Here is a 55979-nt window from a genome sequence, read left to right as displayed (position 1 = left end):
GATAAATGCACGTATTCTATTTTTACATCAAGCGAAAATGCAAAAAAATATGTCAGCGATGGCAAAACAGACACAGCCTGCTACGCACAGCTTGAACCTGTTAGTAAAGACGCAAAAAGATTATCATTGGATAAATCTTCTTGTATAAAAGAAAATACACCTGTAATTTGGTTTGGTTTTGAAAGTAAAAATTGGTTTCTGAACCAAAAAGTTGTTTTGGAAGTAGTGCCATGGGTTGATGTTAAACTTAATCGAGGCTGGAATCAAGATAATAAAAACGAAATTATAAGTTTATGCAAAACATCGACGATGGCGCAAAAAATGGCCAATTCTGATGATTTCTGCGTTTGTATTCTCGAGAAAATAATGAAACAATATCGTTATACAGAATTTCAAAAATTGCTTCCGATAGAAAAAAACAAAGTTTATAAAGATTTTGGAAACGCCTGTTATAAAGATGTTGATATTTCTAAAAATGTCTTTAATGATTTAAGGACCCAAGCTGCTGTTTTAATAAATACGCAAAAGTATAACGAAGCAATTCAAAGATTAACTACAATAATTAATGAGGGTAAAGCAACAGCATTAGATTATAGTTCAATTGGTTATTGTTACATTTTGACAAAACAGTACGCAAAGGCAATAAAATTTCTGAAAGAAGGAGAGAAGATTGATGATACCGAATTGTTGGTAAAATTAAATCTTGCGCACGTATATCTTTTAGACGATAATTTTAGTGAAGCAAAAACAATCTACAAAAAATACCAAAATCAAAACGTAAGCGAAAACTTAAGCTGGACAGATAAAACCAAGTTAGATTTTGCTGCTTTTCAAAAAGCAGGCATTCAATCTAAAGATTACGAAAGAGTACTAAAATTATTTTAGCATCAGGAACTTAAACTAATAATTTCAGTATTATTAAAATGAAAGCCACTTACCATAAATACATGCTTGATTTTAAGCGACCTTCAGGAACTTCCAGAGGAGTGATGACCGAGAAAGAAACCTGGTTTATTATTCTTGATAAAGATGGTAAAAAAGGTATAGGAGAATGTGGTATACTGCGTGGCTTAAGTGCAGACGATCGGGCTGATTATGAAGAAAAACTAAACTGGGCTTGCCAGAATATTCATTTAGGTGAAACTGCACTTTGGGAGTCGCTTTTAGAATTTCCATCTATTCAATTTGGAATAGAAATGGCTTTTTTATCTCTTAAGAGTACCAATCCTTATATTTTATTTCCTTCTGAATTTACTGGGAATCTAAAATCTATTGTTATAAATGGTTTAGTCTGGATGGGCGAAGCTTCTTTTATGAAAGAGCAGATTGAAGAGAAATTAGAACAAGGTTTTAACTGTATAAAACTCAAGATTGGAGCTATCGACTTTAAAAAAGAATTAGAATTACTACATTTTATTCGTACCCATTTTTCATCATCTCAAGTAGAAATTCGTGTTGATGCCAATGGTGCTTTTGCTTTAAATGAAGCTTTAGATAAACTAAATCAATTAGATAAATTTGAGTTACATAGCATAGAACAGCCAATTGCAAAAGGAAATATAAGTGCTATGTCAGATTTATGTTTTCAGACACCTTTTCCCATTGCTTTGGATGAGGAATTAATTGGCGTATTTTCATTGAAAGAAAAAGAAGATATTTTACAAAAAATAAAACCGCAATACATTATTCTAAAGCCTAGTTTTGTTGGAGGTTTTAGAGGAACGCAAGAATGGATTTCGCTGGCAGAAAAGTACAATATAGGATGGTGGATCACATCAGCACTAGAAAGTAATATTGGATTGAATGCAATTGCACAATGGACCTTTATGCAAAACTCAAGAATGCCGCAAGGATTAGGAACAGGGGCTCTTTACAACAACAATTTTGACTGCCCTTTGGAAGTTTCAAAAGGACAATTATGGTATAATACGGCAAAAGAATGGGATTCTGGATTTCTTATCTGATTAATCACTAATTCTTTTAAGATCCTCAAATTTTCCTGTTGATATTTGTATTTCAGCCATTTTCTTCGAAAGCTAAAATAGATTGTAATTTATCCACAGTTTTTCAGAAACTTCTTTCCAACCCATTATTCCTGTCTCTCACCATCAGCAACAGAACTTTTAGTTTTTATATTAATAATATCAGCTTCTAAAGAATGGATTCTGGTTGTTAAATTTTTTGTATGGGCTTTGCAGACATCTAAATCTGCTTGCAGTGCCGACGCTAGAGTTACATCTTTTTTGGAATTCATTTTCCCCAGAAAGTAACCTAAAATACCACAAGTTAAGCCCACTAATACAGTAATTATAATATAAGGAATATTCATAATACTAAATTTTAATTAATACTAACTTTCTATTTACAGCTAAATTTTAAATGAAAAAAGTGATCTAGAGGCGATTACATTAGTTGATATTTTTTTTGAAGTAAGTCGAGAAGTAAATGTTATATCAAAATTATAAAAAAATTGAATACAGAATACATTAATAGAAAACTCATTTTCTGTATTTTGTTCATAAACAATACTTTAAGATACATGTTTGTTAAAATTAGTGCGGCAATAACAATTCAAAATAATAAGACTAAATTAATTTGAGTAACTTGCATTGAAAATTAATTTAGAAGTAGAAATGATTGAAATTGAAAGAAAGTTTCTTGTAAAATCAGAAGATTTTAAAGAACAGGCTTTTACTCAAAATAAAATTGCACAAGGTTATTTGAGTTCAATTCCGGAGCGAACAGTCAGAGTTAGAATTAAGGGACAGAAAGGATTTATCACCATAAAAGGTATCGGCCATCAGGGCGGAATGTCTCGTTTTGAATGGGAAAATGAAATTCCGGTTGATGAAGCTCAGGAATTGCTGAAGTTATGTGAAAAAGGAAAAATTGAAAAAACACGTTTTGAGATTAAATCAGGAAATCACATTTTTGAAGTAGATGAATTTTATGGAGAAAATGAAGGCTTAATTATGGCTGAAATTGAACTTAAATCTGAAGATGATAAATTTGAAAAACCAGACTGGCTGGGAGAAGAAGTTACAAATGACCCGCGTTACTATAACGCTTATTTGAGCAAAAATCCTTTTAAAGACTGGAAATAACTATTATGACAGAACAATATGACTTAATAATTGTTGGAGGCGGACCAATTGGACTGGCTTGCGCAATCGAGGCACAAAAGAAAAACTTACGTTATCTCATTATAGAAAAAGGCGCAATTGTAAACAGTATTTTCAATTATCCATTGTACATGACTTTTTTCTCTACAGCAGAAAGGCTGGAAATTGGTGATATTCCGTTTAACTGTCTGGCACCAAAGCCAGGACGCCAGGAAGCTTTAGAATATTATCGAAATATTCATCGGTATTTTAATTTTTCCATTCATCTATTCGAAAAAGTTTCTGAAGTGATAAAACAGGAAAATGGCTCTTTTAAGGTTCAGACCGATAAGAATTTTTACGAAGCTGCAAACGTCATTATTGCAACTGGCTTTTATGATATTCCGATCAAGATGAATATAAAAGGCGAGGAGCTGCCAAAAGTTCGTCATTATTATAAAGAAGCACACGAGTATGCTTTTAGGAATATTCTGGTTGTTGGCGCTAATAATTCTTCTGTGGATGCAGCTTTAGAATGCTGGCGAAAAGGAGCAAATGTGACAATGGTAATTCGTAAAAACGAAATCAATAACAGAGTAAAGTATTGGGTAAAACCAGATATAGAAAACAGAATTGCTGAAGGAAGTATTAAAGCTTATTTTGAATCTAATATTACTGATATTAAAGAAAATGAAGTCGAAATTGAAACTCCAAATGGAAAAGTAAGCATAGAAAATGATTTTGTTTTAGCCTTAACCGGCTATAAGCCAGATTTAGCATTTCTGGAAAATATGGGAATTCAATTGTCGGAAGACGAATTGAAGATTCCGGTTTATGATCCGGAAACTATGGAAACTAATGTAAAAGGTTTATTTCTGGCAGGAGTAGTTTGCGGTGGTATGCAGACACACAAATGGTTTATTGAAAATTCAAGAATTCATGCCAATATGATTGTAGATTTTATAACCAGATAAAAATTAGCCGAGAACTCACTAAAATGCATTAAGTCAATTCGTGAATTCTCGGCAAAAAAATTTTAAGAGCTGCAAGAAAGCATAGAACAGCCAACTTTTGAACGGGCCCAATCTGGTCTTTTGGCAAACCATTTTTCCATTTCGGGTTGTTCCTCATATGGTTTCTGCAACAATATATATAATTCATTAACTAATGAATAATCTCCCTGATCTGCAGCATCAATACTCAATTGTGCCATGTAATTTCGTAAAACATACTTAGGATTTACAGCATTCATTTTTACCGCACGATCTTCATTTGACAAGTTTTCAATATCCAATCTTTTTAGATAAGAAGAAAACCAATTTGTCCAGTTTTCTAAAACATTATTCGAAATTTCGTCTAAAATATAAAAGGCATCTTTTATTTTATTAAATGCTTTTTCGACAGTATCTTCCTTTTTAACAGCGCTTAAATTTCTAAAAAAGATTGTCATATCTGTTTCAGACATTTGCAGATTTGATTCTAAATCAGCAATTAATTCATTGTCAGTTTCTGTTGAAGTTAGTAATCCTAACTTGCTTAAAAACATTGTTTTATAATCATTATCAAAATTGATCATAAAAGATTCTAAAATATCTTCTAAAGGCTTTGCTTCATTTATTAAAGGGTATAAAGCATTGGCCAGCTGAAATAAATTCCATTGTGCAACCTGAGGCTGATTCCCGAAACGATATCTTCGGTTTTGACTGTCTGTTGTGTTCGGTGTCCAGTTCGGATCATAATTTTCAAGCCATCCGTAAGGACCATAATCAATTGTAATTCCGTGAATAGACATATTGTCGGTATTCATCACACCGTGGACAAAGCCAACTCGCTGCCAATGCAGAATCATTTCGCGGGTTGTGTCGGCAACAGTTTTAAAAAATTGAATGTACTGATCTTTTGGTTCTCCCTTGATTTCTGGAAAATAATGTTTGATCGTATATTCTGCAAATTGTTTTAGATTTTTCAATTCATTTCGAGAAGTGATCATTTCGAAACTTCCAAAACGAATAAATGATGGTGCAACACGGCAAACTATCGCGCCTTTTTCGTACGCAGGATTTCCGTTATACAAAATGTCACGCAAAACTTCGTCACCAGAAAGCATTAGAGAAAGCGATCGAGTAGTGGGAACACCCAAATAATGCATCGCTTCGGCACATAAATATTCTCTAATTGAAGATCGCAAAACCGCTAAGCCATCTGCAGTTCTGGAGTATGGCGTTTTTCCGGCTCCTTTGAGCTGTAAGGTAAAAAACTGATTGTTGTGCTCTATTTCTGTTAAGTTAATAGCACGCCCGTCGCCCAACTGTCCAGCCCAATTTCCAAACTGATGACCCGCATAACACATCGCATACGGCCGCGTTTCCGGGAGTATGTCTTTTCCCGAAAAAACATTCAGAAAGGCTTCTGACTGAATTTCATCCTTAGAAATCCCAACCAATTCAGCGACATCCTCTGAAGCATGAATTAGTTTAGGATTTGATGGTTTTTCTGGATTTACATATGAAAACAACGCATTTGAAACTTGACGTATTTCGTTAGTTTCATTTGGGTCTGCCGGCAATTCAGCTGTAAATCTGTTCTTTATTTTTAAATTTTTCATTTTATAATTATGCTAATTTATCAGCATACATTTTTTTCAATTTCTGAACTTTAGGATCAATCACCATTTGGCAGTAACCCGCTTCCTGATTTTCGTTATAATAATTCTGATGATAATCTTCGGCCTCATAAAACACTTCAAAAGGTTTTAATTGGGTTACGATCGGATCATCAAAAATGGGTTTAACTTCTTCGAAAACCTGTTCAGCAATTTCTTTCTGCGTTTCGTCGTGATACAATATTATAGAACGGTATTGAGTACCGCTGTCGCCTCCCTGACGATTTAAAGTTGTTGGATCATGACTTGTCATAAAAATTGAAATTAAGTCATGATATGAAATTATGTCAGTGTCAAACGTTACTTGAATTACTTCTGCATGTCCAGTTCTCCCTGTACAAACTTCACGATAAGGCGGATTTTTAATAAAGCCATCCGAATAGCCTGATTTTAAAGATTCTATTCCTTTTAAACGCTGAATAACAGCTTCAATACACCAAAAACATCCTCCACCAAAAGTGGCTGTTGATAAATTTCCCATAAAAATTATAGTTTAAAATTTAATGCCCTATTAATCCGATAGAATATTGTGATAATTTATTATAAAAAAGAGTGATTAATTAAAGATAACAAAAGGTTATCTAATATTTGAAGTTTATAATTGGTAAATTCTCAATTTTATAAAAAAACGATATATTTGCAGTCAAACACAGGCACAACTAATGAACAGCAAAAATAATACCATCAGTTTAGAAACTTATTTTCAAGAATATAGACAGCATATTGTAGGTGTAAATCAGGAATTTATTTCTCCTTATGGCAAAAAAAAGATTATTTACACAGATTGGACTGCCAGCGGCAGATTATATCGTCCTATAGAAGAGAAACTTCTGAATGAATTTGGGCCTTTTGTAGCCAATACACATACTGAAACTACTGTGTCAGGTACTGCCATGACAAAAGCATATCATCATGCCAGAAACATCATTAAGCGTCACACAAATGCAAACCAAGATGATGTTTTGATTACAGATGGAACTGGAATGACGGGTGTTATTAATAAATTTCAGCGTATTTTGGGATTAAAAATTCCGGAAAACCTGAAAAACTTTACAACTGTTCCGGCAGAAAAAAAACCTATTGTTTTCATATCACATATGGAGCATCATTCTAATCAGACATCCTGGCTGGAAACGATTGCAGATGTAGAGATTATTCCGTCTTGCGAAAAGGGACTTTTTTGTCTGGATAATTTAGAGCAGTTGTTACAGAAATATAATGACAGAACGATAAAAATTGCTTCAATAACTTCTTGTTCAAATGTTACGGGGCTAAAAACTCCTTTTCATGAAGCAGCAAAATTAATGCACCAATACAATGGTGTTTGTTTTGTAGATTTTGCCTGTTCCGGACCTTATGTAGAAATTGATATGCATCCTGCAGATCCAGAAGCCTACTTAGATGCGATTTTCTTTTCTCCTCATAAATTCCTTGGCGGACCTGGAACTTCTGGTGTTTTAATTTTTAATAAAAAATTATATAATAATATGATTCCGGATTGTCCTGGAGGAGGAACAGTGAGCTGGACAAATCCGTGGGGAGAACATAAATATATTGATAATATTGAGGATCGTGAAGATGGAGGAACTCCAGGTTTTCTTCAGGTTATAAAAACAGCGCTTGCCATTGAACTTAAGGAAGAAATGGGAATCGAAAATATTTTGCAGCGCGAGCACGAAATTGTTGATTTTGTTTTTAATGAATTAGATTCTGTTGCAAATATTAAAATTTTGGCGGGACAGCATAAAAATCGTTTGGGAGTTGTTTCTTTTTTTATTGAAAACCTACATTTTAATTTAGGTGTAAAGATTCTAAACGATCGTTTTGGAATTCAAACTAGAGGAGGGTGCAGCTGCGCAGGAACTTACGGACATTTTTTACTGCATGTAGATCAGGAAACTTCTAATAAACTGGTTAATGAAATTACGATTGGCGATTTAATTAAAAAGCCGGGATGGATTAGAATGTCTATTCACCCAACTACAACCGATGAAGAAATTGCTTTTGTTTGTGAAAGTATAAAAGACTTGGCAAAAAATCATGAATCTTGGGCTTTAGAATATTCATATAATAAAGATACAAACGAATTTATTCATAAAGATGCTGTTGCTTTTGAAGACGAATTAGTTTCAAGCTGGTTTAAATCTTAAACTGTTTAAAAATCAAAAAGTTCACAAATATAGCCTTAAAAAGAGCGTTATATTTGTGATTTTTTATTTCTAATAAAATCTATTGGTGTAATTTAGCCCCGATAGAAGCGGCATCCTTTTACTTTTTTCTTTAAAAAGTAAAAGATACAGCGGATAGCGGGAAAGATGGTCTTAAGAATTTAATTGTACTGCTCCTAAAAACTATTTTAAATATAAAGTGTTTTTGTAGATGCAGACTTTAATTTATGACTGAGTTTCCTGAAACTTTTTGAGCGATAATAAAGCTTGCTTTTGAATTTTTTTCTGAAAAAAACCTGTCCAGCCTAACAAATATCCTGTAGTTCCGAAAGCTTGTTTTGACCATTTCCAGACATCAAAACTATCGGTGTGCTTTATAATTAATCCGTCTTGAAATACAAATTCTGCTACAACTTTATTTATTACTTTTCTATTTGTTTTGCTAAAATTATATGCAGCTGTCCAATTTGCTGATCCTGTAAATTCATCGGCATTTACATTGCTGAATTCAATTTTTAGATTCCCTTTACTTCTTAAAAGCAGCATTTTCCACATATTACAAACCTGCTTTTGTTTAAGTAGTCCGAATGCAGGATCTATAAAATGTACTTGTGGATGATAACATTCTGACATTGTTTGGTAATCGGCGTTGGCAAAGGCGGTATAGAATTTTGTAATTAAAGCTTCGTTTGGAGTCATAAAGTGGTATTTAATAATATAAATATAAGAATTATTATACTAAATTGAAATTATAGAATACTAATTTCTTTAGCGGTGTCATAAGATTTTTTTGATTTATCATATGCCGTAGAAAAATAATTCATTTTATTGTATGTTGTAAAGTATCCTGTTTGACTGCCAAAGGTATTAGGACCGCCAGCAATAATAAATCTTATGGCGTATACATCTGTTTTCTTGAGTTTTAAGAATTCTGCTGGTGTAAAATAATAATAAGATGTTGTGGTTCCTGCTGCGCTTTCTTTTACATTTTTGTCCAGACACGCAATGACATCACCATTTGCAAGATCAACATAAAGTCCTCCGGCAATTCTGGCTTTATCATTTGCTGTAGCTATTGTTAGTTTTAAAACGCCGCCTTTGTCTGTTTTTGCTATCTGCACATTTGTTTCGCCTGTAAAAGCATATTTTTCGCAAATGAAAGTATATTTCTGAGTAGCAGGAAAAGGTTTAGAACCATTAATGGTAATCGTTTCCTGTGCGTTTGCAAATGTTGAAAGAAGCAAAAAGAGAAAAAGGGGCAGTTTTGAATTCATATGTATTACTTTATTGTTCGGTTATTTTAGCATCAAATTTTTCGTCCCAGTCCATTGACTTAATGGCAGAAATTAAATTTTCTTCATTTACGAAAACACGAAGTTCTTTATTGGCTACTTTTTTGCTGTATAGAGCGTGGTAGCGATAAATTACTTCTTGTTTAGTTTTGTAAACACCGTCTAATTTCAAATCAATAAAGTTCCCGTAGTATTGTCTAAACTTTGTACATGTTTTAGTCAAGCGTTCTTCGGTAGTATTTTCCATAACCGTACTTGTAACTTCGGTTTCGTTGAAAGGTTTGAATTTTGATGTATTACAAGTTTCTAAAACTCGTTTTCCTAAATCGTAAGCTTTTTTCTGCTGATTTGCGTTTACTTCTGCAGTAGAAACTTTTTTAATTTTTAAATCTTCTGTGTCTCTGCTAATGGTTTTAGACTTACATCCAATTAATAATAACAAACATATAATCAATCCTGCTTTCTTCATAACTATTTAAGTAATTTTTAATAATAAGTTAGGATCGGGACAGTTTTCTATATAAAAATTGAGGTCATTTGTGTTGCAGACTCCTGGGTAATCTCCCCAATATTCTTCGAGGTTTTGTATGATTTGAAAGTGCAAATGCGGAGGATATTCTCCATTAACTTCTTGATTACCAATTGCAGCAATTTTTTCTCCTTTTTTAAATTTTTGTCCGATCGCTAGGTTTTCTATACTTTCTAACGACAAATGTCCGTATAAAGTATAAAATTTTTCATTTTCAATTTTATGCTCTAAAATAATCGTGGGACCATAATCTCCCAAACCAATATTATTTTTAAAGCTGTGTACATTTCCATCCAGCGGTGCCAAAACTGCAGTTTCTGCTTTTGTCCATAAATCTAAACCAATATGTATGTTACGTTCTGGCAATGAATCATTTTTAAAAATAGTGCTTCTCTTATATAATGAACGACCTTCTATATAACCGCCAAAAGCAACTTCAGCATTATTTTTTTCTATATAATTTGAAATATATTGATCAAACTCTGCAGTGCTTTCCGGTTTAATCTCAACCAATTCCTGATTGGTAACAGACAAATCGAGTACTACATATTTAGAAATATCTATTTTAGAATCAATGACTCTGGCAGGCGGCAAGGTTTTTAAGATAGAGGTTAACGGCTTCATAATTTATAAATTTATGCAACTTTTTCAATAATAATTAATTCATTATGGACTTCAATACGAGGCAGCATTTTTGAACTAAACAATTTAGGATTAATTTCTGAAATATATTTTCTATTTCTAACATTATGTGCTTCGTCCAGAATCATAGTATTAAATAATACAAAACCTTGATCCTTCAATAGAAAACAAATACGGTCGCTAAAAAAACGTTCAAATAAAAAATTAGGCATGTTGATATCTTCAAAAATATCAATAATAATGAGATCGTATTTTTCTTTTGTTTTCAGGACAAATTCAAATGCATCATCGATAATAATTTCGAGTTGTTTTATTTTGTTGAGATTAAAGTACTCATTTGCAATCTGAATTATATCCGAATCAATTTCGACACCTGTAATTTTTCCCTTGTACTTAATTTCATCTACCAGCGTCTTAATAACGCTTCCTCCGGCAACGCCTAAAAGTAAAATATGGTCCATTTTGAGAATGTTGCTGTAACCAATATTTCTAAGTCCGTACCTTAATATACGCTGCAAACTGCCGTAAGAATAATTTGTATTCTCAGAATCTAAAACCAATTCGCCATTTGCCCAGGTAACTTCGATTACTTTGCTTCGTGCTGATTTTTTTTTGAATATTTTTACTGGAATAAGATAGCTGAATAATTTTTGAATCATTTTTATAATGCTTTTACTCAAATTTAGCATTAAATCTTTTATTTTGCATCAAATAAATGGACATTAATGAAAAAACAATTGTACAAATTCATCTTTTTTAAGCTAATGGGCTGGAAAATAGTGGGAATGGAAAATGCTGAAGTGAAAAAATGTGTACTCATGGTGATGCCTCATACAAGCAATCATGATTTTTATTTAGGAATTCTGACTCGCGGCATCTCTGGATTAGAGATGAATTGGGTAGGAAAGAAAGAATTATTCAATTTTCCGTTTGGTTATTATTTTAGAAACGTAGGAGGAGAGCCCTTGGATAGACGAGGCGGATTAAATAAAGTAGATTCTATTGCTGCAATTTTTGACCGCAAAGAAGTCTTCCGTTTGGCAGTTGCTCCAGAAGGAACCCGTAAAGGCGTAACAGAAATCAAAACCGGTTTTTATTATATAGCGCTAAAAGCAAATGTGCCTATTGTAACCGTTGCATTTGACTGGGGAAGAAAAGAAGTAAGTTTTGGTAAGCCATTTTATCCAACAGGAGATTATGATTCTGATTTAGAAATTTTGAAACAACATTATAAAGGTGTTTTGGGGAAAATTCCTGAAAATGGTGTTTCGTTTTAACAAATAATATCATATTATTATTTACTTAAAACCAAATGAATGAATTTTCCGTAGATATAATTAACCTTCAAAATTATATATATGAAAAATTTATTTATTACATCGACTCTTTTATTATTGGTTTTTACTTCTTGCGATAGTAACGATTCTGACCAAACAAATACTACAACTGCAGAGGCAGCATTATTTACTTCCAGCAATACTTCTGGAAAAATCACCTATCAAGATTTATTAGGTTCTTCGGCAACTGTAAAATCTTTTACTATAGCATCATTAGATGCTGAAGGAATCTCTTATAACAGCGATACCGATGCTGTTATTGTGGCTTCTAGAACCGGCAATAAATTAGAAACTTACACTGGATTAAAAAGCGCCGTTAAAGCAGGAACAGATAATTTGGTATTGGCATTAAGCAGTTTAAGTACTGAATTTACAAATGCAAGAGAAACTGCAGTTTCTGGAGATATAGTAGTAGTAGCACAAGATCAGCTTGCTTCTAATGGTATGGTGAATAAACTTTTAGTGTATAAAAAAACGACTACTAGTTTTACTTTAGTAAAAAGTTTTACGACAAATTTTAAACTATGGGGAATTCATATTAATGGAAATGATTTATACGCAGTAGCAGATTTAACCAGCGATATTGTTCTTTTTAAAGATTATATGAATACTGCATCAGGAGCAATTACTGCAACTAAAAGAGTAACCATTGCAGGCTTAGTTCGTACTCACGGAATAACTTATTCAGCTGCAGATGACACTATGATTCTAACAGATGTTGGAAGTGCCACTTCTGGAACAGATGGAGGGTTGGTATTTATTAAAAATTTTTCAACTGTTTTTGCTTCTACCGCAGCGGCAGGTACAATTGCGATGACAAATCAGGTTAGAATTTATGGACCAAATTCACTTTTAGGAAATCCTGTAGATGTAGCTTATGATCAAACTGCAAAAAAGATTTATGTAGCAGAAAGATTAAATGCAGGAGGAGAAGTGTTAGTATATAATTACCCAGCTATGTCTGGTGATTTTGCTCCTACAACTATAAGATTAGAAGCAGGTGTAACTTCTGTTTTTGTTTTAAGAAAATAATTTATTAAAAAATAAGCTTAAGCCTGATTCGGATTTCTGAATCAGGTTTTTTTTTGTCTTTTTTCAATTGCGTGAGAATCTCTTAAATGAAAAATAATTTTAAAAATTTTCAAATACGCGAAAAATTTAAATCACGGAGTATATACCTTAAATGTTCCGTTTTTATAAAAAAAGACAATCTTCTCAATTTCATTTTCATTAGCTCTCAAATTTGAGTTTTTAGTCTCTTGAAAATTTCTTGTTTGTACATCTTCTTCTTTTTGATTTTGAACTGAAGAAAATAAATCTTCGACTTCAAAGTTTTCATTTAAATAAATAGGAGAGGACTGCTTTTGAATTTCCGGTATAGGATTAATTTTAGAAACAGATTCTTCTTCGTCATTTTTGGGAAAGCTGCCCTTGCCATTTAAAATCCAATAGAGATCTACATCTGGAAATACTTCCATAATTTTCATTACAAAATCTAAGCTTGGTTTGTTTCTTCCTGAAAGCAGGTGCGACATACTCGAACGCTGCACACCAATTCTATCAGCAAAAGTAGAGGCATTTAAGCTGTAATAATCGAGTATAATTTCCAGTCTTTTTACAAAATCATCGATGTTTACCATTGTAAATTATATTTTAGAAATGCATTGTTTACAAATGTAATTAAAAGGAATCTATAATGCAATTTTACAGTTGTAAATTATACAAATACTTATATTAGCGCATTAATGATACTTTAAATAATGGTATTTAATCAATTGAAATACAGTATTTTAATATTCTTAATTAACATTAATAACAATTGTTAATACAATTACCTGTTATGGACGCAAAATCGCCAGAAATCTTGTTTACAATTATAAATAATTGCATTTTTTTATTGTTTACAATTGTAAAAATAAAGATGTTTACTTTTGTAAACTAATAAGAACATAATGAATTTAGAAGAATTATTTATCCAGAATAAAGAAGAATCAATAAGCGGTCGTTATTTGACTTTAGATGATATTAAACCTCTATTAGAAAAACTTAATACCAATAATCAGGTGAAGATAATTGGACATTCAGTTTTAAAACAACCTATATATAGTTATCAGATTGGCACAGGAGCTACACGTATTTATCTCTGGTCTCAAATGCATGGAAACGAAAGCACGACTACAAAAGCATTGTTTGATTTTATTAATGTATTAAATAGTAAATCAGAATTTGCGTCTAAAATGCTCAGTACTTTTACATTTTATGCGATTCCGATATTAAATCCTGATGGTGCAAAACTTTATACAAGAGCAAATGCCAACGAAATTGACTTAAATAGAGATTCGCAAGATTTGACGCAGCCAGAGAGTCAGGTCTTAAGATCTGTTTTTGAAGATTTTAAACCTCACTTTTGTTTTAATCTGCACGATCAGCGCACAATCTTTGGTGCTGGAGACACAGGAAAACCAGCAACAGTATCTTTTTTAGCACCTTCTTATAATGAAGAAAGAGAAGTAAATGAAAACAGGTTAAAAGCTATCAATCTTATTGCCGGCCTTAATGATGTATTGCAGCAATACATTCCAGGTCAAGTAGGACGTTTTGATGATTCGTTTAATATTAACTGTATAGGAGACACATTTCAATTTCTGGGAGTTCCAACCATCTTATTTGAGGCAGGGCACTTTCAGGGGGACTATAATAGAGAAATAACAAGAAAATACATATTCTTCTCACTAATTTCGGCATTTAAACTCATTAGCGAAAACGATTTAGTTGATAATAGAATTAATGAATATTTGAATATTTCACAAAATAAAGTGGTTTTTTATGATTTTATGTATAAAAACATCAAAATAAATTATGATGGTATCGAAATTATTACGAATTTTGTCGCACAATACAAAGAAGAATTGATAGAAAATAAGATTCATTTTAATGCTTACATTGTTGAAGCAGGAGAATTAGAAAATTATTTTGGGCATTTTGAATATGATGCAGCAGGAGCTGTGTATTCTGATGACTTAGGTAATTTTCCGAAAACGAATCAAAAAGCAGATTTTTATTTAAATAAAAATGTTAAATTTGTTAACGGATTAATAAAAAGGTAATTTTTTTGTAAATTTGTTGTTTTTTATATATAATTTTATACTTTGTAATAGCAATTAGTAATATTAATTAAAGAATTATGAGTAAATTTCGTTTAGATGAAGTAGATCACCAGATTTTAGATATGTTAATAGACAATACGAGAGTTCCGTTTACTGACATTGCAAAAAAACTATTGATATCTGCTGGAACAGTACATGTTAGAGTAAAAAAGATGGAAGACGCAGGGATAATAATGGGATCTTCTTTAGCCTTGGATTATGATAAACTAGGGTATTCATTTATTGCTTATGTAGGTGTGTTTCTTAATAATACGTCTCAGACAAAATTTGTATTAGAGCGAATTAACCAAATTCCTTTTGTAACAGTAGCTTCTGTAACTACAGGAAAATTCAATATTTTTTGCAAAATTAGAGCAAAAGATACTAAGCACGCAAAAGAAGTTATCTTTATGATTGATGATATCGAAGGTGTTTACAGAACAGAAACTATGATCTCTTTAGAAGAAAGTATAAACGATAAGAAGCGTTTGATGCATACTATTTTTAAAAATATGTAACAATTTTTCTTGAATGCTATATTAAAATATAACCTCAAGTTTATTCTTGGGGTTTTTTTATGACTAAATAACCAACCAACTATAACACGATTATGTATACGCTGCCAAAAATTGAGCGCTTTAATCAAGATGTTCTCTCAAAATACCATATTTATAATAGTGTTTTTATAACATTACCTTTTGATTCTATAGATAATACAGGGGTTTTACTTCCTTTATTTACAGAAACTTGCGAAACGGGTTTTAAAAAACAAGAAACACCAAAAGAAATTTTTAATTTCTTTTCTAATAAATACCTTACCAATGCCTCTGAAACTGAGAAAATCGATCTTATGTTTCGTTTTATACAGTATATAGAGCGCCAAATTGTACTTTTTGATGCTATAGAAGATGCTGCATTTCCTGTGGTTAATAATATGGAAGGACGTGGTTCTCTTCGTGATATTAAAGAGAAATCTGATGCTAAACAAAAAGATGATGAATTAATCGACTTTTTAGAAAATTTCAATGTACGTACTGTTTTAACTGCGCATCCAACTCAGTTTTATCCTGGACCTGTACTTGGGATTATTAATGATTTGACAGAAGCAATTCGATCTAATGATTTATTAAAAATAAAACAATTATTAGCACAGCTTGGAAAAACGCCTTTTATCCAGAATGAAAAACCAAATCCCTATGATGAAGCTGTAAGTTTGATTTGGTATTTAGAGAATGTCTTTTATTCGACTTCTGGAGAAATTGTGCATTATCTGCAAAAAAATATTCTTCAGGGAAATTCAATTCAGAACCAATTAATCAAATTAGGATTCTGGCCGGGCGGAGATCGTGATGGAAATCCGTTTGTTACAACAGAGATTACCTTAAAAGTAGCAGAACGTTTAAGAACTTCTATTTTAAAGTGTTATTATGTAGAAATGCGTAATCTTAAAAGAAAGCTAACTTTCTCTGATGTAGATACTTTGGTGTCTGAACTTGAACATAAACTTTACCGTTCTGTGTTTTATTCTAAAGGAGAGATTTACATCACTCTTGATGAATTATTAACACAGTTAAATAAAATCAGAAACATTATTATCGAAAAACATCAGTCGTTATATCTTGACGAACTGGAAGCTTTTCTGGTAAAAATTAATCTTTTCGGATTTCACTTTGCTACTTTAGACATCCGTCAAAACAGCAAAATTCATAACGTAGTTTTTAAAGATGTTGTCAATCACTATTTAAATTCTGGTTCAAATATTTTTCCAAAAAATTATTTCGAATTAAGTGAAGATGATAAGCTGATCGTTTTATCAAAGGTAAAAGGAAATTTAAATCCGGCTGATTTTGATGATGAAATTACCAGATCAACTTTAGAGTCTGTTCAGGCTATAAAGACAATTCAGGGAAATAATGGTGAAGAAGGTGCTAATCGTTATATTATTAGTAATAACGAAAGTGCATTAAACGTAATGGAAACTTTTGCCATGATTCGATTGAATAATTGGGAGGATCCAAGTGTTGATATCATTCCGCTTTTTGAATCTGTTGATGATTTACAAAATGCGCACCAAATTATGGAGCAATTATACACAAATCCTGAATATTCTAAACATCTGCAGGCAAGAGGAAATAAACAAACTATTATGCTTGGTTTTTCTGACGGTACAAAAGATGGCGGTTATTTAATGGCGAATTGGAGTATTTACCAGGCAAAAATTTCTTTGACAGAGATTTCTAGAAAATATGGCATAAAAGCGATTTTCTTTGACGGCCGCGGTGGACCTCCAGCTCGTGGAGGCGGAAAAACTCATAAATTTTATGCTTCTTTAGGACCTAAAATTGAAAATAACGAAATTCAGATTACAGTACAAGGCCAGACTATTAGTTCAAATTTTGGAACTTTAGATTCTTGTCGTTACAATATTGAAAATCTATTAAGTGCCGGGGTAACCAATCAGGTTTTCAGCAAAGAGAAAAATGAACTTACTGCCGAAGAAACTCAAATTTTAACGCAGCTGGCTGACTTAGGCTATGAAAAATATTTAAGTTTTAAAAATCATCCAAAATTTATTCCGTACTTAGAAAAAATGAGTACACTGAAATATTATTCTAAAACAAACATAGGAAGCCGTCCATCAAAAAGAAGCAAATCAGAATCATTAGATTTTGCTGACTTGCGTGCAATTCCATTTGTCGGTTCTTGGAGTCAATTGAAACAAAACGTTCCTGGATTTTTTGGAGTAGGATCTGCCTTAAAATATTTTGAAGAAAGCGGACAATGGAATAAGGTAAGTGATCTATATCATAATTCATTATTCTTTAAAACATTATTAGAAAATAGTATGATGTCTTTGGCTAAATCATTTTTGCCACTAACTGCATACATGAAAAATGATCCTGAATTTGGTGAGTTTTGGCAGATTATTAATGAAGAATTTCAAGAAACAAAACGTCTTCTTCTTAAAATTGCAGATCATAAAACCTTAATGGAAAATTATCCTGATGGTATAGCATCAATTCAAGTAAGAGAGCGTATCGTATTGCCATTGTTAACGATACAACAATATGCTTTGTTAAGAATTAATGAACTCAATAAGGAAAATAATACAGATAATGAGGAGCTTGTGAAAGTTTATGAAAAAATTGTTACAAGGTCTCTTTTTGGAAACACTAACGCAAGTAGAAACTCTGCTTAAAAATCAGATCCTTAAAATATTGTAAAAATGAATTCAAATCAATTATTAGAAAATGAATATTCCGGCGGATTTACAAATTATATTAAAGAAGCTGGCGAGGTAAATTTGATTGAGGAATTAGAAATTTCGCTTCATGGTTTTATAAAATTTGTACAGAACATTCCGATGGATAAATTTGATTATCGTTATGCAGAAGGAAAGTGGACAATTAAAGACATCATACAGCATTTGTTAGATTGCGAGCGTATTTTTGTTTATCGTGCTTTGCGTTTTTCAAGAAATGACAAAACTCCTTTGCCAAGTTTTGAAGAAGATGATTATGCCAATAGTACTGATTCTAACAAAAGGAGCATTCAGGATTTATTAACTGAGTTTTCTGCGCTAAGACATTCAACTTTATTATTTTACAAGAGTTTATCTGAAGAGCAACTTAAACGAATTGGTACTGCTTCAAATAACGCAATTTCTGTTCGTGCTCTGGGTTTTGTTGTGATTGGACATCAAAAACATCATCAAAAAGTTTTTGAAGAAAGATACTTATAGATCTTTATATTATATCAGAAAAAATCCTGTGAAATAAAACTTCACAGGATTTTTTTGTTTTAGATTATGTAGTTCAAAAAAAAAATAAGATTATTTATTTTCTTTTGGCGACAAACCCGACAGTTTTTTAAAAAAATGTCGGGTTACTCACACGTAATTATTTATTTCTCTCAACAATAGCAAGACCAAATCTAATTTTATCATAAGACATTTTTTCTTCAAAATGATCAAAATAAGGCTTTAAAGCTGTAGGATATTCTAATTCTACTTGTGCTTTATGAAGTAATTTTACTTCTTCATCAGAAACAAATTGACTTAAATCTAAATCATGACCGTCAATATATAATTTTGCTAAATGCGAAATGATAGTAGTTTGTCCTAAATTTCGTTTTAGTGCAATATCTTCGATAGTGTTACCATTTAGAAACATTTCTAATGTTGTTTTATAAGTATTACCTTCTTTTTTAGCCTTCGCTTTTTTCTTTTTGGCGTTTTCAAAATAAACAATGGCATCTATAAATTCCTGACCGTATTTTTCTAGTTTGGCTTTACCAACACCATCTATAGCAAGGAATTCTTCATCGCTCATTGGGCGTAAAGTTTCCATTTGTCTCAATGCAGCATCACTAAAAATTACATAGGCAGGAACTTCTTCGTCTTTAGAAATTTCGTAGCGTAATTTTCGAAGTATTTCAAAAAGAGTAATTTTAGTTGTTTTCGCTTTGGTTTCTTTAATCTCGTTTTTATCAATTACTTTTTTAACAACAGTATTTAATTTTACTTTTTCACCTTCAAATAAAACTTTCTTTGCAAAAGGAGTCAGCAAGATTTTATTATGCTGATGGAAGGCAATTTCGCAATACCCTAAATTTATTAACTGAATTAAGTATTGATTCCAATCGTACCAAGAAATATCGGCGCCAATTCCGTACGTTTTTAAGCTTTGATAATTTTTTTCGTAGATATACGCGTTTCTCGAGCCTCGCAAAAAGTCTACAATTACAGCCAAAGGTTCAGATTGCTGTAAACGACTAATGGCCGATAATGCTTTTTGCGCCAAAATAGTTCCATCAAAAAATGTTGGCGGATTATTACAAATATCACAATTACCACAATTTTCTGTAACCAGTTCTCCAAAATAAGAAAGCAAAATTTTTCTTCTGCAGCTTAAAGCATCTGCATATTGCTTCATACGGTCTAATTTTGCGAGCTGTATATCAGAGTTTAAACCATCCGAAGCAAATTTTTGAAGCTGAATGACATCAGCATAACTTTCGAATAAAAGTGTTTCTGCCGGTAGTCCATCTCGACCTGCACGGCCAATTTCCTGATAATAACCTTCAATGTTTTTTGGAAGATTATAATGAATTACCCAACGCACATTTGATTTATCAATTCCCATTCCGAATGCGATCGTAGCACACACTACCTGACAATCATCATTTATAAACTCATCTTGTGTTTTAGCACGAACAGTATTATCTAATCCTGCATGATACGCTTTGGCAGTTATACCGCTTTTTTGTATTTTTTGAGCAAGTTCTTCTGTCGTTTTTCTGCTTAGACAATAAATAATTCCAGATTCATTGGGCCTTTCTTCTATAAAATCAATAATTTGTTTTACACGATCTAGAGCTGGTCTAACTTCTAAACTTAAATTCTTTCTATCAAAAGAGGCAATAAAAGTTTTAGGATTGCGCAAATTCAATTGCTTGGTAATGTCGGTACGTGTTGCTTTATCGGCTGTGGCAGTTAGGGCCAGAACCGGAGTAGAAGGGAAGCGGCTTTTTAAATAACCCAAATTTGTATAAGCAGGTCTAAAATCGTGACCCCAAGATGATATACAATGTGCTTCATCTATCGCTATTAAACTTATAGTCAATTCATTAAATACTGAATCAAGATAAGAAAGACTTTCAGGAGCAATATAAACCAATTTAAAATTATTTGATTTTAAATTATCTATATAATATTGCTGTTCTTCACTAGACTGACTGCTATTTATATAACATGCGGTAATTCCGTTTGTTTTTAAACTGTCGACCTGATCTTTCATCAAGGCAATTAAGGGAGAAATAACAATTGTGATTCCAGGTAAAACTAAAGCAGGAAGCTGAAAACATATAGATTTTCCTCCTCCAGTTGGCATGATAGCCAAAGTATCCTGACCAGAAAGTATGGTATTTATTATAGTTTCCTGATTGGGTCTAAATTTTTCAAACCCGAAATTTTCTTTAAGTTTGGCGTGTAATATTTCTGAATTCATTTAATGTACTATTTTCAATTATAAAAATAGTATTTTTCTTATAATTAATTAAAAATTATTTTGTTTTTATAAAAAAAAGGAACTCGATCTGAGTTCCTTTAATTTATTTAGAAAGAAATGAATTAATCTTCATCGTCTTCATCATCATCGTCAGCTATATCATCTGGATCTTTATCCTCATCGTCATCATCATCTCCGCCATCAGTATCTGGTTTATCTATCGCATCATCGTCGTCATCGTCATCACTATCATCATCAAGATCTAGTCCTTTTACTGGTTCGATTGTATCAACATCAAGATCTATATCATCATCTTCATCGTAATTTTCGATTCTGTCAGCCAATTTAGTACTAATTTTAACTAAATAAATAGTGTCTTCAGTACGAACTTCAACAGCTTCGATCAATTCGTTTTTAGCATTTCTAAAACGGATAACATCCGAATCATCATAACCATCAGGAAATTTTTCTACCAAAAGGTTCAAAATTTCGTTGGTAAGTTTAGCGTAGTCTACTATAACTCTTTTCATAAATATCCTATAAATCTAATAAGTAAGCAAAAATTAACGGAGCCACAATTGTAGCATCCGACTCAATAATAAATTTTGGGGTTTTGATATCTAATTTACCCCAAGTGATTTTCTCATTTGGAACTGCACCAGAATACGAACCATAACTAGTTGTAGAATCTGAAATTTGGCAGAAATAACTCCAAAAAGGAATATCATGCATTTCCATATCCTGATAAAGCATAGGAACCACACAAATAGGAAAATCTCCTGCAATACCACCACCAATTTGGAAAAATCCAATTCCGTTAGTACTGTTTTTAGGATACCAATCTGCAAGGAATGTCATATATTCTATACCTGATTTCATCGTAGATGCTTTTAATTCACCTTTGATTACATATGAAGCGAAGATATTTCCCATTGTACTGTCTTCCCAACCTGGAACAATAATAGGTAAATTTTTCTCTGCAGCAGCATACATCCAGCTGTCTTTTAAGTCAATTTCATAATATTCTTCCAAAACGCCGGATAACAACATTTTGTACATAAATTCATGTGGAAAGTAACGTTCACCTTTATCGTCAGCATCTTTCCAGATTTTGTAAATATGTTTTTGTAAACGACGGAATGCTTCATGTTCAGGAATACACGTATCAGTTACACGGTTTAATCCTCTTTCTAATAAAGCCCATTCGTCTTCTGGTGTCAAATCACGGTAGTTTGGCACTCTTTCGTAGTGAGAGTGTGCAACTAGATTCATGATGTCTTCTTCTAGATTGGCTCCAGTACAAGAAATAATTTGCACTTTATCTTGTCTAATAATTTCGGCAAAAATTTTACCAATTTCTGCTGTACTCATAGCGCCAGCCATACTTACCATCATTTTTGCACCATTAGCTAATTGCTGCTCGTATGCTTTTGCAGCATCAACTAAAGAGGCAGAATTAAAATGTAAATAATGTTTTTCAATAAACTGACTGATTGGTCCTTTCATTTGTTTGTTTTTTTATTTTTTTTTTGAATTAAAGGCTTAACCTTTAGATGATACTGCAAATTAATAATTTTATAGCTATTAACTTTTCAATTTGCATCTTTTTTTTATATTTTTTTCTTGTAACCTAAAATTTTCAATACATCGTCTGAAGTCTGTTGTTCAGAGAAAACTTCTGTTGCCAGAATTCCGTTTTCATCACGATCTATTAAGATGTGTTTAGGCTGCGGAATCAAACAGTGGTGAAGCCCGCCGTATCCTCCAATAGTTTCCTGATATGCACCCGTATTAAAGAAACCAATATATAATGGCTTTTCTTTGCTGTATTTAGGCAGATAAATCGCGTTCATATTTTGTTCAGAGTTGTAATAATCGTCACTATCACATGTTAATCCTCCCAATAAAACCCGCTCATAAGTATCATTCCAGCGGTTTACTGCCAGCATAATAAAACGTTTATTTATAGCCCAGGTATCCGGCAAAGTGGTAATGAAAGAAGAATCAATCATATTCCATTTTTCTCTGTCATTTTGTTGTTTTTGATACAAAATCTGATAGATTGCACCGCCACTTTCTCCTACAGTAAATGATCCAAATTCAGTAAAAATATTCGGAACGTCAACTTCAGCTTCGTCGCACGCAATTTTAATCTGATTGATAATTTCATCAATCATATATTGATAATCATATTCAAATGCCAATGAGTTTTTGATTGGAAAACCGCCTCCTATGTTCAAACCGTCCAAAGTAGGGCATTCTTTTTTTAGTGCAATGTATACTTTAATACATTTTACCAGCTCATTCCAATAATATGATGTGTCATTTATTCCAGTATTGATAAAAAAGTGAAGCATTTTCAGCTCTAATTTATCATTCTCCTGAATTTGTTTTTTATAAAAAGAAACAATGTTTTTGTAACCAATTCCTAATCTTGATGTATAAAATTCAAATTTAGGCTCTTCCTCAGCTGCAATACGAATTCCAATTTTGAATTTTCCCTTAATTTCTGCCTGCAGTAAATCAAGTTCTTCATAATTGTCAATAATAGGAATAGTATTTTTATGCCCATTATTAATTAATCGTGCAATATTGTTAATGTATTCATCTCTTTTAAAACCATTACAAATTACATAAGTACTTTTATTGATTTTACCGTTTTCAAGCAAATTCTCAACAATATTAACATCAAATGCAGAAGACGTTTCGATATGAATGTTGTTTTTAAAAGCTTCATTCATTATATATTCAAAATGAGAGCTTTTTGTACAGTAACAGTAATAATACTTTGCTTCGTATTTATTTTTTTCCATTGATTTTCTGAACCAGGACTTTGCCTTATTGATGTTTTCAGAAATCTGAGGTAAATAAGTAAACTTTAATGGCGTACCATATTGTTCAACCAATTTCATCAAATCTATATTGTGAAACTGAAGGTTATCTTTGTTTAATTTGAATTCCTCTTGTGGAAAGTAATAGGTTTGATTTATTAGATCAGAATATTTTGTATTCATTTAATTTTCAATATTTTAATTCGTTATTTAAATTTAGTAAAAAAAGTGCTAAATCTAAAATTCAAACCCTAATATTGGCAAATACAATCTGCAATTTTTCATGTTCTGCTTTTGAGCATTGAAAAACATCAAAACAAAGCGGGCTTTTACTATTATAAAAACGATTCAGCATCCTTAATAGGGAACTATTGAGCCGATTTCTATAAGAACTAAAGTTTCTTTGTTTATTGTTTGTTTTCATCGTGGCAAATGTAAAAAATAAAATATACCAAAAGCAATGGTTTTGATTAAAAAAAGTTTAAGATTTATAATCTTGAAACGCGCCTAGAATCAATTTATTTTCAACGGATTGGTTAATTTTTATCTTTCCGATTCCTTCAATCAAAGCAAATTGAATTAAACCATATTCATTTTTTTTGTCGTGAACGAGCAATTCTAAGATTGGATTAATGTCATTTTCTTCAAATTTTATTTGATCATAAATAGACTGAATCGCTGTTTTTATTTCAGAATATTCGGCTGCAGTAATTAGATTTTTTTGAAGTGAAATATAACTTTCTAAAATCATTCCAACGGCAATAGCTTCACCATGCAATAATGTTTGTTTTACTTCGCTTTCCAGAAAATAACTTTCGATAGCGTGACCCAAAGTGTGGCCAAAATTAAGTGCTTTACGAATATTTTTTTCGGTTGGATCCTGAATTACGATTTCATTTTTTATTTCAACAGAACGATAAATCAGTTCATCAAAATCAGCATAATCAATAGCTTTTAAATCCAAAAACTGTTTCCAGTAAGCTGCATCGTAAATCAAACCGTGTTTTAGCATCTCTGCCAGTCCAGAACGCATTTCACTTTGTGGCAGTGTCTCAAGATACTGTGTGTCAATTAAAACCATTTCAGGAACATTAATAACTCCAATTTGGTTTTTTAGATTACCTAAGTCAACTCCTGTTTTGCCTCCCACAGAAGCGTCAACCATAGACAATAGTGTAGTAGGTATATTAATGAAGTCAACGCCTCTTTTAAAGGTTGAAGCAACAAATCCTCCTAAATCTGTCACAACGCCGCCGCCAAGATTGATTACAAGTGATTTTCTATCCGCTCCCAGTTCTGTTAGAACATTCCAGATTTCAATACAAGTTTCAATATTTTTGTTTACTTCTCCAGATTCAAACTCGATAATTTCGATATTCAAATCTGTTTCAAGTATGGGAAGTAATTTCGGAAGACAACATTCATTTGTCTGATTATCAACAATAATAAATAGATTAGAGTATTTATTATCTTTTAGATGTTTATTTAAAGCCTCGTAAGCATTCTGGTTAAAATGTACAAGATAATTGTTCGCTTGAATAGACTGCATAATTATTCTGTTTATTAAAACCACAAAATAAGGGATTTTAAAACAAATAATATTCAAACTTTTACTCTAATTTGTTTAAAACTAATCATTCTAATTAATACCATAATTTTGAACAATCAGGTTTTAATTTATTTAAATAAACTATTTACAAAACTTTTCAATTAACGGACGAGCATCAGAATAATTCTTGCCTTTTGAAATATTCAGATATTTACATGCACTGTTTATATTATTTTCTTTTAGATAACAAATTCCTAAAAAATATTCTGTTTTCCCATCATTTAAACCCGGATACTTTAAAGCATTTACTAAATAATTTATCGCTTTTTTAGATTCTCCGACTTTTAAATAATAGAATCCAATATTTTGTGATGCATAAATACTCTTTGGATCAACTTTTAAAGCTTTTTCATAGGATTGGAGCGCTTCTTTTAATTTTTTCTGTACTTCAAAATTTTGACCTTCTGTAATATAATCTGCAATTAAAAGATCATTCTTTCTTTTTGTTACTGCAGCTTGTTCATTAAAATTATTATTAAACTGCAACATAAGTTGTTTTGCAGGCAAATAGTTTTTGTCTTTTGAAATTGCAAAATATTTTAAAGCGCTGGTTTTATCATTTTCTTTTAAATAGCAGATACCTAAGAAAAATTCTGTCTTTCCATCATTTAGACCTGGATATTTTAATGCATCCAGCAAAGAGCTTAATGCTTTTTTATTTTGGCCTTGCTTGAAATAATTAAATCCAATGTTTTGCGATATATAAATATTTTTCGGGTCAATTTTTATAGCTTTTTCATAAGACTTTAATGCATTATCAAATTCAGATATTGTTTCAAAATTTTGCCCGCCTTGAAGATAACTAGAAATTAAAAGTTCATTTTTTTTCTTGGTTAAAGTGCTGTCGTTAGGCATTTTTTTTAATCCTTCATTTACAAAGCTTATTAATCTCTTCGGGCTCGCGCCTGCATTTTGCAATGCAGCACCTACTACAGACCAAGATTCAGGAATATTTCGATACTGAGAAAATAATTTATGAGCTTTAAGCAGTTCCAGAGTATCTTCTTTTATCACTGCGTAACGTGCAATCGATTTAAATAAATCATAATTTCTTGGACGGAGATAGTACGCTTGTTTACTATAAATATAAGCGCTGTCGATATTTCCTCTTTTTGATGCCATCGATTGTTTATAAAATTCTATACGGCCCGAATATGGATTTATTTTTGAAGCTTTGGAGAAGCATTGAAAGGCTTTTTTATAATTTCCTTCACGGATATAATAAATTGCCGCATACTCATAAAATGATTCTGAAGTGCTTAAAGTATTAGGATATTTAGGAATTCTGGCTGTAACTTCATCGCCGCTCATAGATCCTTTTAGATTCATATTAATATTATCGCCGCTTATCAAATATTCTAGATTAGAAGCTTTGTAAATTATGAACGCAGAATAACTCATTATTGATGAGACAACAATTAAGAATAGACACACTATCTTGATTTTGAATGTATTTCTTGATGTGTGATTATTTGCTTTTGTATTATTTACAACAGTGAGTGCCAGCAGCAGTGCAAAAAATATAGACATTGTAGGCCTATACATTGGAAAATTTAGCAAGGAGTCAATTCCATAAATTATAACTATCATTAAGGTTAAAACTGCGATAGTTTTATGATTGTTATCAGTCTTTTTAAATACCGTTTTGAGATTTATAAAGACCACAAATACAAAAAGCATAAGATATAGTAATCCGTTTATTATACCCGTTTCAGAAGTAATTTCCAGAAAATCATTGTGAGTATGTAAAGAAATGATAAATTCATCTGTTATTGCTTTTTCGTAAGGAATCGATTCGACTTGGTAATTACCTAATCCGATTCCTAAAACAGGATTTGATTTACTTAATTTTATGGCATTGCCCCAATAAGCAAATCTCATCTTTGATGAAGTATCTTTTCCATCAAATTTTTCAATTCTGTTTCCTAAAGAAACATATCTCTCCTTATCTTTTGATTTTTCAAAAATTGAATTTGAAAATAAAACTGCAATTATGACTGGAAGAATTAAAAACAAAATTCTTGAAACATTAGTTTTATTAAATGAATTTTCTTTTAATAAGTAAATGGTATAGACAAAATATATTAAAAACAAACTGATTAACGGCGTTCTGGCTCCTGTGAGAAAGATTACCGAAATAACTGAAAACAATACAGCTATCAAGAACCATTTTTTGTAATTTTTAAAATGAGTAATTCCAATTAATAAAAAAGGAACCTTAATGGTGAGACTGGCTGCAAGTATATTTATGTTTCCTGTATTTCCTTTCATATTATTCAGCAGATCAATGATTGATGCATGTCTGGGAATAATTACAAAATGACAAAGTTGCTGCCATGATTGCAAAAAAGCACTTATAGAGATTATAAATACAATTTGATAAAGCAGTAAAAGTTTATTTTTAAGGAGTATTGAAAGATTTACAAATAAACAAAAGACAATAATAATCTCGGTCAATTTTGTCAATACTAAAGATATATTTTTTGCAGAAAAAAAACTCAATGTACAGAAAATCAGAAATAAAAGATATATTAAGGATACATAACTTTTTTTAAATACCGGAAAAATTTCACCGACGAAATTCGAATTAAAATAAAAATAAATTCCAGCAGCAAGGTTAATTAATGCTAAATATAGAAACTGTGGATTAATGATTTCCAAACTTTTAAAATATGGAAAAAAGTCTATTATTAAAAGAGAAGTAATAAAGGAAAGAACAATAAAATTTGGTACTGTATTTTTGCCTTTTAACTCGTTAATGATACTATCTATTTTATTAGTATTCATGAGATATTATTTTTTAGCAAAAATAAAAAAAATAAAGTATAATCCTACTTTTTAGATTAAAAGCGGTTTTTATGAGATTAAAGATATAAAAAAATATGATACCATTTGGTAAATAATATTCAAAACTCTCTATATCTTTGCATAAAAATTTACTCTTAATGGAAAAATTATTCGATAATACTCAAGTGGCATTCTCGCTTAAAAGCGATACAGAACTTGATAGAGCTTATTTTCTTTTTAAAATGATAGACAGTGAGCCTTTAGTAAGGATAGGAACTGCTGTAACCAATTTTGCTATTAAGGCACATTTGCCGGTAGAAGGATTAATTCGTGCCACTGTTTTTGACCACTTTTGCGGTGGTGTAAACGAAAACGACTGCATTACTGTGGTAGACAAAATGTTTACAAAAGGAGTTTCTTCTGTACTAGATTATTCTGTTGAAGGAAAAGAAGAAGAGGAGCAGTTTGATGCTGCTTTAGAAATGACATTAAAAACGATTGAGTTTGCTAAAGAACGTTTAGCAATTCCATTTGCAGTTTTTAAACCAACAGGCTTAGGTCGTTTTGAATTGTATGAAAAATTAGGAGAAAAACAAACCTTATCTCCTTCAGAGCAAGCTGAGTGGGATAGAGTAGTAGCGCGTTTTGACAAAGTTTGCAGCGAAGCACACAAGAAAGATGTTGCATTATTAATTGATGGTGAAGAGAGCTGGATGCAGGATGCCGCAGACGAATTGGTTACCGAAATGATGCGCAAATACAATAAAGATAAAGCAATTGTTTTTAATACTTTACAAATGTACCGTTGGGATCGTTTGGATTATTTGAAAAAACTGCATGAAATCGCCAAAGCTGAAGGATTTTTTATCGGAATGAAATTGGTTCGAGGCGCTTATATGGAAAAAGAACACAAGAGAGCAGAAGAAAAAGGATACGTTTCTCCAATCTGTGTTTCAAAAGAAGCTACAGATGTAAATTATGATGCTGCTGTTCTTTATATGCTGGAACATTTAGATTCAATGTCCATCTTTGCTGGAACTCACAATGAATTGAGTTCTTACAAGTTAATGGAAATGATGGAGCAAAAAGGTATTGCTAAAAATGATAACAGAATCTGGTTCGGCCAGCTCTATGGAATGAGCGACAACATTAGCTATAACTTGGCTGAAAATGGTTATAATGTTGCAAAATATTTACCTTTTGGCCCTGTAAAGGATGTTATGCCATACTTGATTCGTCGTGCTGAAGAAAATACTTCGGTTGCTGGACAAACAAGCCGCGAATTATCTATGATTAAAGCAGAACGTAAACGTAGAAAAGGAAAATAAGTCTTTCTTACTTGAGATATTACAAAAAACTCCATTTGCGATGCAAATGGAGTTTTTTATTATTAGAATTTGGTACCAAAACTTCGGGATGAAAATTGGAATTTCTAAGAGTTACTGAATTGGAGATTACTTAGATTTTTATAAATACCATTTTCCAGATTTATCAGTTCCTGGTGCGTACCTTCTTCTGTAATTATTCCGTTGTCTAAAACTAGGATTTTATCAGCATTTCTAATAGTAGAAAGTCTGTGGGCAATAATAATGCTCGTTCTTCCTTCCATCAATACTTCTAAGGCTTCCTGAACTAATTTTTCGCTTTCGCTGTCTAATGATGAAGTAGCTTCGTCTAAGATTAAAATACTCGGGTTTTTAAGTAACGCCCTGGCAATCGCAATACGCTGACGCTGCCCTCCAGATAATTTTACGCCTCTTTCTCCAACCAAAGTTTCGAATTTTTCTGGAAAACCGTCTACAAAATTAAAAGCATTTGCCTGTTTTGCTGCTTTTATAATTTCTTCGTCTGTAGCTTCTGGTTTTCCGTATGCAATATTTTCTTTTATGGTTCCGCCAAACAGAATAACGTCTTGCGGTACGATACTCATATTACCACGAAGATTTTCTAAATCATAATCATAAATGTTTTTTCCATCTACCAGAATTTCTCCTGAGGTAATATCATAAAAACGTAATAATAAAGAAGATATAGTAGATTTTCCGGCACCGCTTGGCCCGACAATTGCAATTTTCTGTCCGAATTCGGCTGTGAAATTAACATTCTTTAAAACTTGTACTTCTTTGCGAGAAGGGTAACTGAAAGCAACATTCTGGAAAGCAACATTTCCTCTTATTTTTTCTACAATTGAAGATTTTTGGCTGGTTTTTATATCTTCCGGAACTTCTTCTAATAATTCAAAAACACGCTCTGTTGCTCCAACGGCTTTCTGAATCTGTGCATACATTTCGGCAATTCCTCCAAAAGAAGCACCAATAAAAGTCGTATAAAGAACAAAAGAAATTAAGTCTCCAACATCTTTAACTTCTCCTTTAATGGTTAATGTTATTCCGTACCAAACTATAGCTACGACACATCCAAAAAGACATAAAATAATAAAAGAAGCAAAATAGCCTCTATATTGTCCGCCTTTTATGGCAATTTTTACAATTTCTCTAATCTTGTTTTTATAACGCTGAATTTCGTACCATTCGTTAGCAAACGCTTTAACATTGCTTATCCCTTGGAGTGTTTCTTCAACAATAACCTGGCTTTCGGCTACTTTATCCTGTGTTTTTTTTCCGTATTTGCGAATAAATCTTCCAAATATTACTGCCGCAACGGCTACAACGGGTACTATTGCCAGCATCATCAAAGTTAGTTTTGGGCTGATATTCCCTAAAATAATAAAACCACCAATAATTAAGATGAATTGACGTAAAAACTCTGCGATTGTTGTGGTAAAAGTATCCTGCAATTGAGAAATATCGGCACTTATACGGCTGTTTAGTTCACCAACTCGTTTCTGGGAGTAAAATGACATTGGCAGCTTGACAAGGTTTTCATATAAAGCAAAACGGATATTGGATAAAGAATTTTCGGTGAAATTTACAAAAAGCGAAATCCTGAAAAAGGAAAAAACGGCCTGTAGCATCAATATAACCAAAAGGGCAACAGCAATTTCGTTTGCTCGATTAAGATTTTTGTTGGTGACACAATCTACTAACATTCCCATAAGTTTTGGAAAGGCTAGGGCAGTGGCACTTGTGAGTAAAAGAAAAATCAGTCCGAGGAAGAACTTCCATTTGTGATTTTTTCCATATTTAAAAATTCGAAGGGCTTTTTGAAGTGAATTGGAGTCTAATTTAGCTTTCGGTAAATCATTTTCTTGATATCTTGGCATGTTTCTTTACAATTAAGGTATACAAATGTATGACTCTGGCAAATGAATACAAAAATAATAATGCGAATTAGCTTTTGAGTTTTACATTTTTAACTAAAATTAAGAAATTGAAAATTTTATTAATTTTCAATTGACTGAAAAATAGCATTCTAAATATTTCGTAGAAATTTTATTCATTTTTTTTTCTCAAAAAGCTTGCAAATACAAATTCTAGCTGTATATTTGCACTCGCAATCACGAAATGATAGCAGCCTAATAAAATAGGGCGATTAGCTCAGCTGGTTCAGAGCACCTCGTTTACACCGAGGGGGTCGGGGGTTCGAACCCCTCATCGCCCACAAACTTCCAAAAACTCCAAAGTCATTTGATTTTGGAGTTTTTTTATTTTACAAAATCATGGAATTCATTGTTTACATTTTATTTAGCGAAAGCAAGAATAAATTTTACATCGGATATACTTCTAATCTACAAGAAAGAATTATTCGGCATAATCAAAAAAGCAAAGGCTTTACTGGAAATGTAAAGGATTGGAAAGTTGTTTACACACAAAAACACGAAACCAAAGAGCTTGCACATAAAAGAGAATTACAGATAAAATCTTGGAAAAGCAGAATTAAGATTAAGCAATTAATTTCCAAAGAAGATTAGCTCAGCTGGTTCAGAGCATTCCGATTTTTCATCGGAAGTGGTCGGGGGTTCGAACCCCTCATCGCCCACCAAGAAACTCCTTAAGAAATTAAGGAGTTTTTTTTATGACTAATATTTGTTAAAGGCTTTCAACCATAATATTTATCTAACTTCCTTCAATAAGATCACATTTATAAATGTCAATTTTGTTTTGGTCTAGAAAGTTTTTTATGCTTAAACCAAGTGAATGATACAGTTTATCCAGTTCATCATATTCTTGTTGGTTTTTTGCTGGTTTGCTTCTGTCAATGTATATAGTTTTAGGTAATTTACAAATTTCAATAATTTCTAAATCTCCGTTTTTTAATTGATCAATCTTTTCCAAAAGTCTTTTGCGTTCATCTTTGCTAAGTAAGTTATATCTGCTTATCACTTTAAAATGGTCTTTGTCTTTGTGTAACTGAAAAAATAAATTCTCTTTTCGATCAAAGAAATATTTAATATTAGGATCAGTATTAAAATTTAATGCAGAAGAAATCATCAAATATATTCTATCTAGTTTCCAATTTTCTATCATGTTTTTTAGGTTTTCCGGCTAACTTAATTCTTCCAGCTGTAAAATTTTATTTTCGTCTTCTTAATCTATAAAATAGTATAATAACCAGTAATATCCCTATTAATCCTGCTAAATATACTTTCCAATCGACTGCAGTTTTTTCAATTTTTTTACTGGTTTTTCCTTTTATTTCCTCAGGTTTTTTGGTTTCAATTGAGTTTTTTTTATCCTTTACCAGCCAGCCAATTTCTGGTCTTAGAGTTAGTGATTTTTTATCTTGTTTTATTCCGACGAATCCAGCTAAAAATTCCATTTCATATTTATTGCCTAAATAATTCCAAATAAAGCCAGCTTTAGAAAGTCCGTTGTTAAATTGATTCGTTTGCAGTCCTTCCATAAATTTTTCGGGCTCTCGATCAATATAAGGGTTTTTGATCATTTTTTGTTCTCCATCTGTAACATAGGGAAAAAACTTAATACACCAGCCTGTTATATATGGTCCGCCGCTTTCGTCTTTTCTTTTAAATATGTTTGACCAAAATTTATGATCTATTTTATTATCACTGACATTGATAAATTGCTGAATAATGGGTTCAAGTGAATTTATCCAATTATCTATATTATATCCTTTAAAGCTTTTTATATTTCTTTTGATTTTCAGCCAATCTTCTTTCGTTCCTTCAATTTTTATTTCTGGAATACCACATGCTGTAGCATATTCGTACTCAAAATAACCACTCATAACATCTAATAAAGCAACTTCGTATGCCGCTTTTTCTACAGAGGTTGTAGTACTAAACGATTGAACGTATAAGCTATGTATATCTGATTTTACATATTTGGAGATTGAATCTGCCATAACAGGAAAAGCCAATGGCCAAGGAGAATTTATACTTCCTTTTATAAAATCATCACTGATGGGCTGCGTATTTACTACTAATTTCTTTTTATCGTCAAACGCAACAAATTTGGTTCTTAATTCTTCGGCATTACTATTGACGTGTGTAGAAAATCCTTGACATATTAGTAACCAAATCATATCTGGACTTATGCTTATACGTCTGTGATCTGCATAAGCAATGTAGAGAGAAGCAATAAAGGGATGAAACTCAGTCTCAACAAATAACTCATTTCTAAGTTTTAATTCGCATGCTTCAAATTTTCCACCTATTCTGGTTTCAATTGCTTTTACATAAGATACTTCGGGTAGTGGATCACTGGCCAATTTAACATCATCACAGACTATTTTAACTTGTGCATTTAATTTACAAATCGCAATTAATAAAACCAAAATGTATGTTTTTTTCATGAAATTGATTTGATAGTTATTTTCTTAAAGCCTTTTTTTAAAATAAAATTTTACAATAAATATAAATAGGATTAACGGATGTTTTTTAGTTCCCAATGTTTAACTATATAGTAATTCCAAATTCCTTTCTGCGTTGTAATTTCTATTTGATAGTCTTTCGGGTTGCGATCCTGATTTTTTCGATTCGTTTCAGAACTGACTTTTAAAATTTCAGTTCGGTTTTTGAACTTAAAAGTTACATGAGGATTCTTTCTGGTATAAAAATCTGTTACATTGTAACTTACTATTTCTATTTTGTTTTTTTCTGCTTCTTTTTTATTTATACAATTCCAAATGACGCTCGTAATTTGTCCAAAACTTAAATATGAAACAATAATACCTTGTATTAGATAAAATCCAATTACATATATTTTTGCATAAGTTTCGTTGACACTTAAGTACATTCTAATTAAAAATTCTTTTCTGTAGATTCCAAAAAATACTATTCCTACAATTAAAGGCAGACAAAAAATATAAATAATATATCTTATATCGTATCCAATAGTAATATCTTCAAAAAACATATAATTTACAATGAAAAAAATCATAGCAAATATTATAAGAGAATAGTGTATTCGTCCCACTTTTTTCTCTTTATTTTTAAATTTTCTTCTCTCTATCTTCTTTAAGTTTCGTTTTTTTTTCACGGATATTATATCTGGGCAATGATTATTTTTTAAACGCTTCGGGAATATTTTCATTCAAATAGTTTGAAAGCTTTTCAAAATTTTTTGAATTCTTTTCAAACAGATTAATTTTAGTTCCTCCATTTAATTTCAAAACTATTTCTCGTCCAGTTTTAATTCCCATCAGATTATAATGATTTTCAGTCCAAAATAAAACAGATTTTAAACTGTATTCTTTCTGTTTTGAAAATGTCTGGCGAGTAATTAAAACATCATTATGAAGCGTGTAATATTTAATTCTATTTATATTTTTAATATGCAGTAACACAAGTATTACAGCAAATAGAATTACGGCTGACTTTTCCCATAATTCTTTCTGTCTTTCCATGAGCAGAAAAGTAACTACGCCCACAAGCGCAGCATAAACGATAATCAATAATTTATTTTTTGCAGTTTGTTCCATTAAAAATATAGTAACTTGTTTGTATATAAAATTGATCTAAATTTATATTTAAAACTAATATATATAAAATATAGCTGATCTAAATTATTTTGCAGAAAGTTTAAATATGATACTTCGTAAGTAGTACATAATTTTGCAAATCTCAAAAAATAATTCGATTCTACTTTTTAAAATCCAATCCTATTGATTTTCTTGTAAATTTGTAGTTATTTACTTTAAAAACAAATAATTATGGCTGATATCAAAACAACTATAAAACCTTTTTTAACGGTAAGCGACGGCATAAAAGCAGTAGAATTTTATACCGCTGCCTTTGGTGCCATAGAGACAAAAAGGTTTGAAATGGAAAACAAAAAAATATCTTCAGTTATTCAAATCGAAAATGCAGAATTCTACCTTAGTGATGAAGAACCCTGCAATGAGAATTTAAGCTCTAACTTGAAATCTGACAGTCCTGTTAGAATAATTTTAGAAACTAAAAATGCGGATAAGTTTTACGAAAGTGCAATAAAATTTGGCGCTCAGGAAATTTGTCCCATGACAACCGAAGAGGATTGGAGAATCGGAAAGCTCAAAGATCCATTTGGACATATTTGGGAAATAGGGCATACCTTAGAATAAATTAGAAGCCAAATAAAATGCATTACCATTAATTATTCTTTTTTTGTTTCCAATATATTTTTTCAACTTCAAATTTCTTTGTTTCAGGATTAAAATTGTATTGTATTGCATTACCTAGTAAACAGTTACCATATTCATTTTGAGTCAATACCCATGAACCTTCAATTTCTATTTTGTTGTTTACAGAAAAATCAAATTGAAAAATGGGATCATTCAATACTTCCAATTTTTCAGTACAATCTTCATCTGCATCTTTGTTCTTTATAAGTTCTTTGTAATTAGAAAAAAACAATTCTTCGTTTAAATATTTCTCAATCTTATTAGACTTTACTTCATAAAAACTCAACTCATTTCCATCTCCAACAATATCATCTGTTACTACAATAAAACTGTTTTCTGCTGTTTTATAGATGTTTATATACCAAGGTCCGTCAACTATGGAAAAAAATGCCTTATTGGGTTCAAAGTATATTTGATCAAAAAAATTAGGCGTATCGTCTATATAATAATTGTTTGCTTTTATTTCATTATACCATTTCGTTCTTTCTTCTAAATCCCAATCCCAGCTCGAAAAAGCTTCTTTTGGCAAGAGTAATATAATGTCCAAAAGCTCTTTATTTTTTGCAAAATCAAGTTCAACTTTCTTTTCAGATTTTACGTTTTCTTTTTCTGATATTTCACTTTTTAATGTGTCATTTAATTTAGAAGTTGTTGCCATTTTTTCCTGAGCCGGCTTTTTGCAAGAGAATAGTATTAAAATCGAAAATAGAATAAAGAGGTGCTTCATTTTAAGGATTAGTTTATATTAAAAATATTGGTTTTAGTGTAATGAATTTTCATTTACAGACAGTTGCATTTAACTGGATTTAAATTAGCAAGCAAAATATCATAAGACCAAAATACTAAAATATTAAACATTCTACTCCTGATTTCCCTTAATAATTCCTCGAGTAGAATTTCTTATAAAATCTATAATTTTATCGCGCTCGATAGTTTGTTTAAAATGCTTTTCAATAAACTCTAAGGCAAGTGTTGTGTTTCTTTTCTGCTGAAAAACAATACGATAAATCTCTTTTAATTCATTTAATTTTTCAGTTTCAAATCCTCTTCTTTTTAAGCCAACAAGATTTAATCCTACATAACTTAGCGGTTCACGGGCCGCAACTATATAGGGAGGAATATCTTTTACAACACGGCTGATTCCGCTGATAATGCTGTGTTCTCCAATAACCGAAAATTGATGAATTGCGGTAAGTCCGCTAATATTAACGTAATCGCACACAATTACTTCGCCGGCCATTCCGACGCTAAAACCAATAATGCAATGATTGCCAATAAAACAATCGTGCCCAATATGAGCGTTTGACATAATTAAATTATCGCTGCCAATAACTGTTTTTTGCTTTGATTTTGTTCCTTTATTTATCGTAACAAATTCTCTGATAATATTGTTATTCCCAATTTCTAATGTACTGTATTCATTATTATACTTCAGATCCTGTGGATTCCCTCCTAATACAGCGCTGGAATATATTTGACAATTTTCTCCAATTCTTGTGCCATTAAGTATATTTACATTATTCCCAATCCAGGTATTATCTCCTATAACAACATCATTTTCGATAGTCGTAAAATTACCAATACGAACATTCATTCCAATTGATGCTTTCTTCCCAATTATTACATTCTTCACTTTAACTATATTTAATTTGAAGGCAAATGTTAGAAAAATCTAATTGTTTTTTATTGACCTAATATCAATTAATTGAAGCTCTTATTCTGCTTAATGTTTCCTGGCTTACACCAATAAGCGACGCCACGTGTTTTAATTTTGCTTTGGCAATGATTTGAGGGAATGAATGCAAAAGATAGGCATACTTTTCCGGAGCATTCATTGATTTATAAAAGTGATGAAATTCATTTAACTTAGAAAGATTAAGCCTAAGAAGTTTTATATAGAACTTAGAAAATAACGGATATTCTAATAAAGTTTGTTCATCTGCGTAAGACAATGAATAGACAACTGTCTCTTCGCCAGCCTGAAAGAGTTCAAATGATGGTTTCTGTTCAAAAAAACTAGTCAGGGAAGTAATAAATTGATGATTAGTATAAATCCATTTCGTGATATCTTCTCCGTCTTCATAAAAAAACCTGCGTACCAACCCCGATTTTATATAATACAGTTTAGTGCAAATTTGATTTTCTTCGATTATAAATTCATTTTTCTGGAATGTTTCTTCTCTAAAAAGAGTTTTTACTGCTTTTTCGGTTTCCTCGTCCAGCTCATGAAAACTATTTATAAATGCAATTAATTCAGTCATTATAGCTGTTTTATAATTTTTAAAATAATTGACGGATTAAAATCTTAAATCCTATTTTATTGAATTGATAAGACTTTCTATTGTAGATTTTTTTTGATTTAATAGGATTAATTGACTTTTATCATTCAAAAGAATTTTGTCAGCAAACTCCTTATCACCGTTAGGTTTCCAATTTTTCAATTCGCTAAATTTATGTTTTAAAAGTTTAAGTATTTCATTACTGTTTTTGGAGATAACAATCACTTTTGTAAGTGGCGTCTGCTGCATCTTTTCGATACTGTTTTCTGTAATTTTATTTTCATATTCCGTTTTGGAGCGATAACGAAACATCTTATTTATTACTTTTAAATCATTTTCATTTTCAGAAATTACATATCTGTAGGTCATAATATTATCAAGCTCATTGATCCAATTTGGAAAATTTACTTCGTAACTCTTAATGTAATTGTCAATAAAGTTCTGATCTATTGATTTTTTTTGATCAATGTATTCCTTAACCAATGGATAAATCTGTTTTGCCATTAGATTTATATATTTCTTATAATACCAGTCTCTGCTATCAATTTTACCGTCTAATGCTGCATAAACATATCCGTTGCCCAATGCGGTCGCCAATACTTCATTCATAAGGAGATAAGCATAATTACTGCATTTTGACTTATTTGCTTTAAAATAATTATTAATTTCTGTCTTTACTTTAAGCGATTGCTCATCATAAATGATATGATATGTTTCGTGAAGCATCACACTAAATAAATCTTTGTATGATTTTAGATCAGTCTGCACTGCACTTATAAAATTATTACAAAACGATTGTGCCGTAAAACCTTTTGAATTAGGTAATGGATAGAAAGCTGCTACAAAAGGAACTGAATTATCCCAGCTGGAATTATAAAATCGTAATCCTGTTTCAAAATAATTTTCGATGTGATTTTCATCAGAATATTTTATAATTTCTTGAAGCTGCTTTTCAAATTTTTCTTTGTTGGGATTATAAATCAGCTCTTTGTAAATTGGGGTAAACTCAGAAATAATTTCAGCTAAATCATTTAAAGTTTTATTTGGAATTATTCCAATGGAGCGAATTTTAAATTCTGTTAAATTTTCGGTCTCAATTAAGTTTTTTTTCGAGAGATCCTCTGTCTGCACAGACTTTTTTGATCCATACGGGAATTCTTCAAATCGATAACTATAGCCGAAAGATAACTTATCAAATTCTGAAATTAAGTTTTTATATTTTTCAGTATTATAAGATGATTTTATAAATTCAGTTTTATAAACATTTTCAGGATAATTTTCAGATAGATTTTCTAAAAAAATTAAAACTGCCAACTGCTCAGAATATTTAATTTTGAATTTTGCAGTTTGCGTAAATGCCAAAGTTGATGCTAATAAAAATGCTGTTAAAAACCTTTTTTTCATATTATATTTATGAGTTTGCAGTCTATATTATTTATTCGTAAATAAAGATTATTTAACGAATATAATAAATATTATACTACAATTTTGTACCCTTTTTATTTTAAAGAAAAAAAAGATTTGTTAGAGGTGTATACTTTTTTTTAGAAATCTAATTAGCAGAAAAAGTATTAATCACATTTTCGGTACTCTGGGTGGTCCGCATTCAATATCAGACCATTTTCAACAAATTTTAAGCTGAAATTTTGTTCGTAACCATCAAATTTTGCTCTAAAAAGGAGTACATCTAATTTATTATTTTTAAGTTTTGCTCCAGAAAAAACAAGATCATAAATTTCTGTAAATTCAAGTTGTCCTTTTTTATTATTGACAAGATTTTCTACATAAAACTCTTTCTGTTTATCTAGAGGATTTAATGTTTTGAACCTGATTTTTTTTGAAGAATAAACTTTTTGTACATATTTTCTTTTATTTATAAAAACATAAGAACTGTCGATATTGTAGTGAATAGAATCACTTGTAAAATTTTCAGGCATAAAGAATAAAACATTTTTTTTATTCCTTTTTATTATATCCAAAATACTTCTGGAACAATAATGAGTACCGCCAATATTTACACTATCTATCTGACTCCATGCAAAAAAAGGCAGCAATAATAAAAAAGATAGAATTGTAGTGTTTTTCAATTTGAATTGTGTTTTCATATTATTGGGTAATTCTTCGATTCCATTTCTCGTTCAAATATTTCCTCAGTGGTATATCGTAAACTTTCATTATTAAATAGGCAAATCCAACTAATAAAATAATTGAAGGTACAATAATGATCATAAGCTGCGATGCATCTGGTTTATAAGTCGTATAATAATTACCAAACATCCATAAAACCGCATAATGCGTCATGTATAACGGATACGATATATTTCCTGAAAAAACGCAGATCTTTTTAAATCCAGGTGATAATGCTGCTCCTGCGCCTAAAGAAATAAGCAGAGGAAAATAAAATAATATTATAAAAGGCTCTGATATCCAGTTCCATTCTGAAAAAGGCATTACAAAAGCAAGTAGTAATAATACCGAAAGTCCGATAAATCCGAGTTTGTTTTTGATAATCCAATTAGAACGGTAAATTAGCAATCCGGCAAGAAAAGAATACGATATGCGTGCACATCCATCCCAAAAAGTGGGACCGCTCCAGCCGCCTAATAAATTGCCAGAATGATACCCTACATAACAAATAGCAGCTGCAGATAGCATCGTTAAAATCAACAAGTAGTTTCTGCGAACGCGGCACAATACAAATGCATAGGCGATATTAGCCATATATTCCCAAAACAGCGACCAAGCCGGCGCATTAAAACTAAAAAGATTAAAGCCGCGATCGGCAATTATTGGCAGCGGAATAAGAAATATGGAACAAATGAAAGTCAGAATAATTTTGCCTGTACTGTACAATTCCAAATGTCCGCCAAACGGATCAAATAAAAACGCCAATAATCCTAATATTGATCCTAAAATGACCAACGGATGCAGTCTTATAATTCTTGATAAAAAGAACTTACGAAGTCCCATTTTTGAAATTCGGTCATCATAAGCATATCCTATTACAAACCCTGAAAGACAGAAAAAGAAATCAACTGCCAGAAAACCGTGCCCGATGAAATTTTTGCTGGGATCGGTAAAAATCCATTCCATAAAATGGAAAAGTACTACAGCCAAAGCTGCAATGCCGCGCAACCCGTCGAGAATTTCAAAATGTTGTTTGGCTGGAACAATGGACACAGAAGTTTTGTTGATGTGCATTTAATGAAAGGAGTTTCGATTATGAGATTTTGGCTTTAATACCTGATTTTTGGTTGTGGCAAATTATACAAATTAATAGCTAAATCAAAATGATTATATCTTGCATTTCTGTAAAAATATTGATTATGATGAACACTTTTAAACAAAAAAATCATTATTTTAGATTATTATAAATAAAAAAGTAATCGCTGTATGAAATATTTTTTACTACTTCTTATTTTTCCCATTATGATTTCCTGCGAAAATAAAAAAGCTCAAGAAGAAAAAGACTTAAAAGAACTTCAGGCAATGGCTCTTGAAATGAAAAAAAATGAAATAGATTTCTCCCTTAATGCCGTGCCCAAATATTTTTCGGCTAAAACAATTAAAGGAAGTTCATTTAATTCTGAAGATTATAAAGGTAAAAATTTAGTAGTTTTTGTTTATGATAAATCGTACTTAAAAAAAAGTGATAGCTACGATATGGCAGAAGAGCTTAACGAAATTTATGACTTGTATAAAGATAAAGTACAATTTATTGGTATCGTAGAAGGATTTGTCGACAACGATGCAGAACTGCAGGATTATTTAAAAAGTTCTAAAATAGCATTTGATCAAATTGACAATACAATTTCTACAGACAAAGAAGAAAAGCTCCATCATAATTTAGTGTGCAGTCCGGCTAAAATCTTAATTGATGAGAAAGGAAAAGTAACTGCAGCTTCTTGTGGCGGCGGAAGCAGCTTTCATTTGGTTGAAAAACTAAAGGATATTAAATAAAAAAACAATTATGATAAGTTCGGATCGTATTCTTCATGAAACGAACAATTTCCAATATGTATCTCTAATTCTGCAATAGAATCAACAATATTATTTAAATGATCTAAATCAAGATCTTTAAATAATATTGTTATTTTTTTAGATTCAAGCAATGAATCAAATGAAGCTGATAAATCTTTAACATTCAATAAACTGGTATCTTTTAAAATCGATATAAATTTAACTTTAAAGTCTTTGTTGTGCGCTTTTAATAACTCTAAAAAATGTGTCATTTTGATTTTTAAATGATCAGGAATTAATTATTATCGAAAAGCTCAATGTCCATGGTTTTTATTAAACCTTCCTGAAATGTATAAACATGTTTTACATTTCCGTCAAATAATACACCGCCTTGCAGGTCTTTTACATTTTGATGTACGTTAACTTCGAGACTTCCATTTTCTCTTTCAGCAAAAGCAACTGGTTCAACTTTAGGATTTATTTCCGTCCATTGTCTTGTCCAGTATTCTTTAATTTCATCATGTCCGCTTATATAACCGCCTTCCCAGGCTTTAGACCACTGTACGTCGGGCTGCATTGTAGAAAGTGCATTATCAATATTTCGTTCGTTAAAAGCAGTATATGCTTTATATATAATGTCTTGAGTCTGATCTTTTACTGCTGTCATTTTAAAGTGATTTGATTGGTTTTGATTGAATACTATTGATAAGCTAATATAATAAATAGATCCGATTTTAAGACAAGCTAACCAATTATAAAGCAAAAAATAGTATTTTAGTACCAAATAAAATCCGGTTTTAGAGAGAATTATTCCTCTTATAAAACGATAAAAACAAACATTATGTCTATTACAACAGAATCAGAATTAGTAGGAATGCAAAAGGCAAGTGAAGCTGTTGCAATTGCACTAAAAGAAATGAGAAATTTTGCCAAACCAGGAATGACTACAAAGGAGTTAGACAATTTTGGAGGACAAATTTTAAATGATTTAGGGGCAAAATCAGCACCATATGAAACTTATGGTTTTCCGGGTTGGACTTGTATTAGTGTGAATAATGAATTTTGTCACGGTATCCCATCAGATAAAAGAATACTTGCCGAAGGTGATTTGATTAATATTGATGTTTCTGCAGAATTAGACGGTTTTTGGTCAGACAACGGAGGATCATTTGTGATTGGTGAAGACCTAAATCAGCATCAAAAACTAATTGAAGCTTCTAAAGAAATTTTACAGAAAGCAATCTACAACATAAAAGGCGGCGTCCGCATATCTGATGTCGGATTTATAATGGAAACTGAAGCCAAAAAAAGAGGCTATAAAGTAATTAAAAATCTAACCGGCCACGGAATAGGAAGAAGTCTTCATGAAGAACCACACGATATCGCTAATTATAAAGACCGATTTAATTTTACCAGATTTAAGAAAAATTCTGTCGTGGCAATAGAAACTTTCATTTCTACAACTTCTACTTACGCAGAAACTTTGCAGGACGGCTGGACAATGGTCGGAAACAAAGGCGGTTTTATGGCGCAGCACGAACACACTATTATAGTCACCGACGGAAAACCAGTTATTCTAACAGAGATGAACGGAATTTGGAATTAATTGTAACCAATATCACTTTTTGCCAAATGGCAAATTCCCTATAAAAAGTTATCCTTAACTTGTCCGCATGAAAGAATTAATAAATTTTATATTGCAGTTCGGTAATTTGAATCAGCAGCAAATTGATTTAATTACGGGAAAAGCAACACATTTAGAAATTAAAAAAGACGACTATTTTTCTGAAGCAGGAAAGGTTTCTGTACAAGTTGGATTTGTTTTAGATGGAGTTATGAGAGTTTGTTATTACGATAAAAAAGGCGAGGAAATCACCAAATATTTTATTGACGAAAACAATCTTGTAGTAGATTTAGAAAGTTTTCAGAACAGCATTTGTTCTTCGGCTTATGTTCAGGCAGTCACAGATTGTAAACTCATTGTTTTTTCTAAATCAGATTGGGAAGAACTCCTAAATACTATTATAGGCTGGGATACCATTGTACACAAAATTATTTCCAGATCTCTAATGCAGAAAATCGAGCGTAGAAGTCCGTTAGTGTCAGAAGATGCTACAACACGTTATTTGTCTTTTATGGAAAAATATCCTAAGATCATCAATCGCATTCCGCTTTCGTATTTGGCTTCTTATCTCGGAATTACACAATCATCTTTAAGCCGAATCAGAAAAAATATCCGATAAAATCGCTTTTTGCCAAATGACAAATGTTTTCGTTTTTAATTGATGCAGCTTTGTACCAATAAATTTTAAAGATAAAAAAATGAAAACAGTATTAATTACAGGAGCAAATAGAAGCATAGGTTTAGAAACAGTAAAACAGCTTTCAGAAAAAGGATTGTTTGTATATTTGGGAGCACGTGACCTGCAAAAAGGAGAAGCCGTGGCAGCAGAATTGTCTCAAAACGGATATAAAAACATCAAAGCAATTCAGATTGATGTTACAAATGAGGAAAGTGTTACGGCGGCCAGAAACATTATAGAAAAGGAGCAGGGCAAACTGGACATTCTAATTAATAATGCCGGAGTTTTAGGAGATGTACCGCAGGATTCTTCGACAACTTCTGTTGAAGATATTCAAAAAACATTCGATACAAACTTTTTTGGTGTGATACGAGTAACTCAGGCTTTTCTTGAATTACTTAAAAAATCGGACAGCCCAAGAATCAGCAATATTACTTCTGGTTTAGGTTCTCTTGCTTTGCACAGTGATCCAACGTGGAAATATTATGCCGTTAAAGCAGTTTCTTATGTTTCTTCAAAAACAGCATTAAATGCTTTTACGGTTACTTTGGCTTACGAATTAAAAGATCTGCCATTTAAAGTAAATGCAATAGATCCTGGTTACACTGCCACAGATTTTAATCATCACAGCGGTCCTGGTTCTGTAGAAAGTGCAGCAAGTTTTATAATAAAACATACTGTAACAGACGCAGAGGCACCAACTGGAAAATTCTTTAGTAATGATATTGAGGACGAAAGCGAAGAAAGTCCTTGGTAATTGTCAATAAAATAAGTTTAAATCGGAACAAAATTAGTTTTGTTCCGATTTAATTTTTACCGTTTCTTTAATTTTTAGTAAACGATTGTTGAAATTCTACGGGAGTTGAATTTGTCTTTTTCTTGAATAATTTATTGAAAGACTGCGGATGTTCAAAACCTAATTTATACGCTATTTCTGAAATAGAAAATGTGCCTTTTACAATATATTCTTTTGCTTTTTCTATTAATTTATCGTGAATGAACTGCTGTGTATTCTGCCCGCAGACATTGCGTAATAAGTCACTTAAATATCTTGGCGAAAGATTTAATTCTTCAGCAGCAAAAGCTACTGTCGGTAAACCTTTTAATAATGCTTTTTCGTCATTAAAATAATCATTCAATAAAGTTTCAAGCTGCGCCAGTACATCGTTATTAACTGCCTTTCGGGTTATAAACTGACGGTTGTAAAATCGGTTGCTGTAATTCAGCAAAAGTTCGATTTGAGAAATAATTACATCCTGACTGAAATGGTCAATCCTTTCATTCAATTCATTTAGAATACTTTTGAAAACGCCTAAAATCGTTTCTTTTTCCTTTTCTGATAAATACAAAGCTTCTGAAGCTGTATAATTGAAAAACCCATATTGTTTTATAGTGGCATTCAAAGAGTAAGGCCGAATAAAATCTGGATGAATATGCAGAGAAAGTCCGCTGTAATCAGCTTCTTCTTCCTGCATTTTCAAAAGCTGTCCGGGCGCCACAAATGACATACCGCCTTCTTCAAAATCATAAAAACCATGTCCATACTTAATTTTTCCGTTGAAACTCGTTTTAAAAGAAATTTTATAAAAGTCCAGAATTATCCCATTTTCAAAATCTTTTGCATCAAAAACAGCTTCTCCATAATTTATAATACTAACAAGCGGATGCATGGGTTTTGGCTGTCCCATAGCTTTGTGCAGCTCAGAAAGCGAATTAAATATTTTTGGCTGATTTTTCATTATTCAAATTATAATAAAAGATTGGTTTACAAATTTACAAAATGTTCTATTTGGGCAATATTCCAGCTTACAGAACTTTGATCGATCATATCGTGTACGACAGAATCACTAAGCTCATCCATAAGCAGATGCAGTGCTGCTGTTCCTTCTTGTACGCTGTCCCACAATAACATATCGTATACAACTCCTTTTTTTAGTTCGAAGATCGTTCTGGAACGAAATCCTGACTGACGTTTCAAAAAAACATCAATTTCTGTATTGGCTTCAATAAATTCCTGAATTGTAAAACCTTTTAGTTTAAAGGTAGTAAGTTCTATGGCTTGATTTTTCATTTTCTAAAATTAAAAAGTAAACATTGTTTTTATATTTTCAACTTGCGCTTCGGCTCCAGATTTTATTCTTTCGTTGTATAAAGCAACAGCATCATTTCCTGCAATATATCTAAATTGATTTTTACTGTCTGTTGCGGCATCGTAAACAATTTGAGCAACATCTTCGACTTTGGTATAATTGGCTAATTGTTCCGGACTGTAACCTTTGCTTACTTCTGCCGTTAGTTTTTCGTAAGCATCGTGCTGGCCGATTTCCATAGAACGAATAGCAAAATCGGTCTGCATGCCGCCCGGTGCAATTACTTTTACCTGAATCCCAAATTGCACTAATTCTGATGCAAGACTTTCAGAAAATCCATCTACTGCAAATTTTGTCGCACTGTAAACAGAACAAGTAGGAAATCCCATTAATCCAAATGTTGATGTTATATTGAGAAAAATACCATTTCTTTTTTCACGAAAGTGTGGTGCAAAAGCTTTAGAAACTCTTATAACGCCCATTAAATTAGTTTCGATCTGACGAAAAATCTGCTCGTCGCTTAATGCTTCTAATGCGCCGATTAAACCATAACCAGCATTATTTAATACTACATCTACAGAATACGAAGCAGTTACATTTTTAATGGTTTCTGCAATTTGCTGCGAATTAGTTACGTCTAACGGCAGCAAAACAATATTTTCTAATTGATTTAATTCGGTTTCTTTTTCCGGGCTGCGCATAGTTGCAATTACCTGCCAGCCTTTGCTGTGAAATAATTTTGCTGTCGATTTTCCTAATCCTGTTGATGCTCCTGTAATAAAGATTGTTTTTTGCATTTTTTTATGTTTTAAAATTATAATGCAAAGTTGTATCAAAAGGAGAGGAGGGAAGTAGCCATTTTGGTTGTTGTGTTAGCCAAAATGACGGATGATTATTAAACTGCTAATTTTAATAATCCTGATTAGATAGTTTTCTAAATTTCCTTACATTCGCCGGCAGAATTTGTTTCACCAGCAAATTTTTATTTTAAAAATTAAAATCCCAAAACCAACAACCATGATTTTATACGGAGTAGCCAGCAACGGAAATACCAGAGAATTAGAATGTTTTTGCCCTAAATGTGAACAGAGAGAAAAACTTGTTTTTCAATCGCTTGTAAAATCCTTTCACCTTTTTGGAATAAAGTGTTTTCCTTTATTTAAAGAAATCAATGTTCAGTGTACTAAATGCAGCACCAAATATAAAGGAAATGCTTTTACACCAGAAATGTTCAGTATTTCTTTAAGATTAAGAAAAGAACTTAAATATACAATCTGGCACTTTATTGGGTTGTTTATAATTGCAGGTCTTATTATCTGGGCAAAATTGCCAAAAAGCGAAAGCGAATTAAAAAGAATAAAAGAGCTAAATGATAATGCCAATAAAGAATTTGCAGCAAAATTAGCAGACCCAAAATACAATGATGTTTATTTTCTGGATAAAAAAGATACTGTTATAGACAATAAAACGTATGCTCCAACAGGATTTGCAATTGTAAAAAATGTTACAAAAGATTCAATACAATTTAGTATTTGCAATTTTGATCAATTAAGTGAAAAAAGAGTAAATACGATCATTCAGGATGGTTTTAAAAAAGAGTATTATGGGGATGCTTACCAATATAGTACTAAAATTCAAATCGCAAGAAATCAAATCGCAAAAGATACTATGATTTTTAAATATCCAATTAAAAGAATTGAAAGAGAAAAAAAATAATTTTTGAATTATCTTTTTACCAAAAACTAAAAAACTCAATTAGAAATAATTGAGTTTTTTTATAGTGTTTTAAACTCTTAGTAATCCACGGAAACCTCTTGCTGCGTAGTAAGAATCTGCCCCATTATGATACACAAAAACAGTATTATAACGAAAATCTGAAAAAATTGCACCACCCAATTTTCTTATTTCAGCCGGAGTTGCAATCCAGCTTGAAGTTTTGGTATCAAATTTCTCCAATTCTTGTAATTCTCTGTATTGCTGTTCGTTCAAAAGTTCAATTCCCATTTCTTCAGCCATATTTACAGCGCTGTCTTTTGGTTTGTTCTCTTTTCTTTTTTCAAGTGCTTCATGATCATAGCAAATGCTGCGACGCCCTTTTGGACTCTCGGCTGAGCAGTCTGCAAAAAGATATTCACTGCTTTTTTCATCGTAACCTACAACATCGGGTTCACCTTCCGTTCGTTCCATTTCATCTATTGACCATAATTTTTTCGGATTTGCTTCTAGTTTTGCTTGAATTTTACTCCAATCTAAACCTTTATGGCGCTGCATATTTTTCTCAAACCGAATTTGTAATACTTTAAGTAATTCTTCCTGCTGATCTATTGTCAATTCCTTTTTCATTTTTTTTACTCTTAAATTAACTAATTAATTTTTCTGCTTTCGGGTCTAAAATACCATGAAACAATTGTAAGTACAATCAATAATATAGGGCCAAAAAGTTCAATTGCACCATAGCCACAAGCCAGATGTGACGCAACAGCTCCAGACATTGCAAAGAAAAAACCAGCATAAGCCCATTCTTTAAGTAAACCAAATTTAGGAATAAGTATGGCAATAACTCCAAAAAGTTTCCAAATTCCAAGTAGAGTCAGAAAATAGAGCGGATAGCCCAAATGTTTCATCATTTCGGTTTCTTCCTTCAACTGAATCAATTGTACAATTCCTGTAGAAGCCATTCCCAGCGCAAGCCAGAGTGTGGCAATCCAATAGATAATTTTGTTTCTTTTTGTCATAACGTTTTATTTTAATTTTATTAAAACTTCTTCTAATCTGTTATGCGCCATATTAATACCTTGTGCAAAGGGCAGTTTAAGCATTTGATCTCTAACGTCCGCAGATTTGTAAACAATATGCATATTGAGTTCACTTGTATCTTCTGTCAATTTTTTGAACTCTAAAAATTCCAGCTGTACAGGAAACGGGCTATTTTCCATTTCGAAGGTTCGTACAATTATCTCATTCAAAACAAAATCATGAATTACCCCGTTTGCTCTAAAAACTACATTTCCAGAAGAATCGCTGGTTTCAAACTGCCAGCCGCCATGTTTCTTGTTTTCAAGTTTTAAAACCTTTGTTCCCATCCATTGCTCTACAATTTCAGGCTCTATATAAGCTTTAAAAAGCAATTCAAGCGGAAGATCAAATTCTCTGGTAATTACTAAATCATGTCTGCCGTCTTCGGCATTAATTTTCGTCTTTCTTTCCATGTCATTTATTTTTTATAATTTTTCATGATGGCTTCTAGTTTATTAAAACGCTCGTCCCACATTTTTCTAAAAGGTTCAATAAAGCTGTCGATTTCTTTAATTTTTTCAGGATTTAAATGATAGTAAATTTCTCTTCCGTTTTGGATTTGATGGAGCAGTTCACATTCATTCAAAATTTTTATATGTTTTGAAATCGTCTGTCTCGACGAATCAAAATTGGCCGCGATTGCACCCGGAGTCATGGATTGTATTGCAACCAGACTCAATATTGCCCTGCGGGTAGGGTCGGCAATTGCTTGAAAAACATCTCTTCTAATTTCCATTACGCAGTTATTTGACTGCAAATATAATGAAGTCATTTGACTGCGCAATAAAATTTTATATTTTTTTGAATTTGCTCATAAAAAAATACCATTCCCTACGAGGTAAAGAATGGTTTAAATATATATTTTCGGTTAAGAAATTAAATGGATAAAAATTATATCTTCTTCAATGTCAGCTTCATTTCTTTGGTATCCAAAACTAACTGTTCGTCTGTTATTGTGCTTTCGCAGGGGTAAGGTGTGCCGACTTCATCTTTTATGACTAAACTTTTTCCTCCTTTTGTCAAACTATAAGTACCGTCCGTTATTTCGTGGAGCAAATAGCCTGTTACGTGCCCGTCTTCTGTAAATGTTAGAGTTCCATTTGTTAAAATTTCATTTTTAGCAGAATCAGAAAGGGGCAATTTAGCTTCTACTTCGGTAATTTTCCAGGAATTGACAAGTTTACTTCTGCCCTTATGACATGAAATGGTTACGACAGCCAATAAGGTAACTCCCAAGATAAATAATTTAGATTTTTTCATGGTTATACGATTAAAAGTTAGAAAGGAAAAGTTACAAAAAAAATAGATACCTAAACCACTACCAATCAAATATTTGTGCAGAAATTATCCAAACAATGAAGTATATAAAATGAGAATTAAAAAGTACAAAATACTCTTTTAAAAATTTAAAATTAATTAAGCGTCAGTGCTCCCAAAATTTCTTCGTACATAAAAGGCCCTCCGGGATATTTGGCGGTGTAATCAAGATTCATCCAGACTTGCCCGCGTTCATCTATATGATAATGGAGTTTTTTACCATAACTTTCTTTTTGAAAAAGGACATTTTTAATTAAATAATTGACCTTTTCTAAATCAATAGTAGAACCTATTAAAATCTCCGGATAAATATGTCCCTTAGTATGAATTAACCTTGGAGTACCGCCAATAGAACGTATTGCAGCGGCCATTAGTATAGAATGATCGTCGCAGTCGCCAGAAAAGTATTCTAAAGATTCGCTTGCAGTAGCTATATAATCTCCCTCTTTGGGATCATTAACATAATTCCATCTTCCGTTTATTTCTTTAAAAACCGCAAAACACTGAATAATAGTTCTGTAATCTGAATATCCTCTAATTCCTTTAAAATGCTTTGTCGTGGCCATAATAGCAAAGTTTCGAACCTTTGGGTTTTGGTATTCTATAGCATTGATAATCTTAGATTTATTAGGAAAGGGCAATAATTTGGCGACAATAATATCCTGCGGAAATGGATTATCTGACATTGTATAAATCATCGAGTTATAATCTTCAGATATTTCGCTGAAACCATAATTTCCAATTACACTTCCGTAAAATAATATTAATAAATATACTGCGATGCATAAAATAATAATCGTTCGGAGTAACATTAATAAAAAGAAAACAGCAGTAAAAACAAAGATGAAAATAAAAACACGGTCCAGATTAAAGGCCCATTTTAAGTCTATTAAATTTTGATGCAGAATGATAAAAATCGGAATGGTTATCAAAAGACTCAGTAACGAAATAATAATCCTGTCCCAAGGTGATTTCACCTGCAGTTTGGATTTTAAACGCGGAAAGTCAATTTTAGGGAATTTCATCATAAGAATCAAAAAGCAATTTTACAGCGCTTTTACCGTTTCTACAAAAGTACTTTTTTTATCTATAATTCCCAGATCAAATAATTGATTTTGAACTTTTATAAATGCTTTTTCAGTAAGATTTTTCTGAGACCACTGTGTAAGTTTTAACCACTCCTGAATATCTTCGACTTTTTGGTTGAATAATGAAGCTAATGTTTTATCAATATTAGGAATCTGCACAAAATCATGTGTGGTATTATTAATGACTTCCAGTATTTTTTCTACCGTCTTAGAATTCTTTTTCAAAAATTCATCACGAACAGCAATTACAAAAGAAGGCCATGGAGTAGGGCAGTCGCCTACACGTCTAAAAATACCTTTATCTACAAGGGGTTTGGTCATGAAACGCTCCCACATAAAATAATCTGCAGTTCCATTTGTCAGGGCTTCTACAGCACCATCTATTGTATTTATAATTTCAAATTCTAAATCATCTGTTTTCCAGCCTTGCTCATTCGCATTTACATACGCCATCAACTGTGATCCTGAACCTAATCTGGAGATGGCAGCTTTTTTATTTTTAAGATCTTTTACAGTCTGGAAATCTGATTTTTCGGCAACATGAATTCCCCATATCAAAGGCGACTGCACATAAATTTGAACAATTTTACTCGGATTTCCGGCAGCTATATCTTTTACAATTCCTTCTGTTAAAATAACAGCAATATCAGTTTCACCATCACGAAGCATCTGACACATTTTACCAGTTCCTTCAGGAATATCTGTCCATTGTAAGTCAATGTTTTCGGCTTCAAATTCTCCATTTTCAATACATAATTGCCATGGCAGATTGAAGTGTTCCGGAACACCTGCAATTTTTACAGTTTTCATTATAGTTTTTTTGTTTAAGTTAAGTTTGGTATGCGTATTTTTAATTTGTTTGTTTAGTTTTTTAGCAAATCTGCCCGATGTTTTTCTGAAAGGCAAGGTTCTGCAAAATCTATAATTGATTGTGTTTCATATTCAAGCAGAAGGCTTTTTACAATAGCATAATCTATCTCTCTAACGACTTCAACAGCAAATAAGGTTTCGTTTAAACCTTCTGATTCACAATTAATTGTTTTTAATTTTTCTCTAATAATTGCTGCATCAAAACCTTTTTCTAAAATTACAACCTGAAGAATGGAATTACCAAAACTTTCAATCGTTTTTCTATAGACCAGGCGTTCTTCATTTTCATCATATTCTGCAAAGAAAATGTCGCCTGTTGCAATCAAGGGACCAAAAAACGGAATATTATCCAATTTAAAATATCCTTTTTCTAAATCAATAACTTTTGCCCACATGGTCTCGACAACCGTATCTTCTAATAAATCACTATAATATCTAAATAAAATTTTTTTATGTGTGTCTGCCATTATTAAATTTGTAATTATTTTTAAAGCCCTATGTTATAAGTGCTTTTTGGTAATTGCTTCGAATTATCTAATTTTAAAATTGACTTAATTGTCTACTTTTTCTATTCTATTTCACTGATTTCAGCTTTCAAGGGCGAAACAACAATACGATAACCATCCGGATCCAGAAACATTTTTCCGTTTTCATTCCAAAAAGGATTAATTGCATGTATGCTTGAAATATTGCACTGTAAAAGCCTTTTTATTAACTCGTTATAATCTAAAATTGTTTTTGGATAAAGTACAATTACATCGTCTTCATCAAAAGTATGATTGGCATTTGTTTCGGATTGCGTAAATTCAAAATGCCAGTCTAAACCTGATTTCCCAATAAAAATTCCATCGTAATTATTGTGTTTTTGAAATCCCCCTAATCGCTCAAAACCGAGAATATCGACGTAAAATTTTTCGATTCTATCCAAATCATTAGTATGTCTTGCAACTCGTAAAAACATAATTTCAAGATTTTAGTAAATTATCTGGTTTTCAAATTGGCTCATTATCAAATTTACTTCTGAGCTAATTTATTCAAAGTATAAGCAATCAATTCATCAACAGCTTTATAAGGATCTTCACTAAAAGTTCCCGATGCACGATTGGCAATAATTGCGTTCAATGACAAAGCATTATGCCCAAGAAGTGCAGAAAGACCATAAATAGCAGCAGTTTCCATTTCTAAGTTAGTGATTTTATTTCCATCAAAATCAAAATTATCCATTTTATTGTTTAACTCTTCATCTTGAATATTTAAGCGGAGTACACGTCCCTGCGGACCGTAAAAACCACCTGCTGTAGCGGTAATTCCCTTAAAAATTTTATCAGATTCAATTATCTTTTCTAATTTTTCTGAGCAGGCAATAGCATACGGTTTTCCTTTTCTTATATCCCAATTGGTGTGCGTGATAAAAGCATCTTCTATAGCTGCATTAGAAACTTCATCAATCAAATAGGAGCGGAGCATATTATCTAATCCTAAACCAACTTTAGACATGACAAAACTGTCTACAGGAATATCTTCCTGTAAAGATCCCGAAGTCCCAATTCTTATGATATTCAACGAAGTAAGCGTTTCTTTTGGTGTACGAGTTTCTAAATCAATATTAACCAAAGCATCCAATTCATTGATTACGATATCAATATTATCTGGGCCAATTCCGGTTGACATCACAGAAATTCTTTTTCCTTTATAAATTCCGGTTTGAGTTTTAAATTCTCTTTTTTGTGTAGAAAATTCAATCGAATCAAAAAATTGTGTGATTTTTTCCACTCGATTCTGGTCTCCTACAAAAATAATGTCGTGAGCTATATGTTCAGGACGAAGGTTTAAATGGTAAACACTTCCGTCTGGATTAAGTATTAATTCTGAATTTTGTATCATCTTTTTTAAGGTTCTGAGGTTTTGAGTTGCTAAGGTTCTGAGTTTTTAGACTCAAAGACGCAAAGGTTCTGGGGACAAAGGTTTTCTATAGAGGCGCACAGCAGTGCGTCTTTTTTCATGTTCGCAAACAACTTGAAACATGAAACCTGAAACTTTTTTACCCGCCAACTCGTTTCGTTTTAAATCCTTTTTCTTTTAAGATTGCCATAATTTTATCACGGTAATCTCCTTGTATAATTATAGAAGCGTCTTTAAAGGTGCCGCCGACACTGAGTTTTGTTTTAATTTCTTTAGCCAAAATTTTAAAATCTTCGTCAGATCCTTCGTAACCTTCAATTATAGTAGTTGCTTTTCCTTTTCGTTTTTCAAATTTGCAGATCATTGGCTCTTTCTGAATATAAAGCACATGATCTTGTTCCTGAATTTCTTCCGGCTCATTTGATTCTACATGATCTGGAAATAAATTTTTTAATTGATCTTTAAAATCCATAATTTTTTTATTCTAAAAAATAAATCTCTACCATTAAAGGTTTTAAAAAATTAAATTCCAAATTCCAATTGATTTTGGAATTTGGAATTTTTTAATCCCGTCCCGAAGTTTCGGGATCGGGAGAATTTATTTTCGTTTATTTTTTAATTAAACCTAAATCTACTAAGCGTTCGTATAAGTAATCGCCTGCCGTAATGTCTTCAAACTTCTTAGGATTCTCGGCATCAATGCAGTTTTCTAAGCAATCTAAGCGCATATCACTTACCGGATGCATAAAAAACGGAATAGAATAACGAGAAGTTCCCCATAATTCTCTTGGAGGATTTACAACCTGATGAATAGTCGATTTTAGTTTGTTATTAGTATGTCGTGACAACATATCGCCAACATTAATTACCAATTCGTCATCGGCTGCAATAGCATCAATCCATTGACCATCATGATTTTGAACCTGAAGTCCTTTACCTTGAGCCCCCATCAAAAGTGTGATCAAATTGATGTCTCCGTGAGCTGCTGCACGAATAGCATTTTCTGGCTCAGAAGTAATTGGAGGATAATGAATTGGTCTTAAAATAGAGTTTCCTTCTTTTGCATAATTATCAAAATAAAACTCATCTAAACCTAAATGCAAAGCCAAAGCTCGTAAAACGTAAACACCTGTTTTTTCTAACTTTTGGTACGCTTCTTTACCAACAGCATTAAACTGTGGTAACTCTTTAACTTCTACATTGTCTGGATATTCTGAAGCATATTTTGAATCTGCATCAACATACTGGCCAAAATGCCAGAATTCTTTCAAATCTCCTTCTTTGCGTCCTTTAGCATGTTCTTTTCCAAAAGAAACATACCCTCTTTGTCCGCCAATACCAGGAATTTCATAATTATGCTTAGTTTCTACTGGCAAAGCGAAAAATTTTCGAATTTCGCTGTATAACTCGTCTACCAATTGATCATCCAAAAAATGACCTTTTAAGGCTACGAAGCCAATGTTTTCAAATGCACTGCCGATTTCATTTACAAATTTTTGTTTACGTTTCGGGTCGTCCGAAAGGAAATCACGTAAGTCTACACTAGGAATGTTTTGCATACTTTACATTTTTTATTTAAAAGAAAAAAAGGTTTTCAGACCTTTTTATAACAAAGGTAAAGAATATTTTATATTTCGTTTTTAAAAGTTCTAATAAAATTGAGTAATCTTAAACAATTTTAATCAATAATCTATAATTTCGATTTTTGATTATATTTACTTTCGAATAAATAACATTA

General features: G+C 31.7%; 62 protein-coding genes and 1 tRNA gene (1 of these 63 running past the window's edge). 20 read left to right on the top strand and 43 right to left on the bottom strand.

Annotation, left to right across the window (positions count from 1 at the left end; genetic code table 11):
- Both B0A68_RS23290 and B0A68_RS23285 read left to right on the top strand, forming a co-directional pair.
- Positions 1-885: the 3' portion of a tetratricopeptide repeat protein gene (locus B0A68_RS23290; protein ID WP_035681228.1), read on the top strand. The gene continues 315 nt to the left of window position 1, outside the view; the window shows 885 of its 1200 coding nt (coding positions 316-1200); the start codon falls outside the window, past its left edge; its stop codon occupies positions 883-885.
- Between the two features lie 38 nt (positions 886-923).
- On the top strand, positions 924-1964 hold the full coding sequence (locus B0A68_RS23285; RefSeq protein WP_035681226.1) for an o-succinylbenzoate synthase: 1041 nt from the start codon (positions 924-926) through the stop codon (positions 1962-1964).
- 125 nt (positions 1965-2089) lie between these two features.
- On the opposite strand, the gene B0A68_RS23280 is transcribed toward B0A68_RS23285, so the two are convergent.
- Positions 2090-2329 (bottom strand): hypothetical protein, encoded by a 240-nt coding sequence (locus B0A68_RS23280; protein ID WP_051892438.1) that lies wholly within the window; start codon positions 2327-2329, stop codon positions 2090-2092.
- Positions 2330-2633: 304 nt separating this feature from the next.
- On the opposite strand from B0A68_RS23280, the gene B0A68_RS23275 reads away from it, so the two are divergent.
- Together B0A68_RS23275 and B0A68_RS23270 are read left to right on the top strand one after the other, a co-directional pair.
- Positions 2634-3104, top strand: coding sequence for a CYTH domain-containing protein (locus B0A68_RS23275; protein WP_035687726.1), 471 nt, complete (start codon positions 2634-2636; stop codon positions 3102-3104).
- A 5-nt stretch (positions 3105-3109) separates the two neighbouring features.
- A complete protein-coding gene (locus B0A68_RS23270; protein ID WP_035681225.1) occupies positions 3110-4075 on the top strand; it encodes a YpdA family putative bacillithiol disulfide reductase in 966 nt (321 codons plus the stop codon).
- A 62-nt stretch (positions 4076-4137) separates the two neighbouring features.
- Here the strand turns inward: B0A68_RS23270 and B0A68_RS23265 are convergent, their stop codons facing one another.
- Together B0A68_RS23265 and msrA are read right to left on the bottom strand one after the other, a co-directional pair.
- Entirely contained in the window at positions 4138-5706 is a 1569-nt protein-coding gene (locus B0A68_RS23265) for a protein adenylyltransferase SelO (protein WP_035681222.1), read from the bottom strand.
- Positions 5707-5713: 7 nt separating this feature from the next.
- A complete protein-coding gene (msrA, locus tag B0A68_RS23260; RefSeq protein ID WP_035681219.1) occupies positions 5714-6244 on the bottom strand; it encodes a peptide-methionine (S)-S-oxide reductase MsrA in 531 nt (176 codons plus the stop codon).
- A 181-nt stretch (positions 6245-6425) separates the two neighbouring features.
- Here msrA and B0A68_RS23255 point away from each other — a divergent pair, with 181 nt between their 5' ends.
- Complete coding sequence (locus B0A68_RS23255) at positions 6426-7913, top strand: aminotransferase class V-fold PLP-dependent enzyme (RefSeq protein WP_035681216.1); 1488 nt, start codon at positions 6426-6428, stop codon at positions 7911-7913.
- Between the two features lie 243 nt (positions 7914-8156).
- On the opposite strand, the gene B0A68_RS23250 is transcribed toward B0A68_RS23255, so the two are convergent.
- The 5 genes from B0A68_RS23250 to B0A68_RS23230 are packed head-to-tail and all read right to left on the bottom strand — an operon-like array spanning position 8157 to position 11053.
- Complete coding sequence (locus B0A68_RS23250; RefSeq protein WP_035681213.1) at positions 8157-8630, bottom strand: nuclear transport factor 2 family protein; 474 nt, start codon at positions 8628-8630, stop codon at positions 8157-8159.
- Between the two features lie 50 nt (positions 8631-8680).
- Positions 8681-9205, bottom strand: coding sequence for a hypothetical protein (locus B0A68_RS23245; RefSeq protein ID WP_035681209.1), 525 nt, complete (start codon positions 9203-9205; stop codon positions 8681-8683).
- 10 nt (positions 9206-9215) lie between these two features.
- Positions 9216-9692: a hypothetical protein gene (locus B0A68_RS23240; protein ID WP_035681206.1), complete on the bottom strand. Its 477-nt coding sequence runs from the start codon at positions 9690-9692 to the stop codon at positions 9216-9218.
- Positions 9693-9698: 6 nt separating this feature from the next.
- Positions 9699-10376 (bottom strand): peptidoglycan DD-metalloendopeptidase family protein, encoded by a 678-nt coding sequence (locus tag B0A68_RS23235; protein WP_035681205.1) that lies wholly within the window; start codon positions 10374-10376, stop codon positions 9699-9701.
- 11 nt (positions 10377-10387) lie between these two features.
- Complete coding sequence (locus B0A68_RS23230; RefSeq protein ID WP_035681204.1) at positions 10388-11053, bottom strand: spermidine synthase; 666 nt, start codon at positions 11051-11053, stop codon at positions 10388-10390.
- Between the two features lie 66 nt (positions 11054-11119).
- Here B0A68_RS23230 and B0A68_RS23225 point away from each other — a divergent pair, with 66 nt between their 5' ends.
- Both B0A68_RS23225 and B0A68_RS23220 read left to right on the top strand, forming a co-directional pair.
- The gene (locus B0A68_RS23225) at positions 11120-11671 is read left to right on the top strand and encodes a 1-acyl-sn-glycerol-3-phosphate acyltransferase (RefSeq protein ID WP_035681202.1); all 552 of its coding nucleotides are present in this window, start codon (positions 11120-11122) and stop codon (positions 11669-11671) included.
- 81 nt (positions 11672-11752) lie between these two features.
- Positions 11753-12763, top strand: coding sequence for a hypothetical protein (locus B0A68_RS23220; RefSeq protein ID WP_051892437.1), 1011 nt, complete (start codon positions 11753-11755; stop codon positions 12761-12763).
- Between the two features lie 131 nt (positions 12764-12894).
- On the opposite strand, the gene B0A68_RS23215 is transcribed toward B0A68_RS23220, so the two are convergent.
- Entirely contained in the window at positions 12895-13371 is a 477-nt protein-coding gene (locus B0A68_RS23215) for a helix-turn-helix domain-containing protein (RefSeq protein WP_035681201.1), read from the bottom strand.
- Between the two features lie 312 nt (positions 13372-13683).
- Here B0A68_RS23215 and B0A68_RS23210 point away from each other — a divergent pair, with 312 nt between their 5' ends.
- The 4 genes from B0A68_RS23210 (at position 13684) to B0A68_RS23195 (ending at position 18619) form a co-directional block, all read left to right on the top strand.
- Complete coding sequence (locus B0A68_RS23210; protein WP_035681200.1) at positions 13684-14838, top strand: M14 family metallopeptidase; 1155 nt, start codon at positions 13684-13686, stop codon at positions 14836-14838.
- A gap of 77 nt (positions 14839-14915) precedes the next feature.
- Complete coding sequence (locus tag B0A68_RS23205; protein ID WP_007805990.1) at positions 14916-15395, top strand: Lrp/AsnC family transcriptional regulator; 480 nt, start codon at positions 14916-14918, stop codon at positions 15393-15395.
- A gap of 92 nt (positions 15396-15487) precedes the next feature.
- Positions 15488-18076: a phosphoenolpyruvate carboxylase gene (locus tag B0A68_RS23200; RefSeq protein ID WP_035681198.1), complete on the top strand. Its 2589-nt coding sequence runs from the start codon at positions 15488-15490 to the stop codon at positions 18074-18076.
- A 27-nt stretch (positions 18077-18103) separates the two neighbouring features.
- Positions 18104-18619 (top strand): DinB family protein, encoded by a 516-nt coding sequence (locus B0A68_RS23195; protein ID WP_035681196.1) that lies wholly within the window; start codon positions 18104-18106, stop codon positions 18617-18619.
- A gap of 157 nt (positions 18620-18776) precedes the next feature.
- Here the strand turns inward: B0A68_RS23195 and recQ are convergent, their stop codons facing one another.
- The 6 genes from recQ to B0A68_RS23165 all read right to left on the bottom strand — a co-directional run bounded on the left by recQ (position 18777) and on the right by B0A68_RS23165 (position 28112).
- Positions 18777-20885: a DNA helicase RecQ gene (gene recQ / locus B0A68_RS23190; protein WP_035681194.1), complete on the bottom strand. Its 2109-nt coding sequence runs from the start codon at positions 20883-20885 to the stop codon at positions 18777-18779.
- A gap of 122 nt (positions 20886-21007) precedes the next feature.
- Positions 21008-21415, bottom strand: a complete 408-nt coding sequence (locus B0A68_RS24580; protein ID WP_035681191.1) for a hypothetical protein — start codon at positions 21413-21415, stop codon at positions 21008-21010.
- 7 nt (positions 21416-21422) lie between these two features.
- A complete protein-coding gene (locus B0A68_RS23180) occupies positions 21423-22391 on the bottom strand; it encodes a deoxyhypusine synthase family protein (RefSeq protein ID WP_035681188.1) in 969 nt (322 codons plus the stop codon).
- A gap of 104 nt (positions 22392-22495) precedes the next feature.
- The gene (locus B0A68_RS23175; protein ID WP_035681185.1) at positions 22496-23899 is read right to left on the bottom strand and encodes a type III PLP-dependent enzyme domain-containing protein; all 1404 of its coding nucleotides are present in this window, start codon (positions 23897-23899) and stop codon (positions 22496-22498) included.
- Positions 23900-24197: 298 nt separating this feature from the next.
- The gene (gene aroB / locus B0A68_RS23170; protein ID WP_035681182.1) at positions 24198-25265 is read right to left on the bottom strand and encodes a 3-dehydroquinate synthase; all 1068 of its coding nucleotides are present in this window, start codon (positions 25263-25265) and stop codon (positions 24198-24200) included.
- A 141-nt stretch (positions 25266-25406) separates the two neighbouring features.
- Positions 25407-28112: an O-antigen ligase family protein gene (locus B0A68_RS23165; protein WP_035681180.1), complete on the bottom strand. Its 2706-nt coding sequence runs from the start codon at positions 28110-28112 to the stop codon at positions 25407-25409.
- Positions 28113-28270: 158 nt separating this feature from the next.
- On the opposite strand from B0A68_RS23165, the gene B0A68_RS23160 reads away from it, so the two are divergent.
- Positions 28271-29440, top strand: a complete 1170-nt coding sequence (locus B0A68_RS23160; RefSeq protein ID WP_035681177.1) for a proline dehydrogenase family protein — start codon at positions 28271-28273, stop codon at positions 29438-29440.
- Positions 29441-29544: 104 nt separating this feature from the next.
- On the opposite strand, the gene B0A68_RS23155 is transcribed toward B0A68_RS23160, so the two are convergent.
- Complete coding sequence (locus tag B0A68_RS23155; protein ID WP_035681174.1) at positions 29545-31335, bottom strand: ABC transporter ATP-binding protein; 1791 nt, start codon at positions 31333-31335, stop codon at positions 29545-29547.
- 263 nt (positions 31336-31598) lie between these two features.
- Here B0A68_RS23155 and B0A68_RS23150 point away from each other — a divergent pair.
- A tRNA-Val gene (locus tag B0A68_RS23150) sits at positions 31599-31673 on the top strand.
- Positions 31674-31731: 58 nt separating this feature from the next.
- Positions 31732-31983, top strand: a complete 252-nt coding sequence (locus B0A68_RS23145) for a GIY-YIG nuclease family protein (RefSeq protein ID WP_035687722.1) — start codon at positions 31732-31734, stop codon at positions 31981-31983.
- Between the two features lie 145 nt (positions 31984-32128).
- Here the strand turns inward: B0A68_RS23145 and B0A68_RS23140 are convergent, their stop codons facing one another.
- The 4 genes from B0A68_RS23140 to B0A68_RS23125 form a co-directional block, all read right to left on the bottom strand.
- Positions 32129-32539 (bottom strand): hypothetical protein, encoded by a 411-nt coding sequence (locus tag B0A68_RS23140; RefSeq protein WP_035681172.1) that lies wholly within the window; start codon positions 32537-32539, stop codon positions 32129-32131.
- 46 nt (positions 32540-32585) lie between these two features.
- The gene (locus tag B0A68_RS23135; RefSeq protein WP_035681168.1) at positions 32586-33827 is read right to left on the bottom strand and encodes a DUF4419 domain-containing protein; all 1242 of its coding nucleotides are present in this window, start codon (positions 33825-33827) and stop codon (positions 32586-32588) included.
- Between the two features lie 71 nt (positions 33828-33898).
- Positions 33899-34414, bottom strand: a complete 516-nt coding sequence (locus B0A68_RS23130) for a hypothetical protein (RefSeq protein WP_123947547.1) — start codon at positions 34412-34414, stop codon at positions 33899-33901.
- A gap of 121 nt (positions 34415-34535) precedes the next feature.
- On the bottom strand, positions 34536-34955 hold the full coding sequence (locus B0A68_RS23125; RefSeq protein WP_035681163.1) for a hypothetical protein: 420 nt from the start codon (positions 34953-34955) through the stop codon (positions 34536-34538).
- A 231-nt stretch (positions 34956-35186) separates the two neighbouring features.
- Here B0A68_RS23125 and B0A68_RS23120 point away from each other — a divergent pair, with 231 nt between their 5' ends.
- The gene (locus tag B0A68_RS23120; RefSeq protein WP_035681162.1) at positions 35187-35576 is read left to right on the top strand and encodes a VOC family protein; all 390 of its coding nucleotides are present in this window, start codon (positions 35187-35189) and stop codon (positions 35574-35576) included.
- Between the two features lie 28 nt (positions 35577-35604).
- Here the strand turns inward: B0A68_RS23120 and B0A68_RS23115 are convergent, their stop codons facing one another.
- The 6 genes from B0A68_RS23115 to B0A68_RS23090 form a co-directional block, all read right to left on the bottom strand.
- Positions 35605-36363 (bottom strand): hypothetical protein, encoded by a 759-nt coding sequence (locus tag B0A68_RS23115; RefSeq protein ID WP_123947546.1) that lies wholly within the window; start codon positions 36361-36363, stop codon positions 35605-35607.
- A 132-nt stretch (positions 36364-36495) separates the two neighbouring features.
- Positions 36496-37269, bottom strand: a complete 774-nt coding sequence (gene lpxA, locus B0A68_RS23110) for an acyl-ACP--UDP-N-acetylglucosamine O-acyltransferase (protein WP_035681157.1) — start codon at positions 37267-37269, stop codon at positions 36496-36498.
- A gap of 64 nt (positions 37270-37333) precedes the next feature.
- Positions 37334-37897, bottom strand: a complete 564-nt coding sequence (locus B0A68_RS23105; protein ID WP_035681155.1) for a Crp/Fnr family transcriptional regulator — start codon at positions 37895-37897, stop codon at positions 37334-37336.
- Positions 37898-37948: 51 nt separating this feature from the next.
- Positions 37949-39319, bottom strand: coding sequence for a hypothetical protein (locus B0A68_RS23100; protein WP_035681152.1), 1371 nt, complete (start codon positions 39317-39319; stop codon positions 37949-37951).
- 167 nt (positions 39320-39486) lie between these two features.
- The gene (locus B0A68_RS23095; protein WP_035681149.1) at positions 39487-40020 is read right to left on the bottom strand and encodes a hypothetical protein; all 534 of its coding nucleotides are present in this window, start codon (positions 40018-40020) and stop codon (positions 39487-39489) included.
- Position 40021: 1 nt separating this feature from the next.
- Positions 40022-41116 carry an acyltransferase family protein gene (locus B0A68_RS23090; protein ID WP_035681147.1) on the bottom strand — a complete coding sequence of 365 codons (1095 nt, stop codon included), beginning with the start codon at positions 41114-41116 and terminating at the stop codon, positions 40022-40024.
- Positions 41117-41308: 192 nt separating this feature from the next.
- Here B0A68_RS23090 and B0A68_RS23085 point away from each other — a divergent pair, with 192 nt between their 5' ends.
- Entirely contained in the window at positions 41309-41875 is a 567-nt protein-coding gene (locus B0A68_RS23085) for a peroxiredoxin family protein (protein WP_035681143.1), read from the top strand.
- Positions 41876-41883: 8 nt separating this feature from the next.
- On the opposite strand, the gene B0A68_RS23080 is transcribed toward B0A68_RS23085, so the two are convergent.
- Positions 41884-42147: a hypothetical protein gene (locus B0A68_RS23080; RefSeq protein WP_035681140.1), complete on the bottom strand. Its 264-nt coding sequence runs from the start codon at positions 42145-42147 to the stop codon at positions 41884-41886.
- Between the two features lie 23 nt (positions 42148-42170).
- The gene (locus B0A68_RS23075) at positions 42171-42542 is read right to left on the bottom strand and encodes a nuclear transport factor 2 family protein (protein WP_035681138.1); all 372 of its coding nucleotides are present in this window, start codon (positions 42540-42542) and stop codon (positions 42171-42173) included.
- Positions 42543-42716: 174 nt separating this feature from the next.
- On the opposite strand from B0A68_RS23075, the gene map reads away from it, so the two are divergent.
- The 3 genes from map to B0A68_RS23060 all read left to right on the top strand — a co-directional run bounded on the left by map (position 42717) and on the right by B0A68_RS23060 (position 44935).
- Positions 42717-43481 carry a type I methionyl aminopeptidase gene (map, locus tag B0A68_RS23070; RefSeq protein ID WP_035681135.1) on the top strand — a complete coding sequence of 255 codons (765 nt, stop codon included), beginning with the start codon at positions 42717-42719 and terminating at the stop codon, positions 43479-43481.
- Between the two features lie 67 nt (positions 43482-43548).
- The gene (locus B0A68_RS23065; protein WP_035681133.1) at positions 43549-44118 is read left to right on the top strand and encodes a Crp/Fnr family transcriptional regulator; all 570 of its coding nucleotides are present in this window, start codon (positions 43549-43551) and stop codon (positions 44116-44118) included.
- Between the two features lie 79 nt (positions 44119-44197).
- Positions 44198-44935 carry an SDR family oxidoreductase gene (locus B0A68_RS23060; RefSeq protein WP_035681132.1) on the top strand — a complete coding sequence of 246 codons (738 nt, stop codon included), beginning with the start codon at positions 44198-44200 and terminating at the stop codon, positions 44933-44935.
- Between the two features lie 67 nt (positions 44936-45002).
- Here B0A68_RS23060 and B0A68_RS23055 read toward each other — a convergent pair whose 3' ends face one another.
- From B0A68_RS23055 to B0A68_RS23045, 3 genes are read right to left on the bottom strand one after another with little or no spacing between them, the layout of a single operon-like run.
- Positions 45003-45917 carry a helix-turn-helix domain-containing protein gene (locus B0A68_RS23055; protein ID WP_035681130.1) on the bottom strand — a complete coding sequence of 305 codons (915 nt, stop codon included), beginning with the start codon at positions 45915-45917 and terminating at the stop codon, positions 45003-45005.
- 26 nt (positions 45918-45943) lie between these two features.
- Positions 45944-46249, bottom strand: coding sequence for a hypothetical protein (locus B0A68_RS23050; RefSeq protein ID WP_035681127.1), 306 nt, complete (start codon positions 46247-46249; stop codon positions 45944-45946).
- Between the two features lie 9 nt (positions 46250-46258).
- Positions 46259-47065 carry an SDR family oxidoreductase gene (locus B0A68_RS23045; protein WP_035681124.1) on the bottom strand — a complete coding sequence of 269 codons (807 nt, stop codon included), beginning with the start codon at positions 47063-47065 and terminating at the stop codon, positions 46259-46261.
- Between the two features lie 220 nt (positions 47066-47285).
- Between B0A68_RS23045 and B0A68_RS23040 the strand changes: the two genes are divergently transcribed.
- On the top strand, positions 47286-47984 hold the full coding sequence (locus tag B0A68_RS23040; protein WP_123947545.1) for a hypothetical protein: 699 nt from the start codon (positions 47286-47288) through the stop codon (positions 47982-47984).
- 69 nt (positions 47985-48053) lie between these two features.
- On the opposite strand, the gene B0A68_RS23035 is transcribed toward B0A68_RS23040, so the two are convergent.
- The 12 genes from B0A68_RS23035 to B0A68_RS22980 all read right to left on the bottom strand — a co-directional run bounded on the left by B0A68_RS23035 (position 48054) and on the right by B0A68_RS22980 (position 55800).
- Positions 48054-48611 (bottom strand): DUF4256 domain-containing protein, encoded by a 558-nt coding sequence (locus B0A68_RS23035; protein ID WP_035681117.1) that lies wholly within the window; start codon positions 48609-48611, stop codon positions 48054-48056.
- Positions 48612-48631: 20 nt separating this feature from the next.
- Positions 48632-49003 (bottom strand): DoxX family protein, encoded by a 372-nt coding sequence (locus B0A68_RS23030; protein WP_035681114.1) that lies wholly within the window; start codon positions 49001-49003, stop codon positions 48632-48634.
- 6 nt (positions 49004-49009) lie between these two features.
- Entirely contained in the window at positions 49010-49477 is a 468-nt protein-coding gene (locus tag B0A68_RS23025; protein ID WP_035681112.1) for an SRPBCC family protein, read from the bottom strand.
- Between the two features lie 5 nt (positions 49478-49482).
- Positions 49483-49800, bottom strand: a complete 318-nt coding sequence (locus tag B0A68_RS23020; RefSeq protein WP_035681108.1) for an ArsR/SmtB family transcription factor — start codon at positions 49798-49800, stop codon at positions 49483-49485.
- A gap of 155 nt (positions 49801-49955) precedes the next feature.
- A complete protein-coding gene (locus B0A68_RS23015; protein ID WP_035681105.1) occupies positions 49956-50324 on the bottom strand; it encodes a hypothetical protein in 369 nt (122 codons plus the stop codon).
- Positions 50325-50476: 152 nt separating this feature from the next.
- The gene (locus tag B0A68_RS23010; RefSeq protein WP_035681101.1) at positions 50477-51409 is read right to left on the bottom strand and encodes a transglutaminase-like domain-containing protein; all 933 of its coding nucleotides are present in this window, start codon (positions 51407-51409) and stop codon (positions 50477-50479) included.
- Positions 51410-51427: 18 nt separating this feature from the next.
- Positions 51428-52279 (bottom strand): substrate-binding domain-containing protein, encoded by an 852-nt coding sequence (locus B0A68_RS23005; protein ID WP_035687720.1) that lies wholly within the window; start codon positions 52277-52279, stop codon positions 51428-51430.
- Positions 52280-52332: 53 nt separating this feature from the next.
- Positions 52333-52806 (bottom strand): DUF4265 domain-containing protein, encoded by a 474-nt coding sequence (locus B0A68_RS23000; RefSeq protein WP_035681098.1) that lies wholly within the window; start codon positions 52804-52806, stop codon positions 52333-52335.
- 101 nt (positions 52807-52907) lie between these two features.
- On the bottom strand, positions 52908-53300 hold the full coding sequence (locus tag B0A68_RS22995) for a VOC family protein (protein WP_035681095.1): 393 nt from the start codon (positions 53298-53300) through the stop codon (positions 52908-52910).
- Between the two features lie 53 nt (positions 53301-53353).
- On the bottom strand, positions 53354-54223 hold the full coding sequence (locus tag B0A68_RS22990) for a nucleoside phosphorylase (protein WP_035681091.1): 870 nt from the start codon (positions 54221-54223) through the stop codon (positions 53354-53356).
- Positions 54224-54380: 157 nt separating this feature from the next.
- Entirely contained in the window at positions 54381-54713 is a 333-nt protein-coding gene (locus B0A68_RS22985) for a translation initiation factor (protein ID WP_035681088.1), read from the bottom strand.
- Positions 54714-54849: 136 nt separating this feature from the next.
- Entirely contained in the window at positions 54850-55800 is a 951-nt protein-coding gene (locus B0A68_RS22980) for an isopenicillin N synthase family dioxygenase (protein WP_035681086.1), read from the bottom strand.
- Positions 55801-55979: the final 179 nt, after the last annotated feature.

The organism is Flavobacterium reichenbachii (genome assembly GCF_002217435.1).
Classification (GTDB): Bacteria; Bacteroidota; Bacteroidia; order Flavobacteriales; family Flavobacteriaceae; genus Flavobacterium; species Flavobacterium reichenbachii.
The sequence above is the reverse complement of the archived record's forward strand: the minus strand, read 5'-3'. Positions and strand labels throughout refer to the sequence as shown.

What these genes read in the sequence shown, in the direction of transcription:
- B0A68_RS23010 (WP_035681101.1), bottom strand. Translation starts at nt 51,409, where the DNA reads ATGATGAAATTCCCTAAAATTGACTTTCCGCGTTTAAAATCCAAACTG.
- B0A68_RS23215 (WP_035681201.1), bottom strand. Translation starts at nt 13,371, where the DNA reads ATGGTAAACATCGATGATTTTGTAAAAAGACTGGAAATTATACTCGAT.
- B0A68_RS23085 (WP_035681143.1), top strand. Translation starts at nt 41,309, where the DNA reads ATGAAATATTTTTTACTACTTCTTATTTTTCCCATTATGATTTCCTGC.
- B0A68_RS22985 (WP_035681088.1), bottom strand. Translation starts at nt 54,713, where the DNA reads ATGGATTTTAAAGATCAATTAAAAAATTTATTTCCAGATCATGTAGAA.
- B0A68_RS24580 (WP_035681191.1), bottom strand. Translation starts at nt 21,415, where the DNA reads ATGAAAAGAGTTATAGTAGACTACGCTAAACTTACCAACGAAATTTTG.
- B0A68_RS23055 (WP_035681130.1), bottom strand. Translation starts at nt 45,917, where the DNA reads ATGAAAAATCAGCCAAAAATATTTAATTCGCTTTCTGAGCTGCACAAA.
- B0A68_RS23270 (WP_035681225.1), top strand. Translation starts at nt 3,110, where the DNA reads ATGACAGAACAATATGACTTAATAATTGTTGGAGGCGGACCAATTGGA.
- B0A68_RS23135 (WP_035681168.1), bottom strand. Translation starts at nt 33,827, where the DNA reads ATGAAAAAAACATACATTTTGGTTTTATTAATTGCGATTTGTAAATTA.
- B0A68_RS23115 (WP_123947546.1), bottom strand. Translation starts at nt 36,363, where the DNA reads ATGAAGCACCTCTTTATTCTATTTTCGATTTTAATACTATTCTCTTGC.
- B0A68_RS23265 (WP_035681222.1), bottom strand. Translation starts at nt 5,706, where the DNA reads ATGAAAAATTTAAAAATAAAGAACAGATTTACAGCTGAATTGCCGGCA.
- B0A68_RS23155 (WP_035681174.1), bottom strand. Translation starts at nt 31,335, where the DNA reads ATGCCAAGATATCAAGAAAATGATTTACCGAAAGCTAAATTAGACTCC.
- B0A68_RS23235 (WP_035681205.1), bottom strand. Translation starts at nt 10,376, where the DNA reads ATGAAGCCGTTAACCTCTATCTTAAAAACCTTGCCGCCTGCCAGAGTC.
- B0A68_RS23180 (WP_035681188.1), bottom strand. Translation starts at nt 22,391, where the DNA reads ATGAAAGGACCAATCAGTCAGTTTATTGAAAAACATTATTTACATTTT.
- B0A68_RS23030 (WP_035681114.1), bottom strand. Translation starts at nt 49,003, where the DNA reads ATGACAAAAAGAAACAAAATTATCTATTGGATTGCCACACTCTGGCTT.
- B0A68_RS23035 (WP_035681117.1), bottom strand. Translation starts at nt 48,611, where the DNA reads ATGAAAAAGGAATTGACAATAGATCAGCAGGAAGAATTACTTAAAGTA.
- B0A68_RS23130 (WP_123947547.1), bottom strand. Translation starts at nt 34,414, where the DNA reads ATGATTTTTTTCATTGTAAATTATATGTTTTTTGAAGATATTACTATT.
- B0A68_RS23285 (WP_035681226.1), top strand. Translation starts at nt 924, where the DNA reads ATGAAAGCCACTTACCATAAATACATGCTTGATTTTAAGCGACCTTCA.
- B0A68_RS23065 (WP_035681133.1), top strand. Translation starts at nt 43,549, where the DNA reads ATGAAAGAATTAATAAATTTTATATTGCAGTTCGGTAATTTGAATCAG.
- map (WP_035681135.1), top strand. Translation starts at nt 42,717, where the DNA reads ATGTCTATTACAACAGAATCAGAATTAGTAGGAATGCAAAAGGCAAGT.
- msrA (WP_035681219.1), bottom strand. Translation starts at nt 6,244, where the DNA reads ATGGGAAATTTATCAACAGCCACTTTTGGTGGAGGATGTTTTTGGTGT.
- B0A68_RS23060 (WP_035681132.1), top strand. Translation starts at nt 44,198, where the DNA reads ATGAAAACAGTATTAATTACAGGAGCAAATAGAAGCATAGGTTTAGAA.
- B0A68_RS23250 (WP_035681213.1), bottom strand. Translation starts at nt 8,630, where the DNA reads ATGACTCCAAACGAAGCTTTAATTACAAAATTCTATACCGCCTTTGCC.
- B0A68_RS23080 (WP_035681140.1), bottom strand. Translation starts at nt 42,147, where the DNA reads ATGACACATTTTTTAGAGTTATTAAAAGCGCACAACAAAGACTTTAAA.
- recQ (WP_035681194.1), bottom strand. Translation starts at nt 20,885, where the DNA reads ATGAATTCAGAAATATTACACGCCAAACTTAAAGAAAATTTCGGGTTT.
- B0A68_RS23145 (WP_035687722.1), top strand. Translation starts at nt 31,732, where the DNA reads ATGGAATTCATTGTTTACATTTTATTTAGCGAAAGCAAGAATAAATTT.
- B0A68_RS23230 (WP_035681204.1), bottom strand. Translation starts at nt 11,053, where the DNA reads ATGATTCAAAAATTATTCAGCTATCTTATTCCAGTAAAAATATTCAAA.
- aroB (WP_035681182.1), bottom strand. Translation starts at nt 25,265, where the DNA reads ATGCAGTCTATTCAAGCGAACAATTATCTTGTACATTTTAACCAGAAT.
- B0A68_RS23160 (WP_035681177.1), top strand. Translation starts at nt 28,271, where the DNA reads ATGGAAAAATTATTCGATAATACTCAAGTGGCATTCTCGCTTAAAAGC.
- B0A68_RS23120 (WP_035681162.1), top strand. Translation starts at nt 35,187, where the DNA reads ATGGCTGATATCAAAACAACTATAAAACCTTTTTTAACGGTAAGCGAC.
- B0A68_RS23025 (WP_035681112.1), bottom strand. Translation starts at nt 49,477, where the DNA reads ATGGAAAGAAAGACGAAAATTAATGCCGAAGACGGCAGACATGATTTA.
- B0A68_RS23255 (WP_035681216.1), top strand. Translation starts at nt 6,426, where the DNA reads ATGAACAGCAAAAATAATACCATCAGTTTAGAAACTTATTTTCAAGAA.
- B0A68_RS23050 (WP_035681127.1), bottom strand. Translation starts at nt 46,249, where the DNA reads ATGAAAAATCAAGCCATAGAACTTACTACCTTTAAACTAAAAGGTTTT.
- B0A68_RS23205 (WP_007805990.1), top strand. Translation starts at nt 14,916, where the DNA reads ATGAGTAAATTTCGTTTAGATGAAGTAGATCACCAGATTTTAGATATG.
- B0A68_RS23045 (WP_035681124.1), bottom strand. Translation starts at nt 47,065, where the DNA reads ATGCAAAAAACAATCTTTATTACAGGAGCATCAACAGGATTAGGAAAA.
- B0A68_RS23140 (WP_035681172.1), bottom strand. Translation starts at nt 32,539, where the DNA reads ATGATAGAAAATTGGAAACTAGATAGAATATATTTGATGATTTCTTCT.
- B0A68_RS23095 (WP_035681149.1), bottom strand. Translation starts at nt 40,020, where the DNA reads ATGAAAACACAATTCAAATTGAAAAACACTACAATTCTATCTTTTTTA.
- B0A68_RS23100 (WP_035681152.1), bottom strand. Translation starts at nt 39,319, where the DNA reads ATGAAAAAAAGGTTTTTAACAGCATTTTTATTAGCATCAACTTTGGCA.
- B0A68_RS23195 (WP_035681196.1), top strand. Translation starts at nt 18,104, where the DNA reads ATGAATTCAAATCAATTATTAGAAAATGAATATTCCGGCGGATTTACA.
- B0A68_RS23000 (WP_035681098.1), bottom strand. Translation starts at nt 52,806, where the DNA reads ATGGCAGACACACATAAAAAAATTTTATTTAGATATTATAGTGATTTA.
- B0A68_RS23105 (WP_035681155.1), bottom strand. Translation starts at nt 37,897, where the DNA reads ATGACTGAATTAATTGCATTTATAAATAGTTTTCATGAGCTGGACGAG.
- B0A68_RS23275 (WP_035687726.1), top strand. Translation starts at nt 2,634, where the DNA reads ATGATTGAAATTGAAAGAAAGTTTCTTGTAAAATCAGAAGATTTTAAA.
- B0A68_RS23125 (WP_035681163.1), bottom strand. Translation starts at nt 34,955, where the DNA reads ATGGAACAAACTGCAAAAAATAAATTATTGATTATCGTTTATGCTGCG.
- B0A68_RS23280 (WP_051892438.1), bottom strand. Translation starts at nt 2,329, where the DNA reads ATGAATATTCCTTATATTATAATTACTGTATTAGTGGGCTTAACTTGT.
- B0A68_RS23210 (WP_035681200.1), top strand. Translation starts at nt 13,684, where the DNA reads ATGAATTTAGAAGAATTATTTATCCAGAATAAAGAAGAATCAATAAGC.
- B0A68_RS23225 (WP_035681202.1), top strand. Translation starts at nt 11,120, where the DNA reads ATGAAAAAACAATTGTACAAATTCATCTTTTTTAAGCTAATGGGCTGG.
- B0A68_RS23005 (WP_035687720.1), bottom strand. Translation starts at nt 52,279, where the DNA reads ATGAAAACTGTAAAAATTGCAGGTGTTCCGGAACACTTCAATCTGCCA.
- B0A68_RS23165 (WP_035681180.1), bottom strand. Translation starts at nt 28,112, where the DNA reads ATGAATACTAATAAAATAGATAGTATCATTAACGAGTTAAAAGGCAAA.
- B0A68_RS23040 (WP_123947545.1), top strand. Translation starts at nt 47,286, where the DNA reads ATGATTTTATACGGAGTAGCCAGCAACGGAAATACCAGAGAATTAGAA.
- B0A68_RS23015 (WP_035681105.1), bottom strand. Translation starts at nt 50,324, where the DNA reads ATGAAAAAATCTAAATTATTTATCTTGGGAGTTACCTTATTGGCTGTC.
- B0A68_RS22990 (WP_035681091.1), bottom strand. Translation starts at nt 54,223, where the DNA reads ATGATACAAAATTCAGAATTAATACTTAATCCAGACGGAAGTGTTTAC.
- B0A68_RS23090 (WP_035681147.1), bottom strand. Translation starts at nt 41,116, where the DNA reads ATGCACATCAACAAAACTTCTGTGTCCATTGTTCCAGCCAAACAACAT.
- B0A68_RS22980 (WP_035681086.1), bottom strand. Translation starts at nt 55,800, where the DNA reads ATGCAAAACATTCCTAGTGTAGACTTACGTGATTTCCTTTCGGACGAC.
- B0A68_RS23245 (WP_035681209.1), bottom strand. Translation starts at nt 9,205, where the DNA reads ATGAATTCAAAACTGCCCCTTTTTCTCTTTTTGCTTCTTTCAACATTT.
- B0A68_RS23175 (WP_035681185.1), bottom strand. Translation starts at nt 23,899, where the DNA reads ATGAATACAAAATATTCTGATCTAATAAATCAAACCTATTACTTTCCA.
- B0A68_RS23200 (WP_035681198.1), top strand. Translation starts at nt 15,488, where the DNA reads ATGTATACGCTGCCAAAAATTGAGCGCTTTAATCAAGATGTTCTCTCA.
- B0A68_RS23240 (WP_035681206.1), bottom strand. Translation starts at nt 9,692, where the DNA reads ATGAAGAAAGCAGGATTGATTATATGTTTGTTATTATTAATTGGATGT.
- B0A68_RS22995 (WP_035681095.1), bottom strand. Translation starts at nt 53,300, where the DNA reads ATGTTTTTACGAGTTGCAAGACATACTAATGATTTGGATAGAATCGAA.
- B0A68_RS23220 (WP_051892437.1), top strand. Translation starts at nt 11,753, where the DNA reads ATGAAAAATTTATTTATTACATCGACTCTTTTATTATTGGTTTTTACT.
- B0A68_RS23020 (WP_035681108.1), bottom strand. Translation starts at nt 49,800, where the DNA reads ATGGAAATTAGAAGAGATGTTTTTCAAGCAATTGCCGACCCTACCCGC.
- B0A68_RS23075 (WP_035681138.1), bottom strand. Translation starts at nt 42,542, where the DNA reads ATGACAGCAGTAAAAGATCAGACTCAAGACATTATATATAAAGCATAT.